Source organism: Streptomyces sp. NPDC015130, assembly GCF_043080005.1.
Taxonomy (GTDB): Bacteria; Actinomycetota; Actinomycetes; order Streptomycetales; family Streptomycetaceae; genus Streptomyces.
The window spans coordinates 264615-321607 of record NZ_JBIBVC010000001.1; the positions used below are offsets into that span (position 1 = coordinate 264615).

A 56993-nucleotide genomic window follows, 5' to 3' on the forward strand; every position below is an offset into this window, starting at 1 on the left:
GGATCGGTGGTCACGCCAGAGACAGACGCGATGCGACAACGACACGATGTGGACGGAAGGCGACCGTGGCCGAGCAGCTGTACGCGATCCTCAAGACCAGCCTGGGTGACATCGAGGTGCGGCTGATGCCGTTCCACGCCCCGAAGACGGTGCGCAACTTCGTCGAGCTCGCCTCCGGCGAGCGTGAGTGGACGCACCCGGCCACCGGCAAGGTCTCCTCGGACCCGCTCTACGACGGCACGGGCTTCCACCGGGTCATCAAGGGCTTCATGATCCAGGGCGGCGACCCGCTGGGGAACGGCACGGGCGGCCCCGGTTACGAGTTCGCCGACGAGTTCCACCCGGAGCTCTTCTTCGACCGCCCCTACCTGCTGGCCATGGCCAACGCCGGCCCGGGCACCAACGGCTCGCAGTTCTTCGTCACGGTCGGCGCCGCGACCTGGCTGAACCGCAAGCACACCATCTTCGGCGAGGTCGCGGGCGCGGAGAGCCGGAAGGTCGTGGACGCGATCGCGGCGGTCGATACCGACCCGCACACCGAGCGCCCGCTCCGGGACGTCGTGATCGACTCCGTGGTGATCGAGAAGCGCTGAGGCGGACGTGACGGAAGGGACGGAAGGGAAGGAACCTCCGATGGACCCGCAGTCCGGCCTGCCCCGCTGCTACCGCCACCCGGAGGCCGAGACCGGCATCCGCTGTGCCCGCTGCGACAAGCCCATCTGCCCGCAGTGCATGATCTCCGCCTCGGTCGGTTTCCAGTGCCCCGACTGTGTGCGCAACGGTTCGGGGACCGGCCATGCCGCCGATGCCAACCAGCCGCGGACGCTGGTGGGCGGCCGGGTGGCGACCGACGACCGCCTGGTCACCAAGTTCCTCATCGGGATCAACCTCGCGGTGTACCTCCTGGTCCTGGTGTTCGGGGACCGGCTCGTCGCCGAGCTGGAGCTCATCGGCTACGCCTACAGCCCTCAGCTCGGCGAGGTGATCGGCGTCGCGGACGGGGAGTGGTACCGGCTGCTGACCGCGGCCTTCCTCCACCAGGAGGTCTGGCACATCCTCTTCAACGTGCTGGGCCTGTGGGTGATCGGCGGGATCGTCGAGCCGGAGCTGGGTCGGATCCGGTACGCGGCCCTGTGCCTGCTCTCCGGGCTCTCGGGCTCCGTGCTGGCCTATCTCGTCGCCGCGCAGAACCAGCCCTCGCTGGGCGCCTCCGGCGTCGTCTACGGCCTGATCGGCGCCTGGGTCGTGCTGGCCCGCCACAAGCGGCACGACATGCGGCCGGTGGTGCTCTTCGTGGCGCTGTCGCTGCTCCTGACGTTCACCCGTCCGGGGATCTCCTGGGAGGCGCACGTCGGCGGTCTCGTCGCGGGCGTCCTGGTGACGTACGCGCTGGTGCACGCGCCGAGGGCGCGCAGGGACCTCGTGCAGTACGGGGCCTGTGGACTGCTGCTCCTGCTCGACCTGGGGCTCGTACTCGCCCGATCCGCCGCGCTCACCTGAGCGCGGCGGGCTGTGGAAGAGCTCTTTCCCGAGCTTTCCCCAGAGTTATCCACAGCGTGTGGCGGATCGGGCCCCGGTACTGGGGAAAGACCACGCCCCTCGCCTCTGACCTGGCATTTCTCCAGGGAGGCGAGGGGCGTGATGCGTTCCTCGGCGGGTGATCGCCCCTGTGGAGCGGTCATACCGGCGTCAACGTCGTGCGAGTTATCCACAGATCTTCGTAAGTTATCCAGTGCTGTGCACAACGCTGTGGATAAGTTCAGGGGAGAGCTTGACGAGCCGCCGGTCCAGCCGATATCTCGCGGGCTGTACGGAAGGCGGCGCGGGCTACTTCCACTGCGTGGAGACGCCGAACCCCGCAGCGATGAAGCCGAAGCCCACCACGATGTTCACGTTGCCGAGCGACTTGATCGGCAGCGAGCCGTCGGTGACGTAGAAGAGCACGATCCACACCAGCCCGATGGCGAACAGCGCCAGCATCACGGGGGCCACCCAGCTGCTGTTCGACAGCTTGATGTTGGTGGCCTGCTTGGCGGGCGTAGGCGTGAAGTCGGCCTTCTTGCGGATACGTGACTTCGGCACGAGGGACTCTCCTGTCGATGCGCTGCGTGACCGCGCAGGGAACTGTGGGCGGCGCCGGGATGTGACGTAGGAGGAAGACTGCGTCCCCCGGGCGTCCGTTAGCGTAGTGGTTCCGCGGCACCGAAGGGGATCAGGGTACGTTGAGCAATTCCGCCGACACTCCCGCAGGGCCGGGCCGCACCACGAGGTGGCGACCCGTCCGGGTGCTGACCCTTGCCGTCTTCGCCCTCGCCGGACTGATCTTCGTGACGAGTTTCAACACGGCCAAGGGCACGAACATCCGCACGGACGCCTCCCTTCTCAGGCTCTCAGACCTCATCGAGGAACGCAGCCACAAGAACGAGGGGCTCGACGAGTCCACCGCGGCCCTCCGCACCCAGGTGGACGGCCTCGCCGCCCGCGACGACGGTTCCACCCGTGCGGAGGACGCCAAGCTCGCCGCCCTCGAAGCGGCGGCGGGCACCACGGAGGTCTCCGGCTCCGGCCTCACCGTCACCCTCGACGACGCCCCGCCGAACGCCCAGGCCGCCCCCGGCTACCCCGAGCCGCAGGCCAACGACCTCGTCATCCACCAGCAGGACCTCCAGGCCGTCGTGAACGCCCTGTGGCAGGGCGGGGCCGAAGGCATCCGCGTCATGGACCAGCGGCTCATCTCCACCAGCGCCGTGCGCTGCGTCGGCAACACCCTGATCCTCCAGGGCCGCGTCTACTCGCCCCCGTACAAGATCACGGCCGTGGGTGACCGCCGGAAGCTGACCAGGGCGCTCAACGAGTCCCCGGCCCTCCAGAACTACCAGCTGTACGTCAAGGCGTACGGGCTCGGCTGGAAAGTCGACGACCACAGGGCGGTGACTCTGCCGGGCTACTCGGGCACAGTGGACCTCCACTACGCGAAGCCGGTGAGCTGACCGGAGGGACTGCGGGGAGGGGCGCGTGGGCGGTGTCCGTCTCGTCGTGCGGACCTTCAGCGAGCTGTGCCTGACCGTCGGCACCCTCATCGTCCTCTTCGTCGTGTACGTCCTGTACTGGACCGGCGTCCAGGCCCGGAGCGCCGGCGCCGACCAGATCGACACCCTCCAGCGGGAGTGGCTCGGCACCCCCGTCACGGCTCCGGCCACCGCTCCGGCCGCAGGACCCGCCAAGGGCTCCGGTGCGCCGCCCACCGCCCCGCCGGCCAAGGCCCCGGAGGGAAACGCCCCCGCCCCCGAGACCGGGCGGCCGTACACCCCGGGCAAGGGGATCGCCGTCATGTACGTCCCCCGGCTCGGCAAGGACTGGAAGTGGCCCGTCCTCGAAGGCACGGGACCGGACGTCCTGAAGAAGGGCCTCGGCCACTACACGGGCACCGCCCGGCTCGGCGCGACCGGCAACTTCGCCGTCGCGGGCCACCGTCGCACCTACGGCGACCCCTTCAAGGACTTCCCGCGACTGCGCCCCGGCGACGCGGTCGTCCTCACCGACGGGACGACCTGGTTCACGTACCGCGTCGACCGCGGCCCCTACCGGACCCTGCCCACCGACGTCGGGGTCGTCGCCCCCGTACCCAAGCCCCTCAGGAGGAACGCGGCCGGCTACGACGGGCCCGGCCGCTACCTCACCCTCACCACCTGCGAGCCCGAGTGGGGCAGCAGTCACCGGCTGGTCGTCTGGGCGCACCTCGACGGCACGCGGCCGGTGGCCGACGGTCGTCCACAGGCTTTGGGCAGCTGACCCCTGACGGCCTCCGCGCCCCGTACTCTGGTCCCCGTAACGAACGGAAGGGGCGGTCGACGGCATGTACGGCTGGATCTGGAGGCATCTGCCGGGCAACGCGTGGGTGCGGGCACTGATCTCGATCGTGCTGGTGCTCGGGGTCGTCTACGCCCTCTTCCAGTACGTGTTCCCCTGGGCGGAGCCCCTGCTTCCGTTCAACGATGTGACGGTGGACGGCCAGTGAGCGCGCGAATTCTCGTCGTCGACAACTACGACAGCTTCGTCTTCAACCTCGTTCAGTACCTCTACCAGCTCGGCGCCGAGTGCGAGGTCCTCCGCAACGACGAGGTCGAACTGAGCCACGCACAGGACGGCTTCGACGGCGTCCTGCTGTCGCCCGGCCCCGGCGCGCCCGAGCAGGCCGGCGTCTGCATCGACATGGTCCGGCACTGCGCCGACACCGGTGTGCCCGTCTTCGGCGTCTGCCTCGGCATGCAGTCGATGGCCGTGGCGTACGGCGGCGTCGTCGACCGCGCGCCCGAGCTGCTGCACGGCAAGACCTCCCCCGTCACGCACGAGGGGAAGGGCGTCTTCGCGGGCCTCCCCTCGCCCTTCACCGCGACCCGCTACCACTCGCTGGCCGCCGAGCCCGCCGCCCTGCCGGCCGAGCTGGAGGTCACCGCGCGGACCGAGGACGGCATCATCATGGGGCTGCGCCACCGTGATCTGCCCGTGGAAGGCGTCCAGTTCCACCCGGAGTCGGTCCTCACCGAGCACGGCCACCTGATGCTCGCCAACTGGCTGGAGCGGTGCGGCGACAAGGGGGCGGTCGGCAGGTCGGCGGGGCTCGCGCCGGTGGTGGGCAAGGCCGTCGCGTGACGACGGGCTCGCCGTGGTTCCGGGACCAGGGAGTCCCCGGGCCGGAGCCGATACCCGTGGACCCGTACGCGCAAGGGGAGCAGCAGCCGCAGCCCCAACCCCAGCCCTACGACCCGACGGTGTACCACCAGCAGCCGCAGCCGCAGCCGACGTACGGACAGACGGCGTACGAGCAGCCCTCGTACGGGCAGTCGGGGCAGGAGCAGCCCCCGTACGGGCAGTCGGGGCAGGAGCAGCCCTCGTACGGGCAGCCGACGTACGAGCAGTCGGCTTACGGGCGGACGGCGTACGAGCCCACCTACGAGGCTCCGGCGCCCCCGGCCACTCCGGCCGTCCAGACCGCCCCTGCCTACGAGGCCCCGTACGAATCCCGGCCCGGGTACGAGCCCCAGCCCGTCCAGGAGGCGCCGCACGAGCCCGCGTACGCCTCGTACGCACCGCAGGAGACGCCGCAGGCGGCCCCACCGGCCCCGGCGGCCCCACGGGACGAGACGGTGGCCCTGCGGGCCGTGGAGACGCCCCAGGGGCCCGGACGGGCCGAGCGGCGCCGCGCGGCCAAGGGCCGCGGCGGCGCCCCCGCAGCCGCAGCCACGGGCGGATCGTCCGGCACCGGGTCGCGCCCCCTCTCCCGCGTGGAGGCCCGCCGCGCCGCGCGCGCCGCCAAGGACAGCGTCGGCGTCATCGCCAGCCGGACCATCGGTGAACTCTTCATCACCTTCGGCGTCGTCATGCTGCTCTTCGTCGCCTACCAGCTGTGGTGGACGAACGTCCTCGCCGGCCAGGAGACCGACCGCGCCAAGGAGCAGATCGAGGACACCTGGGCCAAGGGCCGCGACAGCGCCGACGACGGCAAGCCGGAGGCCTTCGAGCCCGGCCAGGGCTTCGCCATCATGTACATCCCCAAGCTCGACGTCGTCGTGCCCATCGCCGAGGGCATCAACAAGGCGAAGGTCCTCGACAAGGGCATGGTCGGCCACTACGCCGACGGCAAGCTCAAGACGGCCATGCCGTCCGACAAGCAGGGCAACTTCGCCGTCGCGGGCCACCGCAACACGCACGGCGAACCGTTCCGGTACGTCAACCAGCTCAAGCCCGGGGACCCGATCGTCGTCGAGACCCAGGACGCGTACTACACCTACGAGATGGCGAGCATCCTGCCGCAGACCGCGCCGTCGAACGTCGCGGTGATCGACCCGGTGCCCAAGGGCTCCGGCTTCACCAAGCCCGGCCGGTACATCACCCTGACCACCTGCACGCCCGAGTTCACCAGCACGTACCGCATGATCGTCTGGGGCAAGATGGTGGAAGAACGCCCGCGCAGCAAGGGAAAGCCGGCGGCCCTCGTAGGGTGAGACCCCACACCTCCGGACGGGACGACAGGACGACCTAGTGGCACGCGCGCGCAACCGGATCGCCGGGATCATCAGCGTCTTCGGCGAACTCCTCATCACAGCGGGTCTGGTGCTCGGACTCTTCGTCGTCTACTCGCTGTGGTGGACCAACGTCCTCGCCGACCGCGCCGCCGACCAGGACGGCGCCCAGGTCCGCGACCGGTGGGCGGGCGGCCCCGGCGCCCTCGACACCAAGGACGGCATCGGCTTCCTCCACGTCCCCGCCATGGGAGACGACGAGATACTGGTCAAGCAGGGCACCACCAGCGCCATCCTGAACAACGGCGTCGCCGGCTACTACACCGACCCGATCAAGTCCGCCCTCCCGCAGGACAAGAAGGGCAACTTCACGCTGGCCGCCCACCGCGACGGGCACGGCGCGAAGTTCCACAACATCCACAAGCTGAGGACCGGCGACGCGATCGTCTTCGAGTCCAAGGACACCTGGTACGTCTACAAGGTCTACAAGAGCCTGCCGGAGACGACGAAGTACAACGTGGACGTCCTCCAGCCGGTCCCGAAGGAGTCCGGCAGGACGAAGCCGGGCCGCTACATCACCCTGACGACCTGCACCCCGATGTACACCTCGGACTACCGGTACATCGTCTGGGGCGAGCTGGAACGCACGGAGAAGGTCGACCGCGACCGCACCCCGCCGGCCGAGCTGCTCTGACAGCCGCTGCGGCCGGACACGACCCGGCCCCGGCATCCGCGAACACGACCGAGCCCCGGCGTACGGGAACAGGACCGAGCCCCGGCATCCATCGGATGCCGGGGCTCGGTCGTGGTGCGTGCGCGCTGTGCGTGCGGTGCGGGCCGGGTGTGGCCGTCAGTCGAAGATGCCGCCGAAGCCGCCGCCGTCATTGCCGCTGCTGTCCCCGCCGCCGGGGTTGCCGCCGTCCCCGCCACCGGGGTTGCCGCCGGGGTTGCCCCCGCCGCCCACGGTGATGACGGTGACCGTGTCGCCGACGTTGACCATCGAGCCGGGAGCCGGGTTCGAGGTGATCACCGTGGCGTCCTCCTTGTCGGAGTTCGCCTGGGTGACGACCAGACCCAGGGCCTCGAGCTGCGCCTTGACGTCCTTGAACTGCTTGCTGGCGATGTCCGCGGGGATCTGGACCTGGGTCTGCTGCGGGCCCTTGGAGACCTGGAGCGTCACCTCGGAGTTCTTCGCGGCCGAGGAGTTGCCGTCCGGGGTCTGCTTGACGACCTGGTCCTTGGGCTGGTCCGAGTCCACGTACTGCGTGACCACGGTGAAGCCGAGGTTCTTCAGCTGCTGCTCGGCCTGGGCGAGCGGGTTGCCGACCACCGGGGGAACCGTCGACTGCATCTGCTTCGCGACGGTGACCGTCACCTCGGAGTTCTTCTCCGCCTTGGTGCCGGCGTCCGGGTTCGTGCGCAGGACCGTGCCCGGGTCCTCGTCGGACTCCTCCTGCTCGATCTTGACCTTGAAGCCCTTGTCCTTCAGGGTCTGCTCGGCGCGCTCCTGGGACTGCTCGATGACGTCCGGGACCTCTTCGAGGGGGGCGCCCTCGGAGACGTACAGCTGGACCGTGCTGCCGGTGTCCATCAGCGCGGCGCCGTCCGCGACCGGGACCTGCCGGCAGACGGAGCCCTTGGGCTCGGCGCAGCGCTCGGTGCCGGCCTGGACGGCCTTCACCTGGGCGTTGGTCGCGAGGCCCTCCGCCGCCTTCAGCGTCTGACCGACGAGCTGGGGGACCGGGACCTGCGGGGTTCCTTCCTTCTTGTCGAACAGCGAGACGCCGATGAAGATCGCACCGACGAGCACCAGGACGCCGGCCAGGGCCAGCAGGATCGTCGAGGTGTTCGACTTCTTCTGCCCACCGCCCCGGCGCCGGTCCGGACGGTCGTCGTAGCCGTAGCCGCCGTCGTCCCCGTTGATCGGGGGCATCATCGAGGTCTGACCGGCCGGGTCGGCCTGGCGCAGCGCGGTCGTCGGCTGGTCCTCCGGGTAGCCGCCGTAGCCGCCGCCGTACGAGGGCGCGCCTCCCATGCCCATCCCGATGCCCATCGCCGCGGCGGCCGCGACCGGCTGACCGTCGAGGCAGGCCTCGATGTCCGCGCGCATCTCGTCCGCCGACTGGTAGCGGTAGTCGGGGTCCTTGACCAGTGCCTTGAGGACGATGGCGTCCATCGACGGCGTGATCTCGGCGTCGAAGTTGCTCGGGGCCTGCGGCTCCTCGCGGACGTGCTGGTACGCGACCGCGACCGGGGAGTCACCGATGAAGGGGGGCCGGACCGTGAGGAGCTCGTAGAGCAGGCAGCCCGTGGAGTACAGGTCGGACCGGGCGTCGACCTGCTCGCCCTTGGCCTGCTCCGGGGAGAGGTACTGGGCGGTGCCGATGACGGCGGCGGTCTGCGTCATGGTCATGCCCGCGTCGCCCATGGCGCGCGCGATGCCGAAGTCCATGACCTTGACCTGGCCGGTGCGCGTCAGCATGACGTTCGCCGGCTTGATGTCACGGTGCACGATGCCGGCGCGGTGCGAGTACTCGAGCGCCTGGAGGATGCCGACCGTCATCTCGAGGGTGCGCTCGGGCAGCAGCTTGCGTCCCGAGTGCAGCAGCTCACGCAGGGTGGACCCGTCGACGTACTCCATCACGATGTACGGGATGGAGACCCCGTCGACGTAGTCCTCGCCGGTGTCGTAGACCGCGACGATCGCCGGGTGGTTCAGCGAGGCGGCGGACTGTGCCTCACGGCGGAACCGGGCCTGGAAGGACGGGTCGCGGGCCAGGTCGGCCCGCAGCGTCTTCACGGCGACGGTGCGGCCGAGCCGGGTGTCCTGGGCGATGTACACCTCGGCCATGCCACCACGGCCGAGCACCGAGCCCAGCTCGTACCGGCCGCCGAGGCGACGCGGCTCTTCCATAGCTAATCCAGCCCTCTCCGTCTGTCCCGACCGCACCCATGGGTGGTCCGGCGGTGTGTGCTGTTCGCGCATACGCTACCGGCCCCGGGGAGGCGTTCCGCTCGGGGCCGGTAGCTGATACCTGACCGGTACCTGGCCGGTACCCGGTTCGTACGTGTCCGGGGGATCAGCCCCGGTTCTTGATGACGGCCTTCATGACGGCCTTCGCGATCGGGGCCGCCAGGCCGCCACCGCTGATGTCCTCGCGGTTGGTGCCCTCGGCGTCCTCGACGATCACGGCGACGGCCACGGGGGAGCCCTGGGCGGTCTTGGCGTACGAGATGAACCAGGCGTAGGGACGCTTGGCGTTCTTCTCGCCGTGCTGGGCGGTGCCCGTCTTGCCGCCGACCTTGACGCCGTCCATGTTCAGGTCGGCCTTGCCGCCGGTGCCCTTGGCGACGACGTTCTCCATCATCTGCTGGAGCTTCTGGGCGTTCTGCGGGGAGACCGGCTGGCTCATCTCCTCCGGCTCGTTCTGCTTGATGACGTCGAGGTTCGGGGCGACCAGCTTGTCGACCATGTACGGCTTCATCAGCTTGCCGTCGTTGGCGATCGCCGCCGTGACCATCGCCATCTGGAGCGGGGTGGTCGCGGTGTTGAACTGGCCGATGGAGGAGAGCGCGTTACCGCCGCGGTCGGCCTTCTTGTCGTAGACCGAGGCGGAGGAGCGGACCGGCGTGAACTGCTCGGCGTTGAAGCCGAACTTCTCGGCCATCTCGTTCATCTTCTCGACGCCGACGTCGTCACCGAGCTTGGCGAAGACCGAGTTGCAGGAGATCCGCAGCGCCTCGTTCAGGCTCGCGTTCGCACAGCCGCCGGAGTGGTTCTTCATCGGCTTCGTGGAGAGCGGGATCTTCCAGCCCTCGGGGGTCTCGGTCGCCGCGTCGATGTCGGTGACCTTGCCGCTCTCCAGCGCCGCGGCGGCGGTGACGACCTTGAAGACGGAACCGGGGGGGTAGATCTCGCGGATCGCGCGGTTCTGCTTCGGCTTGTTCTTGTCCTTCTCCAGCGCGACCCAGGCCTTCTCGTCCTTGCCGGAGTAGCCGGCGAACGAGGTGGGGTCGTACGAGGGGGTGGACGCGAGTGCGAGGATCTTGCCGGTGGACGGCTCGATGGCGACGACGGCGCCGGTGTTGTTCCCGAGGCCCTTGTAGGCGGCCTTCTGCGCGGCCCCGCTGAGGGTGGTGACGACGTCGCCACCCTTCTTCTTGTCGCCGGTGAACATGGCGAGCGTGCGGTCGAAGAAGAGCCGGTCGTCGTTGCCGGTGAGGATGCCGTCCTCGATCTTCTCGATCTGGTTGGCGTCGTAGGCCTGCGAGGCGTACCCGGTGACCGGGGCCCACATGGGGCCGTCGGTGTAGGTGCGCTTGTACTTGTAGTACGGGTCCTGGGAATCGACGGAGCCGGTGATCGGCTTGCCGTCGACGATGATGTTGCCGCGCTCGTTCGCGTAGCGCTCGATGCGCACACGGGTGTTCTTGGAGTGCGAGTTCAGCTCGTCGGCGCGGACGAACTGGAGCCAGTTGTCGCGCACGAGCAGGGCGAAGATGAGCAGGCCGCAGAAGATCGCGACCCGGCGAAGCGGCTTGTTCACGGACGGACCACCTGGGTCATCTCGGCGTCGGGGGACGGGGCGGGCGCGGGCGCGGGGCGCCGTGCGGTGTCGCTGATCCGGATCAGGATGCCGATCAGCGCCCAGTTGGCGATGACCGAGGAACCGCCGTACGCGAGGAACGGCATCGTCATACCGGTGAGCGGGATGAGCCCCATCACGCCGCCGGCGACGACGAAGATCTGGAGTGCGAAGGCGCCGGAGAGGCCCATCGCGAGAAGCTTGCCGAAGGGATCGCGGGCGGCGAGGGCCGTGCGGATGCCGCGCTCGACGATCAGCCCGTAGAGCAGCAGGAAGACCATCACACCGGCGAGCCCGAGCTCTTCGCCGACGGTGGCGAAGATGAAGTCCGAGTTGGCGGCGAAGCTGATGAGGTCGGAGTTGCCCTGGCCGAGGCCGGTGCCCAGGATGCCGCCGGAGCCGAAGGACATCAGGACCTGGGTCATCTGGTCACAGGCGTTGAGCATGTTCTGGTCGGTGGCCGTCTCCAGACAGCCGAACGGGTCGAGCCAGGCAGCCACGCGGGACTTCACGTGGCTGGCCGTGGAGCCGACGACCGCCGCACCGGCGACCGCCATCAGCAGACCCATGACGATCCAGCTGGTCCGCTCGGTCGCCACGTACAGCATGATCACGAACATGCCGAAGAACAGCAGCGAGGTGCCGAGGTCGTTCTCGAAGACCAGGATGAGGAGGCTGACCGCCCAGATCGTGAGGATCGGGCCCAGGTCACGGCCACGCGGCAGGTAGAGCCCCATGAAGCGGCGACTGGCCAGGGCCAGCGCGTCGCGCTTCACCATCAGGTACCCGGAGAAGAAGACGGCGAGGACCAGCTTGGCGAACTCACCCGGCTGGATGGAGAAACCGCCGACGCGGATCCAGATCTTGGCGCCGAAGACGTCCGCACCGAGGCCCGGGACGAGCGGCAGCAGCAGCAGGACGAGGGACACCACCATGGAGATGTACGTGTAGCGCTGCAGGACGCGGTGGTCCTTGAGCAGCACGAGCACGCCCACGAACATGGCGATGCCGACCGCCGAGTACATCATCTGGCTCGGAGCGTCCGGGCTGAAGCTCTTGTACAGCCGCATCGAGGTCGCGATGAGCCGCGGCGACTGGTCCAGCCGCCAGATCAGCACCAGGCCCATGCCGTTGAGCAGGGTCGCGAGGGGCAGCAGCAGCGGGTCCGAGTACGGGGCCCACTTCCGCACCACGAGGTGGGCGACGCCCGCGAGCAGGGCGAGGCCGAGTCCGTAGCCGGCCATGCCGGCCGGGACCTTGCCGTCGATGGCCAGGCCCACGTTGAGGTACGCGAACACCGGGATGACGACGGCGAACGCGAGCAGCGCGAGCTCGGTGTTGCGACGGCTCGGCGCCTCGATCGCGCCGATGGTGGTCGTGTTGGTGACAACGCTCATGGTGGTGAAAGGCCCCCTACGGGTGCTTACTGCTTGCCGCAGTTCGAGGCCAGCTTCTGCTCCTCCGCGGTGAGGGTGGGACCCGGCGACGGAGCGGCTGTGGTGGGCTTGGAGTCAGGGGTGGCGGCGCCTTCCGGCGTCTCGGCCGGCGGCTTGCTCGCCTGGTCCGCGGCCTTCTCGGCGGCGGCTCGGCGCTGCTCGGTCTTCTTGCAGGCCGAGGCCTGCAGGGCCAGCTCGGAGATCTTCGTCTCGGCCTTGCCGAGGCTGCCGCCCGTGATCGTGTCCTCGACCTGCTTCCGCTGGTAGGCGGGGAGGTACTTGAGTTCGATCTCGGGGTGGTCCTTCTCGACCTTCGACAGCGAGACCCAGGCCAGGTCCTGGCTGATGCCCTGGTAGAGCGCCACGTGCTGGTCCTTGGAGCCGACGTAGTACTGCGTCTGCGTCCACCGCCAGCCGCCGTAGAGCCCGCCGCCGACGACGGCGAGGGACAGGACGAGGAAGAAGGAGCGCTTGAGCCACTTGCGGCCGGTGCGCGGCTTGACGAAGTCGTCGTCCGTGTACGACTCGAAGGAGCCCTGCGGAGGCATGCCGCCGTAGCCGTGGTCGTCGCCGCTGCCGGGCGGACCGAAGCCGCCGGCGGGCGGCTGCTGGTGCGGGGCCGGGCGGCCGAGGCCGGAGGCGCGGCCGGCGGGGGTCTGCATCGCCCCGCCGTCGTTCAGCTGGGCAGCCTGGTTCTCGGCGACCGCGCCCACGATGACCGGGGTGTCGCTGAGGTGGCCGGCGAGGGTGTCGCCGCCGTCGACGTCCAGGACGTCCGCGACGATCACCGTGATGTTGTCGGGGCCGCCGCCGCGCAGCGCGAGCTGGATCAGCTCCTGCACGGTCTCCTGCGGGCCCTGGTAGCTGGCGAGCGTGTCCTCGAGGGTCTGGTGGGAGACCACGCCGGACAGGCCGTCGGAGCAGATCAGGTAGCGGTCGCCGGCCCGGACCTCACGGATCGAGAGGTCGGGTTCGACGTGGTCGCCGCTGCCGAGCGCGCGCATGAGGAGCGAGCGCTGCGGGTGGGTGGTGGCCTCTTCCTCGGTGATCCGGCCCTCGTCGACGAGGCGCTGGACCCAGGTGTGGTCCTGGGTGATCTGGGTGAGGACACCGTCGCGGAGCAGGTAGGCGCGCGAGTCGCCGACATGCACGAGACCGAGGCGCTGACCGGTCCACAGCAGGGCCGTGAGCGTCGTGCCCATGCCCTCCAGCTGCGGGTCCTCCTCGACCATCATCCGGAGCTGGTCGTTGGCGCGCTGCACCGCCGTACCGAGCGAGGTGAGGATGTCGGAGCCGGGCACGTCGTCGTCGAGCGTGACGAGGGTGGAGATCACCTCGGAGGAGGCGACCTCACCGGCGGCCTGGCCGCCCATGCCGTCGGCGATGGCGAGCAGCCGGGGGCCGGCGTAGCCGGAGTCCTCGTTGCCCTCGCGGATCATGCCCTTGTGGGAGCCCGCGGCGAAACGCAGGGACAGAGTCATGCGCACCTGCCCTGTCGACGCTGCATCGGGGTACAGCCGGTCTCGACCCACACTGCCCACCCTCCGGTCGCTCCGCTCATTGTCGTACTACTTCCGCAGCTCGATGACGGTCTTGCCGATGCGAATCGGCGCGCCCAGCGGAATCGGCGTGGCGGTGGTGAGGCGGGTCCGGTCGAGATAGGTGCCGTTCGTGGACCCGAGATCCTCGACGATCCACTGGCCGTCCCGGTCGGGGTAGATCCTGGCGTGCCGGCTGGACGCGTAGTCGTCGTCCAGCACGATCGTCGAATCGTGCGCCCGGCCCAGCGTGATCGTCTGGCCCTGGAGGGCGACGGTGGTGCCGGTGAGGGTGCCCTCGGAGACGACCAGCTTGGTCGGGGCACCACGACGCTGCCGGCCGCCCGAGGCGGGCTGCTGGCCACGCTGCTGCGGAGGCGCGGCGGCCTGCTGGCGCGTGTTCTGCTGCGGCCGGGAGTCCTGGCGCCGCGAACCGCGCTGGGTCACCCGCGTTCCGAACAGATCGCTGCGGATGACCTGGACGGCCACGATGACGAACAGCCACAGAACGGCCAGGAAACCCAACCGCATGACCGTCAGGGTCAGCTCTGACATTGCCCCCGCTTCACCCTTCGGCTTGCCGGTAAACGATGGTGGTGCTGCCCACGACGATCCGCGAGCCGTCGCGGAGCGTAGCGCGGGTGGTGTGCTGCCCGTCCACCACGATGCCGTTGGTGGATCCCAGATCCTGGATCGTCGAGGGCGTTCCGGTCCGGATCTCGCAGTGCCGGCGGGAGACGCCGGGATCGTCGATCCTCACGTCCGCCTCGGTGCTGCGGCCCAGGACCAGGGTCGGGCGGGAGATCTGATGGCGGGTGCCGTTGATCTCGATCCAGCGGCGGACCTGGGAGCCCGCTCCGGCCCCGGCGCCCGTGCCGGGCACGGCCACGGGGCCACCCGCCGGGCGTCCCGCGGGAGCCCCCGGCCGCTGGCCGGGGGCGCCGGGAGGCGGCGAGGCGGGCATGGGCGGAGCCCCGGCCGGAGCGCCGGCCGGGGGGTACCCGTAGCCGCCGCGGCCGTGTGCCTGGCCCTGCTGCTGATGTCCGGACGCGGGCGGCTGCGGCTGTGACGTACTCGACGCGAGTGTGCGGCTGCGCACCCGGTACAGACCGGTGTCGAGGTCGTCGGCCTTCTCCAGATGGACCTTGATCGGGCCCATGAAGGTGTACCGCTGCTGCTTCGCGTAGTCCCTGACCAGGCCGGCGAGCTCGTCGCCGAGCTGGCCCGAGTAGGGGCTGAGGCGCTCGTAGTCCGGCGCGCTCAGTTCCACGATGAAGTCGTTGGGGACGACGGTCCGCTCGCGGTTCCAGATCGTCGCGTTGTTGTCGCACTCGCGCTGGAGAGCGCCGGCGATCTCGACGGGCTGGACCTCGGACTTGAAGACCTTGGCGAAGGTGCCGTTGACCAGACCTTCGAGGCGCTGCTCGAATCGCTTCAGGACTCCCATGGGGCACCTCCTCCGTCGTTGTCGTCCTGGTACTGCTTACTGATCGTATCCACGCGTCGGGAAATCGGCTGGTTCCCCTTCTCTGCCCTGTGGACGAGTGTCACCTCTCACAGACCTTTCCCCCGGATCGTAGAGGTGGCCTGTGGACAGTGTCCCGCACCCGGCTGAGGGAGCGGCGGTGGGACCGGCGGTCCGGACCCGACGAACGAGTGCGGTCCGTCACCTTTCTCCCTCTTCCACTCCTTCCTCCCGATTTCGTTCCCGCCCCTCCGCCCCCTTCCCCCGCTCCTGTCTTCCCGTCTTCCCTCCCCTTGCCCTGCCTCCCCTTGCCCTGCCTCCTCTTGCCCTGCCTTCCCTCGCGCTCTTCCGCGGTGCGTCCGCCGTTCCCTCACCGCTCTCTCCTCGCCCTCCCCCTCTGCCCCGCTCCGCCTCCGCCAGTCCCCCGTCCTGGCCCCGCCTCGGCCCTGACTCCGCCTCGGGCCCTGGCTCCGTCCCGCGCCGTTCCGGCCCCGTTCCGGATCCGTCCCTCGCCTCGGACCTTCGGGGGCTCCCTCCCGCCTCCCTCTCTCCTTGTTCTGCGGGAGTGGGGGCGAAACAAGGGATGTGAATCCACGGTCTGCGACGTGCTAATCTTCAGATGTCGCCAGGCGCTCACACCGAAAGGTGAGAGGGCAGGGAGGCCACCAATGCGCGGGTGGCGGAATAGGCAGACGCGCTGGATTCAGGTTCCAGTGCCCGAAAGGGCGTGGGGGTTCAACTCCCCCCTCGCGCACCAGACGGAAGCCCCGTAGGTCATCGACCTACGGGGCTTCTGCGTGTGTGCCCTGGATTGTGAGCCTTCCCACGTCGCGACTTTTGTCGTCGCGGAGCGAGACGAAAGACGGACGTCCTCGGACGGGGCCGCTGCCTAGGGTGCGAGCGTGGACGTTATGTCGAAGTCGGGGGACCGGGGCGCGAACGGCGGCGAGTCCGGGAGACGCACGGAAGCCGGGACGAGGATCGGGCGCGCCGTCGCGGCCGGGGCCGCCGCCTGGTGGGCCTGGTTCGCCGTACCGGGGCAGTGGTCGCGGCGCCGTACCGCCGGTGAGATCTCGCTCGCCGTGGTCGTCGCGCTGCTCGCCGCCGGTAGCGAGGAGCTCCTGGGCGGCGAGGGCTGGCGGCTCGCCGTGGTCGCCGTCGGCGCCGCCGTGCTGTCGCTGCTGCGGCGCCGGCTGCCCGCGAGCGTGCTCGTCCTCGCCGCGGCGCTCGCCCCCTTCCTACCCGGCTTCGGACCCCTGCTGATCGTCGTCGGCTGGTCCGCCGGCCGGTACGTCGAGAGCGCAGGGCGGGCACTGGCCGCGTTCATGGCCGCCTTCGTCCTGTACGTCGGAGGAGCTCTCCTCGAGTCCTGGGAACTGCAGCGGCTGCTCACGATGGCCTTCCTCGCGGCCCTCTACTACCTGGCCACGACCCTGGCGCCCGCGCTCGCCCACCGCTACTGGACCCAGCGGCGGACCCTGCTGCACGCCCTCCAGGAGCGCAACGCCCAGCTGCTGCGGGAGCGGACGATGGTGGCCTGGCAGGCGCGACTGCGGGAGCGGCAGCGGATCGCCCAGGACATGCACGACAGCCTCGGACACCAGCTGGCGCTGATCGCCGTGCACACCGGCGCCCTGGAGGTGGACCGGGAGCTGACCGAGCGGCAGCGCGAGGTCGTCGGGGTCCTGCGGAACGCCTCGGTGACGGCGATGCACGAGCTGCGGGAGGTCGTCGGCATATTGCGCGACGGGATCGAGGCCACGGAAGGAGCGGTCGCGGCGCCCGTGCGGGCCGGCGACGAGACGGGGAGGGCGGCGCGCGGCACCGCCGGCATCGAAGGGCTCGTGGCGGCGGCCAAGGCGGCCGGGACCACGGTCGGGCTGCGCCGGATCGGGGACGAGCGCCCCCTCGAACCCGCCGCCGACCACGCCGCGTACCGGATCGTGCAGGAGGCGCTGACCAACGCCTACAAGTACGCGCCGGGCGCGCCGATAGCCGTCGAGCTGCGGTACGAGCCGGACACCTTCGTCGTGGAGGTCCTCAACGAGCCGCCGGTGGGCGGCCCCGCCGAGGACGTGGTGAGCGGCGGACAGGGGCTGACCGGCCTCGCCGAGCGGGCCCGGCTGGTCGGCGGCATGTGCCACGCGGGTCCGGCCGACGGAGGCGGGTTCCGGGTGGCCGGGATGCTGCCGTACGGAGCGGCACCCGTCGCCGAGGCAGCGCCTTTGGTCGATGCGGCCGACGACTTCCGGCAGCAGTCGACGAGCCCGCTCGTGGGCGATGGTCGTCCGGTCGTGGTCGGACCGACCGACTGGACGTTCACGGAGCGGGAGCTGGCTATGGCGGTACGCGGGGGCCGAGGCAGGGGCATGAGCGCGGGCGGCGGAGTCGCCCTGGGGTGCGGGATCGCCTTCGCGGCGGTCGTCCTGCTCGTGGTGGCCGCGGGCTTCGGGCTCTACTTCATGATCGGGTCGCTGGAGAAGGGGATGATCGACCCCAAGCAGTACGAGGCGGTCAAGGTCGGCACGGCCGAGCGCGAGGTCCGGGACCAGCTCCCTTCGGGCGACTCGATAGCCACCGCCGGCCTGGGAGGCAAGGGGCCCGCGCAGCCGGGGGGCGCCGACTGCCTGGTGCTGCTCTCCTCGGAGACGGGGGAGTCCTTCGACGAGGAGCCCGTTTTCCGGTTCTGCTTCAAGGACGGCAAGCTGATCGAGAAGAAGTCGTACGTGGTCGACCAGCGGTGACGCTGTCCTCGGCCACACCGGAGTCGTTCGTGGGGGAGTAGCTGTGGCAGGGCAGCCCATCAGGGTCGTGATCGCCGATGACGAGCCCCTGATCAGGGCCGGGATCCGGATGATCCTCATCTCGGACCCGGAGATCGAGGTGGTCGGCGAGGCGGCCGACGGCCGTGCGGCCGTCGAGGCGGCGCGGGCACACGCCGCCGACGTGGTGCTGCTCGACATCCAGATGCCGGTGCTCGACGGCCTCTCCGCGCTGCCGGAGCTGCGCCGGGCGGCGCCGGCGGCCCGGGTGATCGTCCTGACGACCTTCGGGGAGCGGGAGAACGTGCTGCGGGCCCTGGAGCACGGGGGCGCCGGTTTCCTGCTCAAGGACACCGCGCCGGCCGAGCTGATCCGGGCGGTGCGGGCGGCCGCGGCGGGGGACGCCTATCTGTCGCCGGCGGCGACCCGGCACGTGGTGGAGCGGCTCGCGACGGGCCGGGAGGCCGCGCGGTCCGAGCAGGCGCGGATGCGGGTGGCGGCGCTGAGCGACAAGGAGCGCGACGTGCTGGCGGTGCTCGGTGAGGGGCTGTCCAACGCGGACGCGGGCCGGCGGCTGCACATGAGCGAGGCCACGGTGAAGACGTATGTGAGCCGGATCCTCGCCAAGCTGGACTGCGAGAACCGGGTGCAGGCGGCGCTGCTGGCCCGGGACGCGGGGCTGTAGCGGCCTTTCCGGCGCCGTCGGGCGTCGGTGCTTCGGGTCAGTGCGGGGGGCTGTCCGGGAGGCCGCTCGGGGTCGCGCTGTTGTAGCGCAGCAGGTACGCGGCGAACTGGGCGAGGTCGTCGGCCGACCAGTCCCTGAGACGTTCCCGATAGGCGGCGAGGCGGCTCGTCTGCGCCGAGGCGAGGACCTCGGCGCCCGCCTCCGTGGGGTGGAGGACCTGGACGCGGTGATCGTCGGGGGCCGGTCGGCGCTCGACGAGTCCGAGCCGCTCCAGGGTGGCGACCTGGCGGCTGACCGTCGACTTGTCCAGCAGGTAGTGGGCCGCGAGGTCCGTGGCCCGGCAGCCACGCTGCACGTCGATGTGCGCGAGGAGCGTGTAGGAGACGAGCGGGAGCTCGGGGTGGACCCGGGCCGCCGCGGCGCGGGCCCTGCGCGCGAACGCCGTCAGCTCGCGCTGGATGACGTCCAGGGACGCCTCGCGCGGTACCTCTGCGCCACCGGTCATGGTGCGCTCCCCTGTCGTCTGTCGTCTGTCGTCTGTCGTCTGTCGTCTGTCGTCTGTCGTCTGTCGTCTGTCGTCGCCGTTCCCTGCGCATTCAGTTGTATAGTACAACGGTTATGTAGTTGTAAAAGCCAACCAAGGAGGTTCCGGTGTCCGCAGGACCGAGCAACCACAGCGCGTTGAGGCATGTCCTCGGACATCTGCTCACCCCCCTGCTGATGTGCGTCGGCATGGGCCTGGCCTACCTCGGCGCCTTCCACGCCCCCGCACCGCACGACCTGCGCGTCGACGTCGTCGGCTCCGGGCCGAGCGCCCAGATCCTCGCCCAGACGCTCCAGGACGAGGGCGCCGGTGCCCTCGACGTCCGTACCGTCGCCGACCGGTCGACCGCCGTCACCTCGCTGCGCGAGCAGGGCAGCTTCGGGGCCTACGTCCCCGGCGAGAAGCCCGAGCTCCTCGTCGCCTCAGGCTCCTCCGACACCAGCGCCATGGCCGTGGAGAAGGTGTTCACCAAGGTCGCCGCCGCACAGGACGCCCCGCTCAAGGTCACCGACATCACCCCGGCCGCCTCCGGCGACCCCACCGGCCAGGGCATCTTCTTCCTGCTCGTCGCCCTCAGCATCGGCGCCTACGCCTCGGTCGCCGTCATCGGCGGAGCCGGCGCCGCCCTGCCCATGCGGATCAGGGCCCTTCTCGCCGCCGCCATGTCGCTGGTCGTCAGCCTGATCGGCACCCTGTTCGCCGGACCGGTCTTCCACCTCGTCGACCGGGGGCTCGGCGGAGTCTGGGCCATGTCCTGGCTCTACGCGGCGGGCATCCTGCTCGTCGGCGTCGGCCTCCACACCTTCCTGCGCCGCTGGACCACGCTCGGCGTGATGGTCCTCTTCGTCATGCTCAACTTCACGAGCTCCGGCGGCATCTACCGGCCCGAGCTCCAGCCCGGCTTCTTCGGCGCCCTGCACGCCTTCTGGAACGGCGCGGGCTTCGTCGAGGGCGTCCGCAGCCATGTGCACTTCGACGGCCACGCGCTCGGCGGACACGTCCTCGTCCTCGTGCTGTGGTTCCTCGCCGGAGCCGCCCTCGTGGTGGCGGCCGAGGTCGTGGAAGGCAGGAAGGCCGACGCGGTGAGCGCGGGGACGGGCAAGGAGACGGCCCGGATCAGTAAGAGGAACGAGCGGGAGACGAAGCCGGCGGTGGAGGAGGAGCCGGAGGAGGAGATGGAGGAGGCCGTGGGCGTCTGAGGTTGTCCACAGGGCGTTGTCCACAGGGGGAGACGGTCGATCAGGTGCGGCTGTACCGTCAGGGCCGGATGATGTTGGACATCGCATCGGGGGAGGGCATCCCATGGACGAGAACCGGGCCGTGGTGCCGGAACAGCGCGGTACGGACGGGACGGCGGACGGCGAGCGCGTCCCGCACGTGACGGGCTTCGCGCGTCGCGCCGCCGCCGGCCCGGGGGTCTCCCCCAAGGACGCCGGCAAGGAACTGCGCGGCCGGGTGCCCCGCTCCGCGCACGACCGGCCCGCCCTCGCGGCCGACCGGCCGGACGCCGTCCGCGCCGTCGAGGAGTCCAGCCGGGGACGTGTCCCCGAGCTCACGCCGATACGCGTCGGGCGCATGGCGGCGAGCCCCTTCGCCTTCCTGCGCGGATCCGCCGGCCTGATGGCCCAGGACCTCGCCACCACCCCCGTCACCGGGATAGCCGCCCAGCTGTGCGGCGACGCGCACGCCGCCAACTTCGGCCTCTACGGCGACGCCCGAGGCCGGCTCGTCATGGACCTCAACGACTTCGACGAGACGATCGTCGGCCCCTGGGAATGGGACCTCAAGCGGCTCGTCACCTCTCTCGTCCTCGCCGGGCGCGAAGTGGGTGCGAGCGAGGAGGTGTGCCGGGCCGCCGCCTTCGACACCGTCGGCGCCTACCGCCGCACCATGCGCCTCCTGGCCAGGCTCCCCGCCCTCGACGCCTGGAACGCGATAGCCGACGAGGAACTCGTCTCGCACACCGACGCCCGCGATCTCGTCGGCACGCTGGAGCGGGTCTCGGCGAAGGCCCGGAACAACACCAGCGCCCGGTTCGCCGCCCGGTCGACCGAGCCGGTGACCGATGCGGCGGGCGGTGGCCGCAGGTTCGTGGACGCCGCCCCGGTGCTGCGCCGGGTTCCCGACAGCGAGGCGGCGGCTGTCGCGGCCGCACTCGGCGCCTATCTGGAGACCGTGTCCGAGGACCGGCTGCCGCTCCTCGCGCGGTACGCCGTCCACGACGTGGCCTTCCGGGTCGTCGGCACCGGCAGCGTCGGCACCCGTTCCTATGTCGTGCTGCTGCTCGACCATCGGGGCGAGCCGCTGGTGCTCCAGGTGAAGGAGGCCAGGCCCTCGGTTCTGCTGCCTTACCTGCCGGCCGTCGGCTTCACCGTGCCGGACACGGGCCACGAGGGGCGGCGGGTGGTTCTCGGGCAGAAGCGGATGCAGGTGGTCAGCGACCATCTGCTCGGTTGGACGACGGTCGAGGGGCGCCCCTTCCAGGTGCGTCAGTTCCGCAACCGCAAGGGCAGCGTCGACCCCGCCGCGCTCACCGTGGACCAGGTCGACGACTACGGCCGCATGACCGGGGCGCTGCTGGCCCGGGCGCACGCCCACAGCGCCGATCCGCGTCTCATAGCCGGCTACTGCGGCAAGAACGAGGAGCTGGACGAGGCCGTCGCGTCCTTCGCCGTCACGTACGCGGACCGCACCACCGCGGACCACGCCGACCTGCTTGCCGCGGTCCGGGCGGGGCGCATAGCGGCGGAACTGGGCGTCTGACCGACGCCCCGCAGAGGGGAGGGAGGGGAGGGGGAGGGAGGGGGGAGGCCCCCTCCGAAGGACCGTAGGCTGGGTGGGAAGAGCCGGAACGAGGACGTGGGCGGGCGTGAACGTGAGCGTGGACCAGGGTGCGAACGACGAGTCCGCGGACGAGCGTCCCGAGGGCGAGCCGTCGGTAGGTGGTGCGCAGTCCGACGGCGAGGCGGCCCTGGACGGCGCGCGGCCTGAGGGTGAGGCGGGCGTGGGTGGCGCCCGGGCCGAGGGTGACGTGGGCGTGGGTGCTGAGGTGCCGGGTGCGGACGAGCGGCCCGAGGCTCGGCTGGAGCGGGCCGTGCGGGTTGCCGAGCAGGCGTTGATCGAGTTCGAGATCGCCGTCGAGACCTTCCGGGTCGAGGTGGAGAACTTCTCGCGGCTGCACCACCAGAAGCTCGGCCCCATGTACGCGCGGCTCGACGAGCTCGACGCGCGGATCGCCGAGGCCAAGGCCGAGCGCACCGGAGACCCGGAGGATCTTCGGAAGGCCCAGGAGGCACGGGCCGCGGTCATGCCCATGCCCGGGGTGGAGGAGCTCTTCCACGACTGGATCGACTCCGACGGCCTCTCCCCCGAGGCCGCCGCGATGCTGAACGAGCGGCCGGTGCAGGCCCCGAAGCGGGTGCGGCCCAGCGAGGAGGCCCGCCGTCTCTACCGAGAGCTGGCCCGCAAGGTCCACCCCGACCTGGCGCGGGAGGACGCGGAGCGGCAGCGGCGTGAGGAGTTCATCACGCGGGTGAACGCCGCCTACGCCCGCGGCGACGAGGCGCTGCTGCGTGAGCTCTCCGCCGAGTGGGAGGCAGGTCCCGTGCCGGCCGAGGAGCGGCCCAGTGAGAGCGAGGAGCTGTACGCCCGCCTGGAGTGGTTGGCGCAGCGCAAGGACATGCTGTCCGTGATGGCGCGCGAGCTGGAGGAGTCCGCGATCGGCGCGATGCTGCGGATGGCTCCCGACGACCCGGACCGGCTCCTGGAGGAGGTCGCCGAGCAGCTGCTCGCGCAGGTCTCCGAGCGTGAGACCGAGCTCGCCGGGCTGGTGGAGTAGGTTTTTTCTGTGCGCTCGAAGTCCGTCGGGCGGTTCTGACGAGAGAAGGCCAGTCCCATGAATTTCTCCCCGCTGCCCTCGGTGGACGCGGCCTCCGTGCCGGCGGATGCGCTGGTGCTGGACGTCCGGGAGGACAACGAGTGGGAAGCCGGTCATGTCGAGGGTGCGCTGCACGTGCCGATGAGCGACTTCGTGGCGCGCTTCGGTGAGGTGACGGAGGCGGTGGCCGAGCACGGTCGCGCCTATGTGATGTGCCGGGTGGGCGGCCGGTCGGCGCAGGTCACCCAGTATCTGGTGCAGCAGGGCTTCGACGCGGTGAACGTCGACGGCGGGATGATCGCCTGGGACGGTGCCGGGCGTCCGATGGTGACGGGGAGCGGGAGCCCGGCCTTCGTCCTCTGAGCGGAGTCGATCGAGTTGAGTCGATGGATGTGAGCTGAGCCCGGTTCGGGGTCAGCCGAGGGGGTGGGCGGCCAGGAGGTCGCCCAGTGCCTCCTCGTGGGCGGCCGCGGGGCCGAGGGACAGTTCGAGCTGCTTGGCCCAGGCGTGGTAGCGGTGCAGGGGGTAGTCGGTGTCGGCGCCGAAGCCTCCGTGCAGGTGCTGGGCGGTCTGCACCACGCGGCGTACGCCCTCGGAGGCCCAGATCTTCGCCACGGCGATGTCCCCGGCGGCGGGGAGCGGCCCGTCGGCGCCGGTGGAGACGCGCCAGGCGGCCTGCCAGAGGGTGGCTTCCATGGCGCGCAGGTCGATGTAGCGGTCGGCGGTCTGGACGGCGACTGCCTGGAACGTGGCCACGGGGTGGCCGAACTGTTCGCGCTTGCCGGTGTACTGGCTCGTCATGGTGAGGACGGCCTCGCCGAGTCCGAGGGCGAGTGCGCAGGTGCCGGTGGTGAGGAGCTCGCGGAGTCGTTCCCAGGCGCCTTCGGTCTCGATGACCTCGGTGCTGTCGAGGCGTACGGCGTCGAGGTGGAGTTCGGCGAGGAGTTCGCCGCTGGTGGAGTACTGCTCGGCGAGGGTGACGCCTTCGTGGGTGCGGGGGACCAGGGCGAGGACGGTGCGGGCGTCGGGGGTGCGCGCGGGGACGGCGACGAGGTCGGCGCCGTGGGCCCAGGGGACGGTGCTCTGGAGTCCTTCGAGGATCCAGGCGTCGCCGTCGCGGTGGGCGGTGACGGCGTGGTCGGCGGGGTCGTGGCCGGTGCGTCCGTGGGCGGCCGCGGTGAGGACGAGTTCGCCGCGGCAGACGCGGGGGAGGAGCGCGGCGGCCGTCGCGTGGTCCGCGTGGCCGGCGATGGTCATCGCCACGGCGCCCGTCTCCAGGAGGGGGACGCGGGCGAGGACGCGGGCGGATTCGCGGAGTACGAGGCAGAACGCGACGGGGTCGAGTCCGGCGCCGCCGTGCTCGGTGGGCAGGACGAGACCGAGCAGGTCGGCGGCGGCGAGGCGGGACCAGAGGGGCCGGTCGAGGTCCTCGGACACGGCGCCCGGTGTGAGGGCCGGGCTCGGTACCGCGTCGGGTGTGACGTTTGCGAAGACCGCCTTGGCCGCTTCGACGGCCGCCTGTTGCTCTTCGGTGAAGGTGAAGTCCACTGTCCTGCCCTCCCGTTGTCGCTCCTGCTCTCTCTGCCCTGACGAGCCGTCAAGATAGAACAGGTTCTAGCGGAAGGGAATGGCGGTGCCGGGACTCGTCAGCGGTCGAAGTCCAACTCCACGTCCGGGGTGAGGGGATGGGACTGGCAGGCCAGTACGTATCCGGCTTCGGTCTCGTCGGGTTCCAGCGCGAAGTTGCGGTCCATCCGCACCTCTCCGCCGACGAGGAAGGCGCGGCAGGTGCCGCACACTCCGCCCTTGCAGGCGTACGGGGCGTCGGCGCGGGCGCGCAGCACGGTGTCGAGGAGGGTCTCGCCGCGGTCGACGGGCCAGGTGCCGGAGCGGCCGTGAAGGGTCGCGGTGAGGTTCGCGTGCGCGGGGGTGTCGGCGGCGGCGACGGGGGCGGGTGCCGAGCCGTCGTCGACGTGGAAGATCTCCTGGTGGATCCTGCTCCGGTCCACTCCGAGGTCGCGCAGGGCGTGTTCGGCTCCCTGGACGAGTCCGAAGGGTCCGCAGAGGAACCAGCCGTCGATCTCGGCGACGGGCAGCAGTGCGGGCAGCAGGGTGTCGAGCCGCTCGCGGTCGAGGCGGCCGGAGGGCAGTCCTGCCTGCTGTTCCTCCCGGGAGAGGACGGTGACGAGCTGGAAGCGGTCCGGGTAGCGGTCCTTGAGGTCGGCCACCTCGTCGAGGAACATCGTGGAGGAGGCGGTGCGGTCGCTGCGGATCAGGCAGAACCGGGCCTCGGGTTCCCGGGCGAGCAGGGTGGCCGCCATGGACAGGACCGGGGTGATGCCGCTGCCGCCGACGACGGCGGCGAAGTGGCCGGGGCGCGGGGTGAGCGCGAAGCGGCCCATGGGTTCCATGACCTCGACGAGCTCGCCGACGGCCAGCTCCTTGAGGGCGTACGTCGAGAAGGCGCCGCCGTCGACGAGGCGGATGCCGACGCGCAGGACGGGGGGTTCGCCGGCGGGGGCGGCGGGTGCGCAGATCGAGTAGGTGCGGCGGATCTCCGCGCCGTTCTCGTCTGTGCGGCGGAGGGCGAGGTGCTGGCCGGGGAGGTGGCGGTACGTCTCGTGGAGCTCGGGCGGGACCGCGAAGGTGACGGCCACGGAGTCGTCCGTGAGCCGCTCGACGTCGCTCACCCTGAGCGGATGGAACCCGGCCCGTCCGGCGCCTGAGGGCAGCATCTACAGCTCCTTGAAGTGGTCGAACGGTTCGCGGCATGCGGTGCAGCGGCGCAGGGCCTTGCACGCGGTGGAGGAGAAGCGGCTGAGGAGCTCGGTGTCGGTGGAGCCGCAGTGGGGGCAGCGGATCGCCAGGGTGAGGGCGACGGGGCCGCCGGCCGGGCCCTGGGGGCGGGGCGGGGCGATGCCGAACTCGGCGAGCTTGCGGCGGCCTTCCTCGCTGATGTCGTCGGTGGACCAGGCGGGGACGAGGACGGTGACGACGGAGACGTCGGGCACTCCGTGCTCGTGGAGGGCGCGCTCGATGTCCGAGGACATCGCCTCGATGGCGGGGCAGCCGGTGTACGTCGGGGTGAGGGAGACCTCGACGCGGCCGGGGCCGGTGATGTGGACGCCCCTCATGACGCCGAGCTCCTCCAGGGTGAGGACGGGCAGCTCGGGGTCGGGGACGGCGCCGGCGATGCGGCTGAGCTCCTCCTCCAGGGCCGTCATGGTCACCATGTCGCCCCCGGATGGCTGCGGTGCAGGTGCTGCATCTCGGCGAGCATCCGTCCGAAGGACTCGGTGTGGAGTCCCTGTCGGCCTGCTCCGGCGGCCCAGGCTCCGGTGCGGGGTCCGGTGGGGGCGGTCAGTGTGGCCTTGTCGAGGACGGCCGTGACGGAGTCCAGCCAGGCGCTCTCCATGGCGGCGTGGTCCAGGTCGAGACCGTCGACGGGCTGGAACAGCTCGCCGGTGTACCGCCAGAGGGCGTCGCAGGCCCGCTGCATGCGGTCGTGGCTCTCGGGGGTGCCGTCGCCGAGGCGGAGGGTCCAGTGCTCGGCGTGGTCCCGGTGGTAGGCGACCTCCTTGACGGCCTTGGCCGCCAGGCCGGCGAAGGGTCCGTCGCCCGCTGCCAGCTGTCCGTACAGGAGGTGCTGGTAGGTGGAGAAGTACAGCTGGCGGGCGATGGTGTGGGCGAAGTCGCCGTTGGGTTGTTCGACCAGCTGGGCGTTCCGGAAGGAGCGCTCCTCGCGGAGGTAGGCCAGTTCGTCCTCGTCGCCGACGAGGGAGAGCAGGATTCGGGCCTGGCCGAGGAGGTCGAGCGCGATGTTCGCCAGGGCGACCTCCTCCTCCAGGACGGGGGCGGAGCCGGCCCACTCCCCCAGGCGGTGGGAGAGGACGAGGGCGTCGTCGCCGAGCGCGAGGGCGGCGGCGACCGGCGCTGCTGCCTGGCCGGTGGCCGGGGTCTCGCGGGTGTCGGGGGTGCTCACAGGTGCTTCACCCCCTCCGGGATCTCGTAGAACGTGGGGTGGCGGTAGGGCTTGTCCGCGGAGGGCTCGAAGAAGGGGTCCTTCTCGTCGGGCGAGGAGGCGGTGATCTCCGCGGAGGGCACGACCCAGATCGAGACGCCTTCGCTCCTGCGGGTGTACAGGTCGCGGGCGTTGCGCAGGGCCATCTCCGCGTCGGGTGCGTGGAGACTGCCCGCGTGGGTGTGGGACAGTCCGCGGCGGGAGCGCACGAACACCTCCCACAGCGGCCAACTGTCGCTCGTCATGCCTGTGCCTCCCCGTGCTTGCCGGTGTGCTTGTCCGCGTAGGCCGCGGCTGCTTCTCTGACCCAGGCGCCGTCCTCGTGGGCCTGGCGCCGCTTGGTGAGCCGCTGCTCGTTGCAGGGGCCGTTGCCCTTGAGGACGTCCCAGAACTCGGTCCAGTCGATGGGGCCGAAGTCGTAGTGCCCGCGCTCCTCGTTCCACCGGAGGTCGGGGTCGGGGAGGGTGAGTCCGAGGGCCTCGGCCTGGGGCACGGCGATGTCGACGAAGCGCTGGCGGAGTTCGTCGTTGGTGTGGCGCTTGATCTTCCAGGCCATGGCCTGGGCGGTGTGGGTCGACTCGTCGTCGGGCGGGCCGAACATCATCAGGGAGGGCCACCACCAGCGGTCCACGGCGTCCTGGGCCATGGCGTGCTGGGCCTCGGTGCCGTTCGACAGGGCGAGGAGGGCCTCGTATCCCTGGCGCTGGTGGAAGGACTCCTCCTTGCAGACCCGGACCATCGCCCTGGCGTACGGGCCGTAGGAGCAGCGGCACAGGGGGACCTGGTTGGTGATCGCGGCGCCGTCCACGAGCCAGCCGATGGCGCCGACGTCGGCCCAGGTCAGCGTCGGGTAGTTGAAGATCGAGGAGTACTTCTGGCGGCCGGAGTGGAGCTTGTCGAGGAGCTCGTCGCGGCTGGTGCCGAGGGTCTCCGCGGCGCTGTACAGGTACAGGCCGTGGCCGGCCTCGTCCTGGACCTTGGCCATGAGGATCGCCTTGCGGCGCAACGAGGGCGCGCGGGTGATCCAGTTCGCCTCGGGCTGCATGCCGATGATCTCGGAGTGGGCGTGCTGCGCGATCTGTCGGACGAGCGAGGCGCGGTAGGCCTCGGGCATCCAGTCGCGCGGCTCGATCCGCTCGTCGGCGGCCACGGCGGCGTCGAACACGGCTTCGTAGGCGGCCTGTGTCGCCGCCGCGGCTCCGTCCGACACGCCGGGCGTGCCCGTGGTTCCTGTCGTCCCTGCCGTCACTGCCGTCATCGAATCCCCTACCGACCGATCGTTCGGTTGAATGACTTCAATGGTGAGTCGGCGGCCCGTATGGTGTCAACCCTGTGGATAACCGAGGTGGGCCGATCGGGATCGGGGCGGGATGGACGCAGACGTCGAAAGGGACATCGACGCGGACGTCGGGACGGGCGTCGGTACGGACGTGCGGGGCGTGCCGACCGGGCCCGCCGGCGGCGGGATCATGGCGCTCTCCCTGCCTTACCAGGTCGCCGCGGCCGTGGCGCTCGCCGTGGTCGGGGTCTTCGTCTGTGTCCACCTGGCGATGGTGTTCCTGCACGTCGCGCCGTCCAACACGCTCACCAAGCGGCACGGCCAGGCCGTCGACGACTGGATCTATCCCGAGTTCGAACAGAACTGGAAGCTCTTCGCCCCCAATCCGCTCCAGCAGAACGTCTCCGTCGAGGTCCGCGCCGAGGTCGTCGCCGGCGACGGCCGCCGCACCACCGGCTGGATCGACCTCACCGCGCAGGACGCCGAGGCGATCCGCCACAACCCGCTGCCCAGCCACACGCAGCAGAACGAACTCCGCCGGGCCGTGGACTTCTACCTGAACTCGCACTCCGACGACGACCGCCCCAACGGGACGCGCGGCCACCTCTCGGAGGAGTACATGCGCCGGATCGCGATGCTCCGGCTCGACGGCCTCCCCTCCCTCGACGGGGCCGACGTCCGCCGCGTCCAGCTGCGGGCGGTCACCCGGCCCGTGCCCGCGCCCCGGTGGAGCACCGAGAAGAACGACGTCACCCCCTCCTACCGCGACCTCCCCTGGTGGAAGGTGACCGTCGCGGACCTTCCGGACGGCGCCGCCCGGAGCCGCGCCGACGCCGCAGGTCCGAGCCGCGGGGAGGCGGGGCGATGAGCGCTTCCACCGCCACGCGCGCGCGTACGCGTGAACCCTTCGACCGGCGGATCGCCCGCGCCGTCCAGGCCGTCACCGGCCGCGCGCTCGGCCCGCACCAGACCGCGATCGTCCGGATCGGCTTCGCGCTGACCTGGCTCGTCTTCCTGCTGCGCGAGCTGCCGCACCGGCACGAGATGTACGGGCCCGACGGCCCGTGGTCCTGGGAGCTGGCGAGCCGGCTGATCGCCGACAACCGGGCCTTCAGCGTGCTGATGTGGTCGGACGGCCGGGTGTGGTTCGAGCTCGTCTACGGGCTCGCCGTGCTCTCCGCCGCCCTGCTCCTCGTCGGCTGGCACACACGGGCCGTGTCGGTGGTCTTCATGGTCGGGGTCCTGTCGCTGCAGAACCGCTCCGTCTTCCTCGGCGACGGCGGCGACAACGTCCTCCACCTCGCCGCGCTCTACCTCGTCCTGACCCGCTGCGGCCAGGTGTGGTCCCTCGACGCCAGGAGGGCCGCCCGGGAAGCCGCGCGGGACGCCGCCCGCGAGGCCGCGCGCAGGGCTGCCCTTGAGGCCGGCAAGACCGATGGGGGCAGCGGGGCGGTCGGGGCGGACGGGGACGGGCGTCGGGACGTCGTCGGCCCGCTGCTGTGGATCGTGCTCGGCGGTTTCCTGCTCGCCACCACCTGGTTCAGCGACGTCACCGGCGAGTGGTGGCTGCCGGTGCTGCTGTGGGTGCTGTGGCTCGGGCACGGGCTGTGGTGGCTGGCCTGCCGGCTCGCCCCCGGGGAGCCGCGCACCCTGCTCGACGTCCTCGCCAACCTCGCGCACAACGCCGCACTCTTCGTGATCATGGTCGAGGTCTGTCTGATCTACGCCACGGCCGGCTGGTACAAGATCCAGGGCTCGCGCTGGCAGGACGGCACGGCGCTGTACTACCCGCTCCACCTGGACTACTTCTCGCCCTGGCCGCTGCTCTCCGAGCTGCTGGGCTCCAGCGGGATCATGGTGCTGCTGCTGACCTACGGCACGGTGATCGTGCAGATCGCCTTCCCGTTCACGCTCTTCCACCGCAAGGTCAAGAACGTCCTGCTGGTCGCGATGATGCTGGAGCACGCCGGGATCGCCGTGCTCCTCGGGCTGCCGGTCTTCTCGCTCGCGATGATCTCCGCCGACGCGGTGTTCCTGTCGACGGCCTTCCTGGTGGCCCTCGGCGCCCGGTCGGCGCGGGGCCGGGACCGGCTGCTGGGGCGGAGGTCCGCCGGGCCGCTGCCCGAGCAGCGCCGTACGGGTGAGGAGCACGGTCCCCGTACCCTCGTCGGGTGAGCACCACCGAAGAGAAGCCCCGAGCCGAGGCGGCCGACCCGGCCGCGGCAGCCGAGGCCGCCGAGCCGGTCCAGTACGACGAGGGGTTCGGCCCCGAGATCGGCGTCGGGCCGCACCCGGAGCCGTGGCCGGAGGACGCGCGGTACGACCCCGAGCTGCTCGCCGACGGCGACCGGCGCAACGTCGTGGACCGCTACCGGTACTGGACGCGAGAGGCGGTCGTCGCCGACCTCGACACCCGGCGCCACGACTTCCACGTGGCGGTGGAGAACTGGGGCCACGACTTCAACATCGGCTCGGTCGTGCGGACCGCCAACGCCTTCCTCGCGAAGGAGATCCACATCGTGGGCCGACGGCGCTGGAACCGGCGGGGCGCCATGGTCACCGACCGCTACCAGCACGTCCGCCACCACCCGGACACCGAGTCGCTGACCGCGTGGGCGGCGGCCGAGGGCCTGCCGATCATCGGGATCGACAACCTGCCGGGAGCGGTCCCGCTGGAGCGGACCGTGCTGCCGCGCCGCTGTGTGCTGCTCTTCGGCCAGGAAGGCCCGGGGCTCACGGACGAGGCCCGCGCGCGCGTGGAGATGGTCTGCTCGATCGCCCAGTTCGGCTCGACCCGGTCGATCAACGCCGGCGCCGCCGCCGCGATCGCCATGCACGCGTGGGTGCAGCGGTACGCGGAGATCGAGACGCCCTGACAGCGGTGCGGGGCCCCGAAGGGCCCCGCACCGGTCGAGGTCAGGCCTGGCGGCGGACCTCCACCACCCGGAAGCGGTTCGAGACGAAGGCGCCGTCGCACAGCGCCGCGTTCGCCGCGGGGTTTCCGCCGGAGCCGTGGAAGTCGGAGAACGCCGCCGTCTGGTTGACGTACACCCCGCCCGTGAGGTTCAGGGAGAGCTGCGCGGACTCCTCCAGGCAGACCTCCTCGACCGCGCGCTCGGTCTCCGCCGCGGTCGTGTACGCGCCGACCGTCATGGCGCCCTTCTCGCGGACCGTGCGCCGCAGCAGCTCCAGGGCGTCGGCGGTGGAGTCCACCGAGACGGCGAAGGAGACCGGGCCGAAGCACTCGGAGAAGTACGCGGCCTGCGCGTCGGGCTTGGTGCCGTCCAGCTTCACGATCACCGGCGTGCGGACCACGGCGTCCGGGAAGTCGGGGTTGACGACCTCACGGGAGGCGAGCGCCACCTCGCCGAGGCCGGCGGCGGCCTCAAGGCGCGCCTTCACGTCAGGGTTGACCAGTGCGCCGAGCAGGCCGTTCGCCCGGGCGTCGTCGCCGAGCAGGCCGCCCACCGACGCCGCCAGGTCGGCGACGACCTCGTCGTACGACTTGGGGCCCTGGTCGGTGGTGATGCCGTCGCGGGGGATCAGCAGGTTCTGCGGGGTCGTGCACATCTGGCCGCTGTACAGCGACAGCGAGAAGGCCAGGTTGGCCAGCATGCCCTTGTAGTTGTCCGTGGAGTCGACCACGACCGTGTTGACGCCGGCCTTCTCGGTGTAGACCTGGGCCTGGCGGGCGTTCTCCTCCAGCCAGTCGCCGAACTCGGTCGAGCCCGTGTAGTCGATGATCCGGACCTCGGGGCGCACCGCCAGCGTCTTGGCGATGCCCTCGCCGGGACGCTCGACGGCGAGCGCGACCAGGTTGGGGTCGAAGCCGTTCTCCGCGAGGACCTCGCGGGCGACGCTCACCGTGAGCGCGAGCGGCAGGACGGCGCGCGGGTGCGGCTTGACCAGGACCGGGTTTCCGGTGGCGAGCGAGGCGAACAGGCCCGGGTAGCCGTTCCACGTGGGGAAGGTGTTGCAGCCGATCACCAGGGCGATGCCGCGGCCGACCGGGGTGAACTCCTTGGACAGCTCCAGCGGGTCGCGCTTGCCCTGGGGCTTGGACCAGCCGGCCCGGCCCGCGGGGGTACGGGTCTGCTCCTCGTACGCGTACGCCACGGCCTCCAGGCCGCGGTCCTGGGCGTGCGGGCCGCCGGCCTGGAACGCCATCATGAACGCCTGTCCGCTGGTGTGCATGACGGCGTGGGCGAACTCGTGGGTGCGGGCCGAGATCCGGGACAGGATCTCCAGGCAGACGAGGGCGCGGGTCTCCGCCCCGGCGTCGCGCCACGCGGGCGTGCCCGCGCGCATCGCCGGCAGCAGGACGTCGATGTCGGCGTGCGGGTACTCGATGCCGAGCTCCGGGCCGAACGGCGAGACCTCGCCGCCGGTCCAGCCGTCCGTGCCGGGCTGGTCGAGCTCGAAGCGGGTGTTCAGCACGGCCTTGTGGGCGGCGAGGCCGGCCGCCGCGTCGAGCGAGCCGCCCTCCCCGTAGGCCTTCGGGTGCTCGGGGTACGGGGACCAGTAGGCGCGGGTGCGGATCGTGGCGAGTGCCTGGTCGAGCGTGGACCGGTGCTTCTCGGCGAGACGGTCCAGACGGTCGGTGGTCGGCAGAGCGGTGGCCATGGATGGACCAACTCCTCGTCGAGCTGGGCAGGGAGACGCGTACGGAGTTAGAGTAACCGAACGATCGGTCGGGACAAGGGGGTCCGTCGATCCTGTGGAAAACCCATCGGGGAGGATCACTCCTATGAGCGCCAACGTGACCGTCAGGGGGAGCGACGACGTGACCGCCAGTGAGCCGACCGCCCTCGCGCAGGACCGCACCGTCGCCGTCGTCGGCACCGGCACCATGGGCCAGGGCATCGCCCAGGTCGCGCTGGTCGCCGGCCATACCGTACGGCTCTACGACAACGCCCCCGGCCGGGCCGCCGAGGCCGTCTCCGCTCTCACCGCCCGCCTCGACCGGCTCGTGGAGAAGGGCCGCCTGGACGCCGCCGCCCGCGAGGCGGCCGTGGGCCGGCTGCACGCCTCGGAGGAGCTCGCGGAGCTCGCGGACGCGGCGCTCGTCGTCGAGGCGATCGTCGAGCACCTGCCCGTCAAGCAGCAGCTCTTCGCCGACCTGGAGAAGGTCGTCGGCGACGACACGGTCCTCGCCACGAACACGTCCTCCCTCTCCGTCACCGCGATCGCGGGAGGTCTGCGCCTGCCCGGCCGGTTCGTCGGGCTCCACTTCTTCAACCCGGCGCCGCTGCTCCCGCTCGTCGAGGTCGTCAGCGGCTTCGCCACCGACGCGGACGTCGCCACGCGCGCGTACGAGACGATGAAGGGCTGGGGCAAGACGCCGGTGCGCTGCGCGGACACGCCCGGCTTCATCGTGAACCGGGTCGCGCGCCCCTTCTACGCGGAGGCGCTGCGGGTCTACGAGGAGGGTGCGGCCGACCCCGCGACCATCGACGCCGCCCTGCGCGAGTGCGGCGGCTTCCGGATGGGCCCCTTCGAGCTCACGGACCTCATCGGCCAGGACGTGAACGAGGCCGTCACCCGCTCGGTCTGGGAGTCCTTCTACCAGGACCCGAAGTTCACGCCCTCGCTCGCGCAGCGGCGGCTCGTGGAGTCGGGCCGGCTCGGCCGGAAGTCGGGGCACGGCTGGTTCTCGTACGCGGAGGGGGCCGAGCGGCCCGAGCCGCACACGGCGCCGCCGGCGGCGGCGCCGAAGCGGATCGTCGTCCAGGGCGATCTGGGCCCCGCCGAGCCGCTGGTCGGCCTCTTCGAGGCGGCCGGGATCACGGTCCGGCGCCGCAAGCGGGGGTACGACCACATCGTGCTGCCGGGCGGCGGCTGGCTGATGCTCGCGGATGGCGAGAGCTCGTTCGAGTTCGTCCCCGAGGAGATCGTCTACTTCGACCTCGCCCTCGATTACGAGCGCGCGAGCCGGATCGTGCTCTCCACCGGCCGGCGGACGGCGCCCGAGACCCTCGCCGAGGCCGTGGGCCTCTTCCAGGCGCTCGGCAAGCAGGTCTCGGTGATCGGTGACGTGCCCGGCATGATCGTCGCCCGTACGGTCGCGATGCTGGCCGATCTGGCCGCCGACGCGGTCGACCGGGGCGTCGCCACCGCCGAGGACGTGGACACGGCGATGCGCCTCGGGGTCAACTACCCGGCCGGCCCCTTGGAGTGGGCGGAGAAGCTGGGGCCCCAGCGCGTGTGCGACCTGCTCCGGGCGCTGCACGAGCGCTACCCGACGGGCCGGTACGGGCCGAGCCGGGCCACCGCCCGCCGGTGCGCCGACGCCGACGAGGAGGACTCTCGATGACCACGGTGAAGCGCGACACGTACACCCCGGAGACGCTGCTCTCGGTCGCCGTGCGGGTCTTCAACGAGCGCGGCTACGACGGCACCTCCATGGAGCACCTGTCGAAGGCGGCGGGGATCTCCAAGTCCTCGATCTACCACCACGTTGCCGGCAAGGAGGAGCTGCTGCGGCGGGCGGTCAGCCGGGCGCTCGACGGGCTCTTCGCGGTGCTCGACGAGCCCGGGGCGCTGCGCGGCAGGGCCGTCGAGCGGGTCGAGTACGTCACCCGCCGCACCGTGGAGGTGCTGATCGCGGAGCTGCCGTACGTGACGCTGCTGCTGCGGGTGCGGGGCAACACCGCGACCGAGCGGTGGGCGATGGAGCGGCGGCGCGAGTTCGACCACCGGGTGGCCGAGCTGCTGAAGGCCGCGGCGGCGGAGGGCGACCTGCGGGCGGACGTGGACATACGCCTGGCCACCAGGCTCCTCTTCGGAATGATCAACTCGCTGGTGGAGTGGTACCGGCCGCACCCGGACGCGGTGGCGGAGCGGGAGCAGCTCGCCGAGACCGTCGTCCACCTGGCCTTCGACGGGCTGCGGACGGCTCGCTGAGCGTCCCCGGCGCCCGCTGAGGCGTCGGACGTCACGGACGGCCCCTTCGGGGGCCGTCCGGCTTTTCCGGCATCCGCGGCCGGGTCAGAGACGGTGGTCGGTGTTGAGGTCCGTCTCCTCGAAGACCAGCAGCGTGCGGGTGGAGAGCACCTCGGGGATCGACTGGAGCCGTGTGAGCACCAGCTCGCGCAGCGTCCGGTTGTCCGGGGTGTGCACGAGCAGCAGGACGTCGAAATCGCCGCTGACCAGCGCGATGTGCGTGGCGCCGGGCAGGGCCCTGAGCTGCTCGCGGACCGTACGCCAGGAGTTCTGGACGATCTTGAGCGTGATGTAGGCGGAGGCGCCGTGCCCGGCCCGCTCGTGGTTGACCCGGGCGCTGAAGCCGCGGATCACCCCGTCGTCGATGAGCCGGTTGATCCGCGCGTAGGCGTTGGCCCGGGAGACGTGCACACGCTCGGCCACGGACCGTACCGAGGCGCGGCCGTCCGTCTGGAGCAGTCTCAGGATGTCGCGGTCGATCGCGTCCAGCGGCCGCGGCGGCGGGGCGCCCGTCGGCGTGCCGATCGGGGCGCTCAGGGCCTCGTCGGGCACCTCGCCCTCGGCGCCGCCGAGCGGCCTGCCGAGGGCCTCGCCCGGTGCCTGGACCGCGGCGTCGGCCGGAGCCCCGCTCCGATCGACGGCCATTTGTTCATCCGCCATGTCCCCCCGCCTCTCTCCGGTGGACGACCTGCTCCTATCCCAGGCTGTGGAGAACCGTTTGTCCACAGGCTGGAGGTGCCTGTAGCCAAAATGCCTCCACGACCGAACAATCGGTAGGTGAGGCGCGCCACACTCGCGCCACCCGCCTTCGGGTCTTATGCCCGCTCCCACGAGGAGGTGGACTCGTTGCAACAGCGCAGTTCGACAGTCCAAGAGCCGCCCGGTGCCGTTCCCGCCTACCGGCCGACCCCGCCGCCGGCGTGGCAGCCGCGTACCGACCCCGCCCCGCTGCTGCCGGACGCCGAGCCGCTGCGCGTGCTCGGCACGGACGCCGTGGCCGACGCCGACCCCGCGCTGCTGCTCCGGCTGTACGCGGAGCTGATCCGCGGCCGCCGGTACAACACGCAGGCCACCGCCCTCACCAAGCAGGGCCGGCTCGCCGTCTACCCGTCCACCACCGGCCAGGAGGCGTGCGAGATCGCCGCCGCCCTGGCCCTGGAAGAGCGGGACTGGCTCTTCCCCTCGTATCGGGACACCCTGGCGGCGGTCGCCCGCGGCCTCGACCCCGTGCAGGCCCTGACGCTGCTGCGCGGCGACTGGCACACCGGCTACGACCCGCACGAGTACCGCATCGCGCCGCTGTGCACCCCGCTGGCCACCCAGCTCCCGCACGCGGTGGGTCTCGCCCACGCCGCCCGCCTCAAGGGCGACGACGTGGTCGCCCTGGCCATGGTCGGCGACGGCGGCACCAGTGAGGGCGACTTCCACGAGGCGCTGAACTTCGCGGCCGTGTGGAAGGCCCCCGTGGTCTTCTTCGTGCAGAACAACGGCTTCGCGATCTCCGTCCCGCTGGCCAAGCAGACCGCCGCCCCCTCCCTCGCCCACAAGGCCGTCGGATACGGCATGCCGGGCCGGCTCGTCGACGGGAACGACGCGGTCGCCGTCCACCAGGTGCTCACCGAGGCCGTGGCCCGCGCCCGACGCGGCGGCGGCCCCACCCTGGTCGAGGCCATCACCTACCGGATCGACGCCCACACCAACGCCGACGACGCCACCCGCTACCGCGCGCCCGGCGAGGTCGAGGCCTGGCGGGAGCACGACCCGATCCTGCTCCTCGAAAGGGAGCTGACGGAGCGCGGTCTGCTCGACGAGGACGGCAGGCGGGCGGCGGCCGAGGCCGCCGAGACCATGGCGGCCGAGCTGCGCGAGCGGATGAACGCCGATCCGGTCCTCGACCCGATGGACCTGTTCTCCCATGTGTACGCGGAGCAGACCGCACAGCTGCGCGAGCAGGCGGCGCAGCTGCGCGCCGAGCTCGACGCCGAGGGTGAGGCGTGATGACGACCGCGACGACCGGCCCCGCCGCCAAGGCCGCCGGTGCCGGGAAGGCCAAGCCCGCGACGATGGCGCAGGCCCTCCAGCGCGCCATGCGCGACGCGATGGCCGAGGACCCGACCGTCCATGTGATGGGTGAGGACGTCGGCACGCTCGGCGGTGTCTTCAGGGTCACCGACGGGCTCGCCAAGGAGTTCGGCGAGGACCGCTGCACCGACACGCCGCTCGCCGAGGCGGGCATTCTCGGCGCCGCCGTCGGCATGGCCATGTACGGCCTGCGGCCGGTCGTCGAGATGCAGTTCGACGCCTTCGCCTACCCGGCGTTCGAGCAGCTGATCTCCCACGTCGCGAAGATGCGGAACCGGACGCGCGGCGCGATGCCGATGCCGATCGTCATCCGTGTGCCGTACGGCGGCGGGATCGGTGGGGTCGAGCACCACAGCGACTCCTCCGAGGCCTACTACATGGCCACCCCGGGCCTGCACGTCGTGACCCCGGCGACGGTCGAGGACGCCTACGGGCTGCTGCGCGCGGCCATCGCCTCCGACGACCCGGTGGTCTTCCTGGAGCCCAAGCGGCTCTACTGGTCCAAGTCCGACTGGTCGCCCGAGGCGCCCGCGCCCGTCGAGCCGATCGGCAAGGCGGTCGTGCGGCGGCCGGGCACCGGCGCCACCCTGATCACCTACGGCCCGTCGCTCCCGGTCTGTCTGGAGGCCGCGGAGGCGGCGCAGGCCGAGGGCTGGGACCTGGAGGTCGTCGACCTGCGCTCGCTCGTGCCGTTCGACGAGGAGACCGTCTGCGCCTCCGTCCGTCGCACGGGCCGGGCGGTCGTGGTGCACGAGTCGGCCGGGTTCGCCGGTCCCGGCGCGGAGATCGTCGCGCGCGTGACCGAGCGCTGCTTCCACCACCTGGAGGCGCCGGTGCTGCGCGTGGCGGGCTTCGACATCCCGTACCCGCCGCCGATGCTGGAGCGCCACCACCTGCCCGGCGTGGACCGGGTCCTGGACGCGGTGGCGCGGCTGCAGTGGGAGGCGCAGAGCTGATGGCCCAGGTGCTCGAATTCAAGCTGCCCGACCTCGGTGAGGGGCTCACCGAGGCCGAGATCGTCCGCTGGCTCGTCGCCGTCGGAGACGTCGTCGCCATCGACCAGCCGGTCGTCGAGGTCGAGACGGCCAAGGCCATGGTCGAGGTGCCGTGTCCGTACGGTGGCGTCGTCACCGCCCGGTACGGCGAGGAGGGCACCGAACTGCCCGTCGGCGCACCGCTCCTGACGGTCGCCGTCGGCGGCACGGGGGCGCCGGAGGAGGTCACGGAGGCCGCTCCGGAAGCGGCTCCCAGGACGACCGCGGCGGACGCCGTCTCCTCGGAGTACTCGGGCAACGTGCTGGTCGGCTACGGCACGGCGGGGCCCGTCGCGCGACGGCGCCGGGTGCTGCGCGAGAACCCGGCCGTGGCCCAGGCGCCGGTGAAGGCCGACTCCCCGGCACAGGCCCCGGCCAGGGCCGCGGCTCCGGCTCCCGCCCCGGCCCCGGCCCGGGCTCCTGGGTCCGTCGCCGCCGGTGCTCGGGCGCCCTTCGCCGGGCACGACGGGCCGGTGCCGGTCATCTCGCCGCTCGTGCGGAAGCTGGCCCGCGACCGGGGGCTCGACCTGCGCGAGGTGCGTGGGTCCGGTCCCGAGGGACTGATCCTGCGTGCGGACGTGGAGCTGGCCCTCGCGGCCCTGGAGCGGTCCGTCGCCGCCCCGGCCGTGGTGGCTCCGCCCGTCGCCGCCCCGGCGGCGGCCGCTCCGGCCCTGGCGGGGGAGCGGATCCCGCTGCGCGGGCTCCGCGGCGCCGTGGCGGACAAGCTCTCCCGCAGCCGTACGGAGATCCCGGACGCGACCTGCTGGGTCGACGCCGACGCGACCGAGCTGATGGCGGCCCGGCGGGCGATGAACGAGGCGGGCGGGCCGAAGATCTCGCTGCTCGCGCTCCTCGCCCGGATCTGCGCCCACGGTCTGGCCCGGTTCCCCGAGCTCAACTCCACGGTGGACACCGCCGCCCGGGAGATCGTCCGGCTGCCGGCCGTGCACCTCGGTTTCGCCGCCCAGACCCCGCGCGGTCTGGTCGTCCCGGTGGTCAAGGACGCGGGGACGCGCACGGCCGAGTCGCTCACGGCGGAGTTCGCCCGGCTCACCGAGTCCGCCCGGCAGGGCGCGCTCACGCCGGCCGATCTGACGGGCGGCACGTTCACCCTGAACAACTACGGGGTGTTCGGGGTCGACGGCTCCACGCCGATCGTCAACCACCCCGAGGCCGCGATGCTCGGCGTAGGCCGGATCATCCCCAAGCCCTGGGTCCACCAGGGCGAACTGGCCGTCCGTCAGGTGGTGCAGCTCTCGCTCACCTTCGACCACCGCGTCTGCGACGGCGGCACGGCGGGCGGCTTCCTGAGGTATGTCGCGGACTGCGTCGAGCAGCCCGCGGTCCTGCTCCGCACCCTCTGACAGGGGCAGTCCACGCCCGGCCCGTCTCTCTTCTTGGGACGGGCCGGACGTGTGCGGTGCCCGGCGGCCCATACTGCTGGGGTGACCACCGCATACGACGCCGTCGTGCTCGCCGGGGGAGCCGCCCGGCGCCTCGGCGGTTCCGACAAGCCCGGGGTACGGGTAGGAGGCCGGACGCTCCTCGACAGGGTGCTCGCGGCCTGCCCCGACGCCGGCCGGACGGTGGTCGTCGGAGACCCCCGCCCGACCGTCCGCCCCGCCCGCTGGACCAGGGAGGATCCACCCGGCGGGGGACCCGTGCCCGCCGTCGCCGCAGGGATCCGCGAGACGGAGGCCGAGGTCGTCCTCGTCCTCGCCGCCGACCTGCCCTTCCTTGACCGCGACACCGTCCGGCGCCTCCTGGAGACGCTCGCCTCGGCACCCGACGCGGAGGCCGCCGTCCTCACCGACGCCGAGGGCCGGGACCAGCCGCTCGTCGCCGCGTACCGCACCGGCCCGCTGGCCCGCGAGCTGACCCGCCTCACGCACGAGGCCGGCGGTCTGGCCGGCCTGCCGCTGCGGCGCCTCACGCAGGGCCTCCGCCTCACCAGGGCCGCCGCCGGACCCCACGACTCCTTCGACTGCGACACCTGGGAGGACCTCGTCGCGGCCCGCGCCCGCGTCAGGGAGCATGGGACCGTGCTGGACGAATGGATCACCGCAGTCAAGGACGAACTGGGCATCGAGCTGGACGTCGACACCGGCGTGCTGCTCGACCTCGCCCGTGACGCCGCCCACGGGGTGGCCCGCCCCGCCGCGCCCCTGACCACCTTCCTGGTCGGCTACGCGGCGGCGAGCGCGGGAGCCGGGGGCGGCCCGGAGGCGGTCGCCGAAGCGGCCCGCAAGGCGGCGGAGCTCGCCAAGCGCTGGGCCGCCGAACAGGGTGAGGCCGAGGCTTGATGACCCTCCAGGAGTCCGCCCTCGTGACCCCCGACACCGCACCCCTCCCCCAGCCCGCCGAGGAGCCGCACCGCGCCACCGCCTGGCCCGCGGCCCGCACGACCGCGGCCGACGCGGGCGCCGCGGCCCGCGCCGCTCGGGCCGGCCGGGGCACGCGGGGGCCGCTGGACGTGCCGCTCGGCGCGGCGCTCGGCCGGGTCCTCGCGGGGCCGCTCCTGGCCCTCACCGACCTGCCCTCCTTCGACACCTCCGCCATGGACGGCTGGGCCGTCGCGGGGCCGGGCCCCTGGACGGTCCGCGAAGAGGACGCCGTCCTCGCGGGCCACGCCCCCGCCACCGCACTGGCCGACGGCGAGGCTGTACGCATCGCCACCGGAGCCCGCGTCCCGGCCGGGACGAGCGCCGTGGTCCGCAGCGAGCACTCCCGCACCGAGGACCCCCCGGCCGAGGACTCCCGCACCGAGGACCCCCCGGCCGAGGACTCCCGCACCGAGGACTCCCCGGCCGAGGACTCCCGCACCGAGGACTCCCCCGCCGAGCCGGACAGCGGGCCACCCGCTCCCGTCCTGCACGCCCTGCGCGAGGTGCGGACCCGGCAGGACATCCGACCCCGCGGGCAGGAGTGCCGCGCCGGGGACGAGCTGCTCCCCGCCGGCTCCGCCGTGACCCCCGCCGTCCTCGGGCTCGCCGCGGCCGCCGGCTACGACACGCTGCCCGTCCTCCCCCGCCCCCGGGTCGAGATCCTCGTCCTCGGTGACGAGCTGCTCACGGCCGGACTCCCCCACGAGGGGCTCATCCGTGACGCCCTCGGCCCGATGCTCGGACCCTGGCTGGAGACACTCGGCGCCGAGGTCCTCGCCACCCGCCGCATCGGCGACGACGCCGAGGAGCTGTACACGGCCGTCACCGGGTCCACCGCCGATCTGCTGATCACCACCGGCGGGACCGCCGCCGGACCCGTCGACCACCTGCACCGTGTGCTCGACGCGGCGGGCGCCACCCTCCTCGTCGACGGGGTGAAGGTCCGGCCCGGCCACCCCATGCTGCTCGCCCGGCTCGCCGGCGAGGACCCCCGCCATCTCGTCGGGCTCCCCGGCAACCCCCTCGCGGCGGTCTCCGGGCTCCTCACCCTGGCCGAGCCGCTGCTCGCCGCCCTCGCGGGGAGCGCCGGGGGGCCGCACCGCGGCCCCGGAGTCCCCGTGCGGGACGAGGTGCAGGGGCATCCCCACGACACCCGGCTCGTCCCGGTCGTCCGCCGCGCCGACCGGGCCGTTCCGCTGCACTACAACGGACCGGCCATGCTCCGTGGCATCGCCGCCGCCGACGGCCTGGCCGTCGTACCGCCCGGCGGTGCCCGACCGGGCCAGGCACTGGAGATCCTCGGCCTTCCCTGGCCGACGGCGACGGGGGACGCCCCGGCCCAAGGAGTGTGTTTCACGTGAAACTTCCCAGCCGTGACGTGATGGCCCGCCAGGCGGAGGAGCGGATCTCGGGTCCCCAGATCCGGCTGCCCCGCCGGGTCGTCGAAAAGCCGCTGCGCCAGGTCGGCAAGCGGCTGCTCATGGCGCTCGGCGTGCTGATCCTGACGGTGGTCATCGTCTACGTCGACCGCGCGGGCTACCACGACAACGCCAACGAGACGCTCGACCTCCTCGACTGCGTCTACTACGCGACCGTGACGCTCTCCACCACCGGATACGGCGACATCGTCCCGTACAGCGACACGGCGCGGCTCGCCAACATCCTGCTGGTCACGCCCCTGCGCGTGCTGTTCCTGATCATCCTGGTCGGTACCACTCTCGAGGTCCTCACGGAGAGGACGCGGGAGGAGTTCCGACTGAATCGCTGGAGGTCCACCTTGCGCGACCACACCGTCATCGTCGGCTTCGGCACCAAGGGCCGGTCCGCGATCCAGACCCTCTGCGCGACCGGTCTCCGCAAGGACCAGATCGTCATCGTCGACCCGTCCAACAAGGTGATCGAGACGGCGAACGCGGACGGCTTCGTCGGTGTCGTCGGCGACGCAACCCGCAGCGACGTGCTGCTGCGGGCCGAGGTGCAGCGCGCCCGCCAGATCGTCATCGCCACCCAGCGCGACGACACGGCCGTCCTGGTCACCCTGACCGCCCGCCAGCTCAACCGGGGCGCGAAGATCGTCGCCGCGGTCCGCGAGGAGGAGAACGCGCCCCTGCTGCGCCAGTCCGGCGCGGACGCGGTCATCACCAGCGCCTCCGCCGCCGGCCGGCTGCTCGGCCTCTCGGTGCTGAGCCCCAGCGCCGGCACGGTCATGGAGGACCTGATCCAGCAGGGCTCCGGCCTCGACCTCGTCGAGCGCCCGGTGACCAAGGCCGAGGCGGGCAAGAGCGTGCGGGAGACCGAGGACCTGGTGGTGAGCGTGCTCCGCGGCCACCGGCTGCTCAGCTACGACGACAAGGCCGCCAGCCCACTCCAGCCCACCGACCGGGTGATCACCATCGTGCGCGCCGCGCCGGTGACCCCGCTCACCACTCCGCCGCAGGACTGAACTCGGAACGGCCGGGCAAGGCCGTCCCGGGCAGGGGCCACGCCACGCCGATTGGACCGCGTCGGGCGTGGCACCCCGGAGTAGCCTCGCGGCCATGCATGCGATCACGATTCCGGAACCCGGCGGTCCCGAGGCCCTCGTCTGGGCCGAGGTGCCCGATCCCGTGCCCGGCGAGGGCGAGGTCCTCGTCGAGGTGGTGGCGAGCGCCGTCAACCGCGCCGACCTGCTCCAGCGGCAGGGCTTCTACGACCCGCCGCCGGGCAGCTCCCCGTACCCCGGCCTGGAGTGTTCGGGGCGGATCACCGCGCTCGGGCCCGGGGTGTCCGGCTGGGCCGTAGGCGACGAGGTCTGCGCGCTGCTCGTCGGCGGCGGTTACGCCGAGAAGGTCGTCGTCCCCGTCGGCCAGCTCCTGCCCGTGCCGGAGGGCGTCGACCTGGCCACGGCCGCCGCGCTCCCCGAGGTCGCCTGCACGGTCTGGTCCAACATCTTCATGATCGCCCACCTGCGCCCCGGTGAGACGGTGCTCGTGCACGGCGGGGCGAGCGGGATCGGCACCATGGCGATCCAGCTCGGAAAGGCGGTCGGCGCACGGGTCGTGGTGACGGCCGGGAGCCCCGCGAAGCTGGCCCGCTGCGCGGAACTGGGCGCGGACGTCCTCATCGACTACCGCGAACAGGACTTCGTCGAGGAGCTGCACAAGGCGACGGACGGGGCCGGTGCGGACGTCATCCTGGACATCGTCGGCGCCAAGTACCTGGAGCGGAACGTGAAGGCCCTGGCCGTCAGCGGCCGGCTGGTGATCATCGGGCTCCAGGGCGGGGTGAAGGGCGAGATCAACCTGGGGGCGCTGCTCGCCAAGCGTGCGGCGGTCATGGCGACCACGCTGCGTTCCCGCCCGCCGCAGGAGAAGGCGGCGATCGTCGCCGCCGTCCGCGAGCACGTCTGGCCGCTGATCGGCGCGGGCACGGTCCGGCCGGTCGTCGACCGCACGGTGCCGATGCCGGAGGCCGCGGAGGCGCACCGGGTGCTGGAGTCCGGCGACCACGTCGGCAAGGTCCTGCTGCTCGCACCCCGCGGCTGACCGGCGTATCGGCGCAAGAGAAAAGGGCCCGGCACACCAGGTGCGCCGGGCCCTTCGCCGTCCTTACAGGTACGGCCCCGAGCGGACCGCGTGGCCGTGGCCGCGGTCGTCGTCGTCATCGTCGTGCGAGGAGCCCGGCGGCAGCGCCCGGCGCATCTGCTCCAACTGGGCGCGGGCCGCCATCTGCTGGGCGAACAGCGCCGTCTGGATGCCGTGGAAGAGGCCTTCCAGCCACCCCACCAACTGGGCCTGCGCGATGCGCAGTTCCGCCTCGGAGGGGATCGCCTCGTCCGTGAACGGCAGGGAGAGCCGCTCCAGTTCCTCGACCAGCTCGGGCGCGAGCCCGTCTTCCAGCTCCTTCACGGAGCTTGCGTGGATGTCCTTCAGCCTGACGCGGCTCGCCTCGTCGAGAGGAGCCGCCCGTACTTCCTCCAGGAGCTGCTTGATCATGCTGCCGATCCGCATGACCTTCGCAGGCTGCTCGACCATTTCCGTCACCGGGACCTCGCGGGATTCGTCGTCACCCTGAGCGCCGCCGAGCGCCGTCCCGTCCTGTCCCACGATGAGGACCTGGGGGCTCTCCTGCGACCTGTCATTCCTCGGCATCTCCATGCCGCCATTCTCTCGCACACATGCCTCACCACACGGTGTGCCCCTGTACGAGGGTGATCCACCCTCGTACAGGGGCACAGGAAGGCAACGAACCCGCGGGGATCTGTCAGGTCGCCGCGCGCCGGGCCACTGCGCCGCGCGAACGGGTCACCAGGGCGGCGAGGAGCGCGGCGCCGAGCGGTACGGCGACGAGGAGTCCGCCGAGCGTCTCCCAGGGGATGACGATCGGCACGTACGGCGGGCCCGACCCGCCGTTGTCCCAGCCCTGCTGGATCGCCTGCTCGTAGAAGGCGAGCGCCTCGCGCTCCTCGGTGAGCCGGAGGCCCACCGCGGGCAGGACGCCGGCCGCGGATCCGAGGATCACGCCCATCGCGGCGACGACTCCGCACTGGAAGCCGCTGAGCGTACGGCGGACCCGGGGCGGGGCGCCGACGGCTGCGAGCGTCTTCAGGTCGGCCTCGGCGTCGGCCTGCGCGAGGCCGGTGGCGATACCGGCGGCGCCGATGGTGACGAGACCCGCGAAGACGGCCAGCGAGATCAGGAAGAGGCTGTCCTCGTTGACGAAGCCCTCCTCCACGTGCAGGTCGACACTGCTGCCGAGCTTGGCGAGTTCACCGTCGAGCTTCTGGCGCTGCTCGGTGTCCGGCATCCGCTCGGTGCTGAAGTACGCGCCCGCCGGCACGGTGGCGAGGCCGGCGGCCTTCGCGGTGGCCGGGGTCATCAACAGCTTGACGCCGTAGGACTTCTGATCCTTGGGCACCAGGTAGGCGGGCACGGAGCTGACCTTCCCCGGCGTGGGCAGGCCCTTCTCGGAGGCCTTGTCGGCGGCGGCGATGTCGGTGACCTGCTTGATGCCGACGGCGCCGCTCTTGTCGATCTCGGCCCGGGAGAAGGTGACGATCTTGCCTTCGGCGAGGGCCTTCGCGGCTCCCGGGTCGGTGACGCCGAGGACCTTGAGGACCTTCTCGTCACCGACGAGGAGACCGCTGTCGACGGAGATCCAGCCGCCCCCGGAGCTCTGGTCGCACCGCCAGTCCTCGGTGATCATCTTCCGGCGCTGGTCGGGCGTGAACCGCTCGCTGGGGTCGCCGCTGCCGGCCGGAACCGTGGCGTACAGCGGACATTCGTTCGCCGGAGGGAGCACGACCTCGTAGCGACCGCAGCCCTTGCCGCCGCCCCAGGGGGGACAGCCAGGCTTGCCGACCGAGACACGCTCGACATCGGCGCGGACGTCGACGGGCAGGATGCGCTCGACGGCCTCGCGGACGGCGGGGACGTCCCGGCCGCCTTCCTCCAGGACGAAGGCGGAGACCGCACCGTTCGGCAGCCGGGCCTCGTACGCGGCCCTCTGCTGAGCCTCGCTGCTGGCCATGAAGGTGGAGACGGCGACCGTGCCCGCGACGGCGGCGAGGACGGCGGCGACGGCAGGTGCCGTACGTCCCCGGTTCCGGACGGCGTCCCGCAGCGCGAGCCGCGGCGAGAGCGGCAGCCAGCGGCCGGTCCGGCCGAAGAGCCCCACCAGGGCCGGGGTCATGGCGACGACACCGAGCTCGGCGATGGCGGAACCGCCCGCGACGATGATGAACGACTCGGACGCGAGCGACCCGAAGAGCGCGATGGCGGCGCCGACGAGGATGGCCGCGAGGCCGATCAGGGGTAGGACGCGACTGCTGCGACGGACTCCGCGCCGGCCCGTGAGCGAGGCGAGGACGGTCTGCCGGGACGCGGTGATCGCCGGGACGATGGCGGAGAGGAGACCGGTCAGGACCGCGAGCAGCGCGATGCCGAGCAGTTCGAGCGGCCGGACGTCGAAGGCGCCGAACCGCTGGTTCATGGTGTCCTCGAGGACCGGCTGCAGCGCCAGCGTGAGGACCACGGCGAGGACGGTGCCGACGACCGCCGCGGCGACACCGATGACGAGACCGCCGCTCAGCACGATGGCCCGGATGTGGCTGCGGGCACCGCCGTTGGCCCCGACCAGACCGAGCTGGCGGCGCGAGCGGCGGGCGCCGACCGCGAACGCGGGTCCGGCGAGGAGGCAGATCTCCAGCATCGCCAGACCGACGACGGTTCCGACCGCAGCGAGCGCGGCGGCGTCGGCCGCCGGACTGGAGTCGTACGAGCCCCAGTTCTCCTTGGCGTACAGCGGCACCTCGGACTTGGCGGGCGGGTCCAGCATGACGGCACGCGAGGTGACGACCACGCCCTTGGCGTTGATCTGCTGGACCGTGTTCCACGTGAAACCACCGGACTTCTTCACCAGATACGCGGTGGTGGTGCCGGGAGCGGACAGACCGGACTTCTCGACGGCCTTCGCATAGTCGGCGAGGAAGGCGCCCGGCAGTGCGTTGACCTGGTCGACGCCGAGCGCGTCGGGAAGTTCGTAGGAGCCGACGATTCGATACGTACGTTCGAAGTTGCGGGCGGAAAGGGTCGAGCCGACCGACAGACCGCTGGACTCCAGGAAGTGCGAGGTCGCCATGACCTCGTCCGACTTCTCCGGGAAACGCCCCGAAAGGAGCGTCATGATCCCGCGGCTGATCGGGTCGGAGGCCTTCAGCTCACGCACCTCGGTGGAGAGCAGACCGTGGGCCGTGGTCAGTTTGGCGGGCCCGGAGCGGTCGGTGAGGACCGTGGAGCCCGCCGGGATCGCCTTGGTGACGTCGGTGGGCCCGTTCGGCCACGCCTGGTCCTTGTAGTCCTTGGCCGGGGTGTGCATCTCGCCCGGCGGATCCTGGAGGATCGGTACGCCCTCGACCTCGGCGTCCCGGAATATCGCGTCGGCCGTGCCCATCGACCTCTCCGCCTTCTCCGCGGCGGACAGTTCGGAGCTGCGGTAGGTCAGATCGAGGGCGCTGACGCCCAGGATGGGCAGGGCGATCATCGCGAGGACGAGGGCGCTGCGGCCCTTGGAGCGCCAGGCGTCGCGGCGGGCGATGCGGATCGCGGCCCGCCAGGAGTGGAACCAGGTCTTCACGCCTCAGCCACCTGGCCCGAGAGGAGGGAGTCCGCCTCGCTGCGCACGGTCTGGTCGACGATCGCGCCGTCCCGCAGGAACACGACGCGGTCGGCCCAGGCGGCGAACCGCGGCTCGTGGGTCACCAGGACGCCGGCGGCGCCCGCGTCGCAGCGGGACCGGAGCAGGGCGAGCACGGACTCGCCGGTCTCGGAGTCGAGGGCGCCGGTCGGCTCGTCGGCGAGGACGAGACGGCGCTCGCCGACGAGGGCGCGCGCGATGGCCACACGCTGCTGCTGGCCGCCGGACATCTCGTCCGGGAAGCGGTCGGCGAGGTGGCCGAGCCCCATCTCCTCCAGGGCGGCCAGGGCCTCGACGCGGGCCTTGCGGGCGGAGGTGCCGTCGAGCTCGCGGGGCAGGGCGACGTTCTCGGCGGCGGTGAGCGCCGGGATCAGGTTGTAGTCCTGGAAGACGTACCCGATGCTGCGGCGGCGCAGGGCGGCGAGCTCCTTGACGCTCGCGGTGGTGATGTCGGTGTTCTCGACGATCACCTGTCCCGAGGTCGGGGTGTCCAGGCCGCCCGCGATGGTGAGGAGCGTGGACTTGCCGGAGCCGGACGGGCCCATGACGGCGACGAGTTCGCCGGGGTACACGGCGAGGTCGATCCCCCGCAGTGCGTGCACCTCGGTGGCGCCCGAGCCGTGGACGCGGGTCAGGTTCTGGAGCTGCAGCACGGGCTGCTGTGTGGACATGGAGGGGTCCCCCTTGGGCGTACACGGCGGTCGGCCGGTACGGATCGAGCGGTGGAAGTAGGTGGTGCGGAAGTGGTACGGGCGGGGCGCGCGAGCGTGCGGTCAGCGCGGCCCGGGCGTACCGGAGGTCAGGTCGGTCGGCTCCGCCGGTGCCGGTGCCGGTGCCGGTGCCGGTGCGGGTACGGGCGTCGGGGAGTCCGTCGGCGGGGCGAGCGCGGAGAGGCGGATCAGCCGGGACTCGCAGTGGTCGAGCCAGCGCGCCTCGGCCTCGGTCTGGAAGATCAGCTGCTCCAGGACGAGCAGCCAGGCCACGTCGTCCCGTTCCCGCGCGCCTCCGCTCTCGACGGCGACGAGCGCCTGGGCCTTGAGCCGGGTGTAGTCCTGCATCGCCTTCACGGTGTGCCGGCGCTGGGACTGGATGACGTCGCGGATGTCGACGCAGGGCGCGCCCACCGCCATGGCGAGCTTGATGGCCAGCTCGTCACGGGCGGGGCTGGTGCGGTCCACCGGCTTCTCGAACCAGGTCCTGAGCTCGGTGAGGCCCGCCTCGGTGATCGCGTAGAGCTCGTGCCCCGCCTCGTCCCGGCCCCCCTGCGCGACCATGCCGTCGCGTTCGAGGCGGCTCAGGGTCGTGTAGACCTGGCCGACGTTCAGCGGCCAGGTGGAGCCGGTGCGGGACTCGAACTCCGTACGGAGCTGGGAGCCGTACCGAGGACCGCGTTCGAGGAGGGCGAGGAGCCCGTGGCGGATCGACATACTCAGTATGTATACCGGGTATGCCGAGGCCCACAACCGACCTGAGACGGAAGGGGAAGGTCCGTCTCAAGGGGGACGGAGACGGGTGCCGCGGCTCAGCGGCGGCGCATCCGCAGCCCCAGGAAACCGATCCCGAGCCCCATCAGGGCCAGCCCCACGCCCAGGGTGAGGACGGGAATCCGCTGGTCGACGAGGGCGGGCGCGGCCTCCGACGCCATGTGGGGAACGGCGGCGGGCCGTGTCGCGGGCGCCATCTCGGTGACGACCTCGTCCTCCTCGCGTACCGCCGCGTTCTCCTCGGGGACGTCTTCCGCGTCCTCGTACGGGTCGGAGTCTGTTGCCGTGTTGGTACGTGACGGGTCCGGGGACGGGGTGGTGGCGTTCGGCTCGGCGGTGGCGGTCTCGGTGCGGCCGGGCCGCGGGCGGCCTTCTCCGGCGGGCCGGCCGGCCAGGGAGGCGGAGCCGCTCGGGGCGGGCGCGTCGGTGGGCGTGGCGCTCGGGGCGGCGGGAGCGGACGAGGCGGTGCCGGTCGGCGCGGGGGCCGGCGGGGCGGGGGTCCCGGTGGTGCCGGGGGCGCCGGTGCGCCCGGGCGTCGTGGCGGACGCGGACGCGGACGCGGTCCCGGTGCCGGACACGGACCCGGTGCCGGAGGTGGGGGAGGACGGTGTCGTCGACGGCCCTGACGGTGTCGTGGTGGAGGGGGCCGGTCCTGTGGTGGACGGCGCGGAGGTCCCGGTCGGGGTGGCCGGCGGGGTCGTCCCCGGGGGTGTGGACGGCGCGGCCGCCCGCGTGCCGACGGGGGCCTCCGCGGCGAGCGCGAGGGGCGCGGCACCCAGGGCGAACGCGCAGGCGAACGTGCAGGTGAGCGCGGGTCCGAGGGCCCGCGCCCGGGTGCTGCGGAGTGCTGGAGTCACCGGGTGACCCCCCTCCCGTACCGAGCCGCCGAGGTGTCGACTCAGCGTCACATGTCGGGACAATTCCGGCATCCGGGAGGGGGTGACGGGTGTAAGGGGACGACAGCCCCCACCCGTTTCGGTGCTGCTCGGACGGGTGGTTCCGCCCGCCTCCGTACTCCTCGGACGGGTGCTGCCGCGCGTTTCGGTGCTGCTCGGACGGGGGCCTCCGCCCGCCTCCGCACTCCTTGGAGGGAAGCCCCTGTCCGCCGTCGGCACTACTGCGGCGGGTTGCCGGTCGAGACGCTGAGGGTGAACTCGGCGTCCTCGTCCGTGATGTCCTCGCCCGCCGGCGGGTACTGCTCCAGGACGGTGCCCTCGCCGTAGGTCGCCTCGTCGATCGGACGCTGCGTCTTGATCTTCCAGCCGGCCGCCTGCACGCAGTCCTTCACCGACTGGATGTTCTTGTACGTGAAGTTCGGGACCTCGAACTTCGCGGGGTCGTCGCTCGACTCCGAAGGCTGCGTGCACTTCTTCATGTCGATGGTCTTGGTCAGGTCGGGACCCTTGTGGCCGGGGGTCGTCGTCTGGGACTGCTCCGTGGTGGTGCCGCCGGTGCCGCCCGCCTCCGGGTCCGTGTCGTCGTTCTGGTTGAGCACGACGACCAGGCCGCCGATCGCGAGCAGCGCGGCGACGACGGCGCCCACGAGCACCGGGGTGTTCCGCTTGGAGCCGCCGCCCGGCGCCACGGGCGCGGGCGTGTGCATGGCCATGGGGGCCGGCGTGTGCATCGGGCCCGGGGCGTACGGCGCCGGGGCGGGGGTCTGGTAGACCGGCGCGGGCGTCGGCGCCTGCTGCGGGTAGCCGTAGGCCGGGCCGGGCGCGGGCGTCACGGGGCCGTAGGGGCCGGGCTGCGGCGTCGGCGGCAGGTACGGCTGCTGCACGCCGTGCGGGCCGGTCTGCGGGGCCGGCGGCGGGGTCTGGCCGATCGGCGGGAAGACCGCCGAGCCGACGCCCGCGCCGCTGCTCACGGGACCGCCCTGGACGATCACCGGGGCGCCGGTCTGGCCCGCCGAGAGCACCCGGAGGCACTCGTCCTGCATGGCGGCCGCGCTCGGGAAGCGCTCGTTCGGGTTCTTCTTCAGGGCGCGGGCGACGAGCGCGTCCATCGCCGGTGTGACGGAGCGGTTGATGGAGGACGGGGCGACCGGCTCCTCCTGGACGTGCGCGTAGGCGATGGCCAGCGGCGAGTCGGCGTCGAAGGGGAGACGGCCCGTCAGCAGCTGGAAGAGCATGATGCCGACCGAGTAGAGGTCGGAGCGGGCGTCCACCGCGCGGCCGAGGGCCTGCTCGGGGGAGAGGTACTGGGGGGTGCCGACGACCATGCCGGTCTGCGTCATCGAGGTGACCCCGGACTGCATGGCGCGGGCGATGCCGAAGTCCATGACCTTGACCAGGCCGCGCTTGGTCGTCATCACGTTGCCCGGCTTGATGTCCCGGTGGACCAGGCCCATCTCGTGGCTGACCTCCAGGGCGGCCAGCACGTCGGCCGTGACCTTGAGCGCCTTGTCGGCGGGCATCGCACCGTACTGCTGGATGTCCGCGGCGAGGACCGAGCCGAGCGGCTGCCCCTCCACGTACTCCATGACGATGTACGGCATGACGGCGCCGTCGAGGGTGTCCTCGCCGGTGTCGAAGACCGAGACGATGTTGGTGTGCGAGAGCTTCGCGACGGCCTGCGCCTCGCGCCGGAACCGCTCGCGGAACGACTGCTCGCGACCGAGCTCCGTGTGCAGTGTCTTGATCGCGACCTGTCGGTCGAGGGCGCTGTCGTAGGCCAGGTACACCGACGCCATGCCGCCCTCGCCGAGGAGGTCGCGCAGCTGGTACCGGCCGCCCGCGACCGAACCGCCCGCATAGCGGCCCTGTGCGCCGTCCTGGCTCATCTGTTGCTTCCCCCTACGCGCGCGCGGCGGCGTCGAATTCCGGAATTTCCTGGCCAAGTCTGCCCCAGGGCACCGACACGTCAAGCCGCGTGCCCGTTCCGTGACCCTCCGCACAGAACGCGTCGCCGAAGCGTTCCCGAAGTGTCCGGGGAAACCCGTCGAATTTGCACAGGTGTACGTGGACGGGGTTGGATGGCCGGTCAATCGCGGACCGTGATGTCGTACGGAGCCTGTAGCGTGACGACTGGACACGGCACGACAGACGACGGCGAGGACTGATGGCACCCGAATCCGGATCAGGTGGCGGTGTGCCGGACGCGGCAGCGGAGTCGTGGGGAGTCGGCGGTGTCGTCGGCGACGGCCGCTACCGGCTGACGCACCGTCTGGGCCGCGGCGGCATGGCCGAGGTGTTCGCCGCCGAGGACGTGCGCCTCGGGCGCACCGTCGCGGTGAAGCTCCTCCGCGCGGATCTCGCCGAGGACCCGGTCTCCAAGGCGCGCTTCACCCGCGAGGCGCAGTCGGTCGCGGGGCTCAACCACCATGCGATCGTCGCCGTGTACGACTCCGGCGAGGACCTCGTCGGCGGTCGGCCCGTGCCGTACATCGTGATGGAGCTGGTCGAGGGCCGCACCATCCGCGACCTGCTGATCAGCGCCGACGCACCGGGGCCCGAGCAGGCGCTCATCATCGTCTCCGGCGTCCTGGAGGCGCTGGCCTATTCGCACCAGCACGGCATCGTGCACCGCGACATCAAGCCGGCGAACGTCATCATCACGCACAGCGGTGCGGTGAAGGTCATGGACTTCGGCATCGCCCGTGCGCTGCACGGCGCGCAGTCGACGATGACGCAGACCGGCATGGTCATGGGCACCCCCCAGTACCTCTCCCCCGAGCAGGCCCTCGGCAAGGCCGTCGACCACCGCTCGGACCTGTACGCGACGGGCTGTCTGCTCTACGAACTGCTCGCGCTGCGGCCCCCCTTCACGGGTGAGACGCCGCTCTCCGTCGTCTACCAGCACGTGCAGGACGCGCCGGTCCCGCCGTCCGAGGTGTCGCACGGGGTGCCGCCGGAGCTCGACGGCCTGGTGATGCGCTCCCTCGCGAAGGAGCCGGACGACCGGTTCCAGAGCGCCGAGGAGATGCGCGGGCTGATCCAGTACAGCCTGCAGATGCTCCAGCAGCAGGGCGGTCACACCGGCACGTGGAACACGGGCCCCGTCGACATGCACGAGGCCGGGCACACGCCGGTCGGCGGCATGGCCGCGACGGCCGCGATGGGCCACCCCATGCACGGGGAGACCGCGCAGGGCCGGATCCTGCCGCAGATGAACCCGGACGACGGGGGCGTCGGCGCGTACGGCGGCTACGACGGCGGCACGGGCGGCACCGGCGGCTACGGCCAGGACGTGGCGTACGGCGCGAACGGCGGAGGCCGGGGCCGCGGCAAGCTGATCCTCTTCGTGGCGCTCGCGCTGGTCGCGGTCGTCGCGGGTGTCGTGTACGCCATCGACAAGGCCGGCGACGGCAAGGGCGGCGACGTGGTGACGCCGCCGACGAAGGTCTCCCAGCAGCCGTCGACGGCGTCCGAGGAGCCCACGCCCTCCGAGGAGCCCTCCACCGAGGAGCAGACGCGGGACCCGGACACGTCGACCGGCGGCACCACGCAGAGGCCGTACACGCCTCCGTACACGCCTCCGCAGACCTGGCAGCCCACGCACACCACGGAGCCGTCGACGGAGCCCCCGACGACGGAACCGCCGACGACCGAGCCGCCGACGACGGACCCGACGACCGAGACGCCGACGGACCCGGCGACCACCCCGGAGGAGCCCCCGGTCGACCCGACCGGCGAGCCCACCGGCGGCGGCGACGACGGCGGCGGCGACACCCCGCCGCCGGGCGGCTCCACCGCCACGGGCTGACCGGCCGCGCCCCCTGACCGGCCGGATACCGACCGGCTGATCGGGCGTGTCCGATCGGCCGTGTCTGTGTCCGATCAGCCGGCGAAGGCGTCGCGTACGGCGTCGTACTCCCGGGTCCACCAGACCGCCAGGGCCGACACCGCGGGAAACTGCGGGTCGGCCCTTCGGTCGTGCAGCTGGTAGCGCCAGCGCAGCGTCCAGAAGTCGTTGAGCCGTTCCCACCACACCCGGTGCGCCGCCGCGGCCAGCTCGGCGCCGTCGGCGCCCGTCGCCCGCCGGTACGCGCGCGCGTACGCCCGCACCTTCTCCAGGGCCAGCTCGCCCCCGGGCCGTACGAAGAAGATGGCGGCCGCCCGTACCGCCTCCTCGGCCCGCGGCCGGACCCCGAGGCGGTCCCAGTCGACGATCGCGGCGGGCTCAGCGCCCCGGTAGAGCAGGTTCAGCGGGTGGAAGTCGCCGTGCACCCAGCCGGAGGCGGCGGCCGGCGGCGGCCGGTGGTGCGCGTGCTGGGCGAGCAGCCGGCGGCGCTCCCTCAGCCGGTGCTCGGCGAGCGCGTCGAAGCTGTCGTGCGGCCGGTGCGCGCGGGCGAGGCCGATCAGCTCCTCGATGGCGCGGAAGGTGTCCTCGGGGCGGGCGCTCTCGTGTTCGTCCCCCGGCGGCGGGGACTCCATGACCCGCTCCAGACAGGTGTGGACGTGCCCCAGGAGGGCGCCGAGGCGGCGGGAGCCGCCCCGGGACAACTGGGTGCCGTCGCGGTGTCGGCCGTCGACCCACGGGTGCAGGGCGTAGCAGAGGCCGTCGACGACCGCGACCGTACGCCCCCGGCTGTCGGCGAGCGGCGGCGCCACCGGCAGGCCCAGGTCGTGCAGGCGCTGGGTGGCGCGGTGCTGCCGGGTGATGGTGGCGCGGTCGGCGGTGGGGGCGTCCAGGTGCTGCTTGAGGAAGTAGGCGCCGCGCGTGGTGGAGAGGCGGTAGCCGCGGTTGAGGAGGCCCTGGGTCACGGGTTCGCAGGCGAGAGGTTCGCCCGCGCCCGCGTAGCGGCGGAGGAGGACGCCCACGGGCGGAGTGAGGGTTGCAGATGAGCGCGGCACTCCGCAGATGTTAGATCACGCTACGTGGTGGAGGTGTCGCCCCATGGAACGGTCCCCGGGCTGCTCCGGGGAGCGGCCGGAGGACGGCCCGGTGGACGGGCCGGAGGACGGCCCGGTGGACGGGCCGGAGGACGGGCCGGCGGACGGTCCGGCGGGGTGGTCGGCCGAGTGCAGCCCGACGGGGCGGTCGGCCGGTCCGGCGGGGTGCCCGGCGGAGTAGTCGAGCTCGTGCACGGTCACGAACTGCGGTTCGATCCGCATGTAGACCGGTTCGAAGGGCTCGTCGTCCACGGTGCTGGGCTCGGGCCCGAACGCCGCGAGCTCCTCCTCGGTCGGTTCCACGATCTCCGCCGTGCCCGTGAACTGCACGGACCAGATCCGCTCGGCCCCCGAGTTGAAGTTGTCCGCGCCGTACGCGACGACGCTGCCGTTGCACGCGCGGTGGTAGCCGAGCCCCCGGTGCATCCGCAGCAGGACGCGTCCCTCGGTCACGATGTGCCGGGCGGGCGCCACGAACGGCATCGCCCGCATGCTCGTCGCCACCCGGCCGTACGACACTCGGCCGAGCAACTCGATGGCGCGGATCTCCTCGGTGGACATGGACACCACTCTCCGCCACCGGCGACGTGTCGGAAAAGGGGCCCCTGCCCCGCCTTCGTGGGGACGTAGGTCCCGAATCCGGGCCGTGGGCCCCGGGCTGCTCCGTACGGGTGAGGCACGGGCCGCGCCGGGGCCCCGGGGGTCAGTGACGCTCGGCCTGGAGCCGTGCCACGTACGCCGCGGCCTGCGAACGCCGCTCCATGCCCAGCTTCGACAGCAGGCTGGAGACGTAGTTCTTGATGGTCTTCTCCGCAAGGTGGAGCCGCTCGCCGATGACCCGGTTGGTCAGGCCCTCGCCGATCAGGTCCAGGATCTTGCGCTCCTGCTCCGTCAGGTTGGCGAGCCTGTCGTCGCCCTTCGGGTTGTTGCCGTCACGCAGCCGCTCCAGGACGCGCGCGGTCGCCACCGGGTCGAGGAGCGACCTGCCGGCCGCGACGTCGCGCACCGCGTTCAGCAGTTCGTTGCCCCGGATGGCCTTGAGGACGTATCCCGAGGCCCCGGCCATGATCGCGTCGAAGAGCGCCTCGTCATCGGCGTACGAGGTGAGCATCAGGCACTTGATGCTCTCGTCCTGGGATCGAATCTCGCGGCACACCTCCACCCCGCTGCCGTCCGGCAGCCGGACGTCGAGCACGGCGACGTCAGGACGGGTCGCCGGGATCCTGACCAGCGCGTCTGCCGCCGTCCCGGCCTCACCGACCACTTCGATGTCGTCCTCCACGGAGAGCAGCTCGTGGACGCCGCGCCGGACGACTTCGTGGTCGTCCAGCAGAAATACCCGGATTTTTCCCTCTTCGCGCACGCAGTCAGTCTCACATATTGGCTCTTCCCGCGCCCGGGGTGCGCGGGATAACGTGCCGGATGTTCCGGCGGCCCCCTTCAGGCCGTTGCCGACGCGCTGACCAGCGACTGTTCCCACTTTTCTCGATTTACTTGGAAATCCAAGCAAAATCGCAGGTCAAGTGGGGTTTCGCGGGAATGCCGCGCTGTGGGTAACGTGCCTAGCACAGGGCTCTCGCCGGGGCACCTGTCACGCCCGACCCCGGCCGCATCGCACCCACCCCGTGCGAAGGGTACGGATAAGGCGGAGAGCCGCACTGGCCTACCGGCGAACCCGGAGGCCGGACCGACGGAGGAGCACGTAGTGACCGTGGAGAGCACTGCAGCGCGCAAGACGACGCGACGCAGCAGCGGCACCAAGCGCACCGCAAGCGCGAGCACGAGCACCACCAAGAAGACGAGCACGCGCGCCGAGGCGGTAGCGACGGAGCCCGAGCTCGTCC

Annotated in this window: 52 protein-coding genes, 1 tRNA gene and 1 pseudogene (1 of these 54 only partly in view); 29 read left to right on the forward strand and 25 right to left on the reverse strand. The window is 71.9% G+C overall.

Annotated elements, in window-relative coordinates:
• The first annotated feature begins 65 nt into the window (after positions 1–65).
• Both ACF08F_RS01255 and ACF08F_RS01260 read left to right on the forward strand, forming a co-directional pair.
• Positions 66–593: a peptidylprolyl isomerase gene (locus tag ACF08F_RS01255; protein ID WP_392296421.1), complete on the forward strand. Its 528-nt coding sequence runs from the start codon at positions 66–68 to the stop codon at positions 591–593.
• A 40-nt stretch (positions 594–633) separates the two neighbouring features.
• Complete coding sequence (locus tag ACF08F_RS01260) at positions 634–1500, forward strand: rhomboid family intramembrane serine protease (protein ID WP_392296422.1); 867 nt, start codon at positions 634–636, stop codon at positions 1498–1500.
• 327 nt (positions 1501–1827) lie between these two features.
• On the opposite strand, the gene crgA is transcribed toward ACF08F_RS01260, so the two are convergent.
• Entirely contained in the window at positions 1828–2082 is a 255-nt protein-coding gene (gene crgA / locus ACF08F_RS01265) for a cell division protein CrgA (RefSeq protein ID WP_392296423.1), read from the reverse strand.
• A gap of 140 nt (positions 2083–2222) precedes the next feature.
• On the opposite strand from crgA, the gene ACF08F_RS01270 reads away from it, so the two are divergent.
• The 6 genes from ACF08F_RS01270 to ACF08F_RS01295 all read left to right on the forward strand — a co-directional run bounded on the left by ACF08F_RS01270 (position 2223) and on the right by ACF08F_RS01295 (position 6717).
• The gene (locus ACF08F_RS01270; protein ID WP_392296424.1) at positions 2223–2990 is read left to right on the forward strand and encodes a DUF881 domain-containing protein; all 768 of its coding nucleotides are present in this window, start codon (positions 2223–2225) and stop codon (positions 2988–2990) included.
• A gap of 25 nt (positions 2991–3015) precedes the next feature.
• Complete coding sequence (locus ACF08F_RS01275) at positions 3016–3792, forward strand: class E sortase (RefSeq protein WP_392296425.1); 777 nt, start codon at positions 3016–3018, stop codon at positions 3790–3792.
• A gap of 64 nt (positions 3793–3856) precedes the next feature.
• Positions 3857–4018, forward strand: coding sequence for a hypothetical protein (locus tag ACF08F_RS01280; protein WP_392296426.1), 162 nt, complete (start codon positions 3857–3859; stop codon positions 4016–4018).
• The gene (locus ACF08F_RS01285) at positions 4015–4653 is read left to right on the forward strand and encodes an aminodeoxychorismate/anthranilate synthase component II (protein ID WP_392296427.1); all 639 of its coding nucleotides are present in this window, start codon (positions 4015–4017) and stop codon (positions 4651–4653) included. The genes ACF08F_RS01280 and ACF08F_RS01285 overlap by 4 nt, the downstream gene beginning before the upstream one ends.
• Complete coding sequence (locus ACF08F_RS01290) at positions 4650–6005, forward strand: class E sortase (protein ID WP_392296428.1); 1356 nt, start codon at positions 4650–4652, stop codon at positions 6003–6005. The genes ACF08F_RS01285 and ACF08F_RS01290 overlap by 4 nt, the downstream gene beginning before the upstream one ends.
• A 37-nt stretch (positions 6006–6042) precedes the next feature.
• Positions 6043–6717: a class E sortase gene (locus tag ACF08F_RS01295; protein ID WP_392296429.1), complete on the forward strand. Its 675-nt coding sequence runs from the start codon at positions 6043–6045 to the stop codon at positions 6715–6717.
• Between the two features lie 156 nt (positions 6718–6873).
• Here the strand turns inward: ACF08F_RS01295 and pknB are convergent, their stop codons facing one another.
• From pknB to ACF08F_RS01325, 6 genes are all read right to left on the reverse strand, one after another.
• Positions 6874–8937 (reverse strand): Stk1 family PASTA domain-containing Ser/Thr kinase, encoded by a 2064-nt coding sequence (gene pknB, locus ACF08F_RS01300; RefSeq protein WP_392296430.1) that lies wholly within the window; start codon positions 8935–8937, stop codon positions 6874–6876.
• A 166-nt stretch (positions 8938–9103) separates the two neighbouring features.
• Positions 9104–10570 (reverse strand): peptidoglycan D,D-transpeptidase FtsI family protein, encoded by a 1467-nt coding sequence (locus ACF08F_RS01305; RefSeq protein WP_392296431.1) that lies wholly within the window; start codon positions 10568–10570, stop codon positions 9104–9106.
• Positions 10567–12006: an FtsW/RodA/SpoVE family cell cycle protein gene (locus tag ACF08F_RS01310; protein ID WP_189508775.1), complete on the reverse strand. Its 1440-nt coding sequence runs from the start codon at positions 12004–12006 to the stop codon at positions 10567–10569. The genes ACF08F_RS01305 and ACF08F_RS01310 overlap by 4 nt, the downstream gene beginning before the upstream one ends.
• A 26-nt stretch (positions 12007–12032) precedes the next feature.
• Positions 12033–13526, reverse strand: a complete 1494-nt coding sequence (locus tag ACF08F_RS01315) for a Stp1/IreP family PP2C-type Ser/Thr phosphatase (protein WP_392296432.1) — start codon at positions 13524–13526, stop codon at positions 12033–12035.
• A gap of 87 nt (positions 13527–13613) precedes the next feature.
• Complete coding sequence (locus ACF08F_RS01320) at positions 13614–14138, reverse strand: FHA domain-containing protein (RefSeq protein ID WP_392296433.1); 525 nt, start codon at positions 14136–14138, stop codon at positions 13614–13616.
• Between the two features lie 10 nt (positions 14139–14148).
• Positions 14149–15030, reverse strand: a complete 882-nt coding sequence (locus ACF08F_RS01325) for an FhaA domain-containing protein (protein ID WP_392296434.1) — start codon at positions 15028–15030, stop codon at positions 14149–14151.
• Between the two features lie 688 nt (positions 15031–15718).
• Here ACF08F_RS01325 and ACF08F_RS01330 point away from each other — a divergent pair.
• The 3 genes from ACF08F_RS01330 to ACF08F_RS01340 all read left to right on the forward strand — a co-directional run bounded on the left by ACF08F_RS01330 (position 15719) and on the right by ACF08F_RS01340 (position 18495).
• Positions 15719–15805: transfer RNA gene (locus tag ACF08F_RS01330), tRNA-Leu, on the forward strand.
• 154 nt (positions 15806–15959) lie between these two features.
• Complete coding sequence (locus ACF08F_RS01335) at positions 15960–17792, forward strand: sensor histidine kinase (RefSeq protein ID WP_392296795.1); 1833 nt, start codon at positions 15960–15962, stop codon at positions 17790–17792.
• A 43-nt stretch (positions 17793–17835) separates the two neighbouring features.
• The gene (locus ACF08F_RS01340; protein ID WP_392296435.1) at positions 17836–18495 is read left to right on the forward strand and encodes a response regulator; all 660 of its coding nucleotides are present in this window, start codon (positions 17836–17838) and stop codon (positions 18493–18495) included.
• A gap of 37 nt (positions 18496–18532) precedes the next feature.
• Here ACF08F_RS01340 and ACF08F_RS01345 read toward each other — a convergent pair whose 3' ends face one another.
• On the reverse strand, positions 18533–19000 hold the full coding sequence (locus ACF08F_RS01345; protein ID WP_392296436.1) for a MarR family winged helix-turn-helix transcriptional regulator: 468 nt from the start codon (positions 18998–19000) through the stop codon (positions 18533–18535).
• 146 nt (positions 19001–19146) lie between these two features.
• Here ACF08F_RS01345 and ACF08F_RS01350 point away from each other — a divergent pair, with 146 nt between their 5' ends.
• The 4 genes from ACF08F_RS01350 (at position 19147) to ACF08F_RS01365 (ending at position 23279) form a co-directional block, all read left to right on the forward strand.
• Entirely contained in the window at positions 19147–20238 is a 1092-nt protein-coding gene (locus ACF08F_RS01350; RefSeq protein WP_392296437.1) for a hypothetical protein, read from the forward strand.
• A 103-nt stretch (positions 20239–20341) separates the two neighbouring features.
• A complete protein-coding gene (locus ACF08F_RS01355; RefSeq protein ID WP_392296438.1) occupies positions 20342–21802 on the forward strand; it encodes a DUF2252 domain-containing protein in 1461 nt (486 codons plus the stop codon).
• Positions 21803–22043: 241 nt separating this feature from the next.
• Complete coding sequence (locus ACF08F_RS01360) at positions 22044–22877, forward strand: J domain-containing protein (RefSeq protein WP_392296796.1); 834 nt, start codon at positions 22044–22046, stop codon at positions 22875–22877.
• Positions 22878–22934: 57 nt separating this feature from the next.
• Positions 22935–23279, forward strand: a complete 345-nt coding sequence (locus ACF08F_RS01365) for a rhodanese-like domain-containing protein (protein ID WP_392296439.1) — start codon at positions 22935–22937, stop codon at positions 23277–23279.
• 51 nt (positions 23280–23330) lie between these two features.
• On the opposite strand, the gene ACF08F_RS01370 is transcribed toward ACF08F_RS01365, so the two are convergent.
• The 6 genes from ACF08F_RS01370 to paaA form a co-directional block, all read right to left on the reverse strand.
• Entirely contained in the window at positions 23331–24464 is a 1134-nt protein-coding gene (locus ACF08F_RS01370; protein WP_392296440.1) for an acyl-CoA dehydrogenase family protein, read from the reverse strand.
• Between the two features lie 98 nt (positions 24465–24562).
• Entirely contained in the window at positions 24563–25651 is a 1089-nt protein-coding gene (locus tag ACF08F_RS01375) for a 2Fe-2S iron-sulfur cluster-binding protein (protein WP_392296441.1), read from the reverse strand.
• Positions 25652–26149: a 1,2-phenylacetyl-CoA epoxidase subunit PaaD gene (gene paaD / locus ACF08F_RS01380; protein ID WP_392296442.1), complete on the reverse strand. Its 498-nt coding sequence runs from the start codon at positions 26147–26149 to the stop codon at positions 25652–25654.
• Complete coding sequence (gene paaC / locus ACF08F_RS01385) at positions 26143–26898, reverse strand: 1,2-phenylacetyl-CoA epoxidase subunit PaaC (protein WP_392296443.1); 756 nt, start codon at positions 26896–26898, stop codon at positions 26143–26145. Before paaC ends, paaD begins: the two co-directional genes overlap by 7 nt.
• Positions 26895–27182 (reverse strand): 1,2-phenylacetyl-CoA epoxidase subunit PaaB, encoded by a 288-nt coding sequence (paaB, locus tag ACF08F_RS01390; RefSeq protein WP_073908616.1) that lies wholly within the window; start codon positions 27180–27182, stop codon positions 26895–26897. Before paaB ends, paaC begins: the two co-directional genes overlap by 4 nt.
• Complete coding sequence (gene paaA, locus ACF08F_RS01395; protein WP_392296444.1) at positions 27179–28195, reverse strand: 1,2-phenylacetyl-CoA epoxidase subunit PaaA; 1017 nt, start codon at positions 28193–28195, stop codon at positions 27179–27181. The genes paaB and paaA overlap by 4 nt, the downstream gene beginning before the upstream one ends.
• Positions 28196–28307: 112 nt before the next feature.
• On the opposite strand from paaA, the gene ACF08F_RS01400 reads away from it, so the two are divergent.
• The 3 genes from ACF08F_RS01400 to ACF08F_RS01410 are packed head-to-tail and all read left to right on the forward strand — an operon-like array spanning position 28308 to position 31092.
• On the forward strand, positions 28308–29084 hold the full coding sequence (locus ACF08F_RS01400; RefSeq protein WP_392296445.1) for a DUF5819 family protein: 777 nt from the start codon (positions 28308–28310) through the stop codon (positions 29082–29084).
• A complete protein-coding gene (locus ACF08F_RS01405) occupies positions 29081–30391 on the forward strand; it encodes an HTTM domain-containing protein (protein WP_392296446.1) in 1311 nt (436 codons plus the stop codon). Before ACF08F_RS01400 ends, ACF08F_RS01405 begins: the two co-directional genes overlap by 4 nt.
• A complete protein-coding gene (locus ACF08F_RS01410; protein WP_392296447.1) occupies positions 30388–31092 on the forward strand; it encodes a TrmH family RNA methyltransferase in 705 nt (234 codons plus the stop codon). The genes ACF08F_RS01405 and ACF08F_RS01410 overlap by 4 nt, the downstream gene beginning before the upstream one ends.
• Before the next feature lie 40 nt (positions 31093–31132).
• On the opposite strand, the gene paaN is transcribed toward ACF08F_RS01410, so the two are convergent.
• Positions 31133–32839 (reverse strand): phenylacetic acid degradation protein PaaN, encoded by a 1707-nt coding sequence (paaN, locus tag ACF08F_RS01415; protein WP_392296448.1) that lies wholly within the window; start codon positions 32837–32839, stop codon positions 31133–31135.
• A 124-nt stretch (positions 32840–32963) separates the two neighbouring features.
• Here paaN and ACF08F_RS01420 point away from each other — a divergent pair, with 124 nt between their 5' ends.
• Entirely contained in the window at positions 32964–34529 is a 1566-nt protein-coding gene (locus ACF08F_RS01420) for a 3-hydroxyacyl-CoA dehydrogenase (protein ID WP_392296449.1), read from the forward strand.
• Positions 34526–35119, forward strand: coding sequence for a TetR/AcrR family transcriptional regulator (locus ACF08F_RS01425; protein ID WP_392296450.1), 594 nt, complete (start codon positions 34526–34528; stop codon positions 35117–35119). The genes ACF08F_RS01420 and ACF08F_RS01425 overlap by 4 nt, the downstream gene beginning before the upstream one ends.
• Positions 35120–35203: 84 nt before the next feature.
• Here the strand turns inward: ACF08F_RS01425 and ACF08F_RS01430 are convergent, their stop codons facing one another.
• Positions 35204–35803, reverse strand: coding sequence for an Lrp/AsnC family transcriptional regulator (locus ACF08F_RS01430; RefSeq protein WP_392296451.1), 600 nt, complete (start codon positions 35801–35803; stop codon positions 35204–35206).
• A 192-nt stretch (positions 35804–35995) separates the two neighbouring features.
• Here ACF08F_RS01430 and pdhA (ACF08F_RS01435) point away from each other — a divergent pair, with 192 nt between their 5' ends.
• The 7 genes from pdhA (ACF08F_RS01435) (at position 35996) to ACF08F_RS01465 (ending at position 44182) form a co-directional block, all read left to right on the forward strand.
• A complete protein-coding gene (pdhA, locus tag ACF08F_RS01435) occupies positions 35996–37156 on the forward strand; it encodes a pyruvate dehydrogenase (acetyl-transferring) E1 component subunit alpha (protein WP_392296452.1) in 1161 nt (386 codons plus the stop codon).
• A complete protein-coding gene (locus ACF08F_RS01440; RefSeq protein WP_392296453.1) occupies positions 37156–38196 on the forward strand; it encodes an alpha-ketoacid dehydrogenase subunit beta in 1041 nt (346 codons plus the stop codon). Before pdhA (ACF08F_RS01435) ends, ACF08F_RS01440 begins: the two co-directional genes overlap by 1 nt.
• A complete protein-coding gene (locus tag ACF08F_RS01445) occupies positions 38196–39638 on the forward strand; it encodes a dihydrolipoamide acetyltransferase family protein (protein WP_392296454.1) in 1443 nt (480 codons plus the stop codon). The genes ACF08F_RS01440 and ACF08F_RS01445 overlap by 1 nt, the downstream gene beginning before the upstream one ends.
• A gap of 81 nt (positions 39639–39719) precedes the next feature.
• The gene (locus ACF08F_RS01450) at positions 39720–40577 is read left to right on the forward strand and encodes an NTP transferase domain-containing protein (RefSeq protein ID WP_392296455.1); all 858 of its coding nucleotides are present in this window, start codon (positions 39720–39722) and stop codon (positions 40575–40577) included.
• Complete coding sequence (locus tag ACF08F_RS01455) at positions 40577–42019, forward strand: molybdopterin molybdotransferase MoeA (RefSeq protein WP_392296456.1); 1443 nt, start codon at positions 40577–40579, stop codon at positions 42017–42019. The genes ACF08F_RS01450 and ACF08F_RS01455 overlap by 1 nt, the downstream gene beginning before the upstream one ends.
• A gap of 20 nt (positions 42020–42039) precedes the next feature.
• Complete coding sequence (locus tag ACF08F_RS01460; protein WP_392296797.1) at positions 42040–43101, forward strand: potassium channel family protein; 1062 nt, start codon at positions 42040–42042, stop codon at positions 43099–43101.
• Between the two features lie 94 nt (positions 43102–43195).
• Positions 43196–44182, forward strand: a complete 987-nt coding sequence (locus ACF08F_RS01465; protein ID WP_392296457.1) for an NAD(P)H-quinone oxidoreductase — start codon at positions 43196–43198, stop codon at positions 44180–44182.
• Between the two features lie 63 nt (positions 44183–44245).
• Here ACF08F_RS01465 and ACF08F_RS01470 read toward each other — a convergent pair whose 3' ends face one another.
• The 6 genes from ACF08F_RS01470 to ACF08F_RS01495 all read right to left on the reverse strand — a co-directional run bounded on the left by ACF08F_RS01470 (position 44246) and on the right by ACF08F_RS01495 (position 52097).
• A complete protein-coding gene (locus tag ACF08F_RS01470) occupies positions 44246–44794 on the reverse strand; it encodes a bacterial proteasome activator family protein (protein WP_150268354.1) in 549 nt (182 codons plus the stop codon).
• A gap of 106 nt (positions 44795–44900) precedes the next feature.
• A complete protein-coding gene (locus ACF08F_RS01475; RefSeq protein WP_392296458.1) occupies positions 44901–47771 on the reverse strand; it encodes an FtsX-like permease family protein in 2871 nt (956 codons plus the stop codon).
• Positions 47768–48502 carry an ABC transporter ATP-binding protein gene (locus ACF08F_RS01480; protein WP_392296459.1) on the reverse strand — a complete coding sequence of 245 codons (735 nt, stop codon included), beginning with the start codon at positions 48500–48502 and terminating at the stop codon, positions 47768–47770. Before ACF08F_RS01480 ends, ACF08F_RS01475 begins: the two co-directional genes overlap by 4 nt.
• 102 nt (positions 48503–48604) lie before the next feature.
• A complete protein-coding gene (locus ACF08F_RS01485) occupies positions 48605–49258 on the reverse strand; it encodes a PadR family transcriptional regulator (protein ID WP_392296460.1) in 654 nt (217 codons plus the stop codon).
• 95 nt (positions 49259–49353) lie between these two features.
• On the reverse strand, positions 49354–50172 hold the full coding sequence (locus ACF08F_RS01490; protein ID WP_392296461.1) for a hypothetical protein: 819 nt from the start codon (positions 50170–50172) through the stop codon (positions 49354–49356).
• 257 nt (positions 50173–50429) lie between these two features.
• On the reverse strand, positions 50430–52097 hold the full coding sequence (locus ACF08F_RS01495) for a protein kinase (RefSeq protein ID WP_392296462.1): 1668 nt from the start codon (positions 52095–52097) through the stop codon (positions 50430–50432).
• A gap of 278 nt (positions 52098–52375) precedes the next feature.
• Here ACF08F_RS01495 and ACF08F_RS01500 point away from each other — a divergent pair, with 278 nt between their 5' ends.
• Positions 52376–54019 carry a protein kinase gene (locus tag ACF08F_RS01500; protein ID WP_392296463.1) on the forward strand — a complete coding sequence of 548 codons (1644 nt, stop codon included), beginning with the start codon at positions 52376–52378 and terminating at the stop codon, positions 54017–54019.
• A gap of 74 nt (positions 54020–54093) precedes the next feature.
• Here ACF08F_RS01500 and ACF08F_RS01505 read toward each other — a convergent pair whose 3' ends face one another.
• From ACF08F_RS01505 to ACF08F_RS01515, 3 genes and pseudogenes are all read right to left on the reverse strand, one after another.
• Positions 54094–55110 (reverse strand): phosphotransferase, encoded by a 1017-nt coding sequence (locus ACF08F_RS01505; RefSeq protein ID WP_392296464.1) that lies wholly within the window; start codon positions 55108–55110, stop codon positions 54094–54096.
• Positions 55111–55320: 210 nt separating this feature from the next.
• A pseudogene (locus ACF08F_RS01510) lies at positions 55321–55710 on the reverse strand (pyridoxamine 5'-phosphate oxidase family protein); the annotation flags it as partial.
• 142 nt (positions 55711–55852) lie between these two features.
• Positions 55853–56512, reverse strand: a complete 660-nt coding sequence (locus ACF08F_RS01515; protein ID WP_392296465.1) for a response regulator — start codon at positions 56510–56512, stop codon at positions 55853–55855.
• Between the two features lie 342 nt (positions 56513–56854).
• On the opposite strand from ACF08F_RS01515, the gene pdhA (ACF08F_RS01520) reads away from it, so the two are divergent.
• Positions 56855–56993, forward strand: partial view of a pyruvate dehydrogenase (acetyl-transferring) E1 component subunit alpha gene (gene pdhA, locus ACF08F_RS01520; protein WP_392296466.1) — the start only. The gene runs 1055 nt beyond the window's last position; the window shows 139 of its 1194 coding nt (coding positions 1–139); the start codon lies at positions 56855–56857; its stop codon lies off the right edge, out of view.

Excerpts from the sequence above, each read along its gene's own strand:
- ACF08F_RS01260 (WP_392296422.1), top strand. The coding sequence starts at position 634 with ATGGACCCGCAGTCCGGCCTGCCCCGCTGCTACCGCCACCCGGAGGCC.
- ACF08F_RS01280 (WP_392296426.1), top strand. The coding sequence starts at position 3,857 with ATGTACGGCTGGATCTGGAGGCATCTGCCGGGCAACGCGTGGGTGCGG.
- pknB (WP_392296430.1), bottom strand. The coding sequence starts at position 8,937 with ATGGAAGAGCCGCGTCGCCTCGGCGGCCGGTACGAGCTGGGCTCGGTG.
- ACF08F_RS01310 (WP_189508775.1), bottom strand. The coding sequence starts at position 12,006 with ATGAGCGTTGTCACCAACACGACCACCATCGGCGCGATCGAGGCGCCG.
- ACF08F_RS01315 (WP_392296432.1), bottom strand. The coding sequence starts at position 13,526 with ATGACTCTGTCCCTGCGTTTCGCCGCGGGCTCCCACAAGGGCATGATC.
- ACF08F_RS01320 (WP_392296433.1), bottom strand. The coding sequence starts at position 14,138 with ATGTCAGAGCTGACCCTGACGGTCATGCGGTTGGGTTTCCTGGCCGTT.
- ACF08F_RS01325 (WP_392296434.1), bottom strand. The coding sequence starts at position 15,030 with ATGGGAGTCCTGAAGCGATTCGAGCAGCGCCTCGAAGGTCTGGTCAAC.
- ACF08F_RS01335 (WP_392296795.1), top strand. The coding sequence starts at position 15,960 with ATGTCGAAGTCGGGGGACCGGGGCGCGAACGGCGGCGAGTCCGGGAGA.
- ACF08F_RS01345 (WP_392296436.1), bottom strand. The coding sequence starts at position 19,000 with ATGACCGGTGGCGCAGAGGTACCGCGCGAGGCGTCCCTGGACGTCATC.
- ACF08F_RS01355 (WP_392296438.1), top strand. The coding sequence starts at position 20,342 with ATGGACGAGAACCGGGCCGTGGTGCCGGAACAGCGCGGTACGGACGGG.
- ACF08F_RS01365 (WP_392296439.1), top strand. The coding sequence starts at position 22,935 with ATGAATTTCTCCCCGCTGCCCTCGGTGGACGCGGCCTCCGTGCCGGCG.
- ACF08F_RS01375 (WP_392296441.1), bottom strand. The coding sequence starts at position 25,651 with ATGCTGCCCTCAGGCGCCGGACGGGCCGGGTTCCATCCGCTCAGGGTG.
- paaD (WP_392296442.1), bottom strand. The coding sequence starts at position 26,149 with ATGGTGACCATGACGGCCCTGGAGGAGGAGCTCAGCCGCATCGCCGGC.
- paaB (WP_073908616.1), bottom strand. The coding sequence starts at position 27,182 with ATGACGAGCGACAGTTGGCCGCTGTGGGAGGTGTTCGTGCGCTCCCGC.
- paaA (WP_392296444.1), bottom strand. The coding sequence starts at position 28,195 with ATGACGGCAGTGACGGCAGGGACGACAGGAACCACGGGCACGCCCGGC.
- ACF08F_RS01400 (WP_392296445.1), top strand. The coding sequence starts at position 28,308 with ATGGACGCAGACGTCGAAAGGGACATCGACGCGGACGTCGGGACGGGC.
- ACF08F_RS01405 (WP_392296446.1), top strand. The coding sequence starts at position 29,081 with ATGAGCGCTTCCACCGCCACGCGCGCGCGTACGCGTGAACCCTTCGAC.
- paaN (WP_392296448.1), bottom strand. The coding sequence starts at position 32,839 with ATGGCCACCGCTCTGCCGACCACCGACCGTCTGGACCGTCTCGCCGAG.
- ACF08F_RS01420 (WP_392296449.1), top strand. The coding sequence starts at position 32,964 with ATGAGCGCCAACGTGACCGTCAGGGGGAGCGACGACGTGACCGCCAGT.
- ACF08F_RS01425 (WP_392296450.1), top strand. The coding sequence starts at position 34,526 with ATGACCACGGTGAAGCGCGACACGTACACCCCGGAGACGCTGCTCTCG.
- ACF08F_RS01430 (WP_392296451.1), bottom strand. The coding sequence starts at position 35,803 with ATGGCCGTCGATCGGAGCGGGGCTCCGGCCGACGCCGCGGTCCAGGCA.
- ACF08F_RS01440 (WP_392296453.1), top strand. The coding sequence starts at position 37,156 with ATGACGACCGCGACGACCGGCCCCGCCGCCAAGGCCGCCGGTGCCGGG.
- ACF08F_RS01445 (WP_392296454.1), top strand. The coding sequence starts at position 38,196 with ATGGCCCAGGTGCTCGAATTCAAGCTGCCCGACCTCGGTGAGGGGCTC.
- ACF08F_RS01455 (WP_392296456.1), top strand. The coding sequence starts at position 40,577 with ATGACCCTCCAGGAGTCCGCCCTCGTGACCCCCGACACCGCACCCCTC.
- ACF08F_RS01460 (WP_392296797.1), top strand. The coding sequence starts at position 42,040 with ATGGCCCGCCAGGCGGAGGAGCGGATCTCGGGTCCCCAGATCCGGCTG.
- ACF08F_RS01465 (WP_392296457.1), top strand. The coding sequence starts at position 43,196 with ATGCATGCGATCACGATTCCGGAACCCGGCGGTCCCGAGGCCCTCGTC.
- ACF08F_RS01470 (WP_150268354.1), bottom strand. The coding sequence starts at position 44,794 with ATGGAGATGCCGAGGAATGACAGGTCGCAGGAGAGCCCCCAGGTCCTC.
- ACF08F_RS01480 (WP_392296459.1), bottom strand. The coding sequence starts at position 48,502 with ATGTCCACACAGCAGCCCGTGCTGCAGCTCCAGAACCTGACCCGCGTC.
- ACF08F_RS01485 (WP_392296460.1), bottom strand. The coding sequence starts at position 49,258 with ATGTCGATCCGCCACGGGCTCCTCGCCCTCCTCGAACGCGGTCCTCGG.
- ACF08F_RS01495 (WP_392296462.1), bottom strand. The coding sequence starts at position 52,097 with ATGAGCCAGGACGGCGCACAGGGCCGCTATGCGGGCGGTTCGGTCGCG.
- ACF08F_RS01500 (WP_392296463.1), top strand. The coding sequence starts at position 52,376 with ATGGCACCCGAATCCGGATCAGGTGGCGGTGTGCCGGACGCGGCAGCG.